This is a genomic window from Chryseobacterium caseinilyticum, from assembly GCF_014837145.1.
GTDB lineage: Bacteria > Bacteroidota > Bacteroidia > Flavobacteriales > Weeksellaceae > Chryseobacterium > Chryseobacterium caseinilyticum.
Window position 1 is genome coordinate 1 of the sequence record NZ_JACYFS010000011.1, and the last position, 52415, is coordinate 52415.

General features: G+C 38.4%; 41 protein-coding genes and 2 pseudogenes. 19 read left to right on the top strand and 24 right to left on the bottom strand.

Annotated features, from left to right (window positions below):
- Window positions 1–874 precede the first annotated feature (874 nt).
- The 6 genes from IC610_RS20065 to xylE all read left to right on the top strand — a co-directional run bounded on the left by IC610_RS20065 (window position 875) and on the right by xylE (window position 7004).
- Complete coding sequence (locus tag IC610_RS20065) at window positions 875–1288, top strand: phage integrase N-terminal SAM-like domain-containing protein (protein ID WP_228462969.1); 414 nt, start codon at window positions 875–877, stop codon at window positions 1286–1288.
- A gap of 19 nt (window positions 1289–1307) precedes the next feature.
- Window positions 1308–1655: a tyrosine-type recombinase/integrase gene (locus IC610_RS20070; RefSeq protein ID WP_317173462.1), complete on the top strand. Its 348-nt coding sequence runs from the start codon at window positions 1308–1310 to the stop codon at window positions 1653–1655.
- Between the two features lie 346 nt (window positions 1656–2001).
- Window positions 2002–2721, top strand: a complete 720-nt coding sequence (locus IC610_RS19135; protein ID WP_191738354.1) for a hypothetical protein — start codon at window positions 2002–2004, stop codon at window positions 2719–2721.
- A 175-nt stretch (window positions 2722–2896) separates the two neighbouring features.
- A complete protein-coding gene (gene deoD / locus IC610_RS19140) occupies window positions 2897–3607 on the top strand; it encodes a purine-nucleoside phosphorylase (RefSeq protein WP_191738356.1) in 711 nt (236 codons plus the stop codon).
- 431 nt (window positions 3608–4038) lie between these two features.
- A complete protein-coding gene (gene xylA / locus IC610_RS19145) occupies window positions 4039–5367 on the top strand; it encodes a xylose isomerase (protein WP_191738358.1) in 1329 nt (442 codons plus the stop codon).
- Window positions 5368–5582: 215 nt separating this feature from the next.
- Window positions 5583–7004, top strand: coding sequence for a D-xylose transporter XylE (gene xylE / locus IC610_RS19150; RefSeq protein ID WP_191738360.1), 1422 nt, complete (start codon window positions 5583–5585; stop codon window positions 7002–7004).
- A gap of 810 nt (window positions 7005–7814) precedes the next feature.
- Here the strand turns inward: xylE and IC610_RS19155 are convergent.
- Window positions 7815–9398, bottom strand: a complete 1584-nt coding sequence (locus IC610_RS19155; protein ID WP_191738362.1) for a Na+/H+ antiporter — start codon at window positions 9396–9398, stop codon at window positions 7815–7817.
- 276 nt (window positions 9399–9674) lie between these two features.
- Here IC610_RS19155 and IC610_RS19160 point away from each other — a divergent pair, with 276 nt between their 5' ends.
- Window positions 9675–10739, top strand: coding sequence for a LacI family DNA-binding transcriptional regulator (locus tag IC610_RS19160; RefSeq protein ID WP_394368303.1), 1065 nt, complete (start codon window positions 9675–9677; stop codon window positions 10737–10739).
- A 3-nt stretch (window positions 10740–10742) separates the two neighbouring features.
- Here the strand turns inward: IC610_RS19160 and IC610_RS19165 are convergent, their stop codons facing one another.
- Window positions 10743–10994 carry a protein-tyrosine phosphatase family protein gene (locus IC610_RS19165; RefSeq protein ID WP_394368304.1) on the bottom strand — a complete coding sequence of 84 codons (252 nt, stop codon included), beginning with the start codon at window positions 10992–10994 and terminating at the stop codon, window positions 10743–10745.
- Window positions 10995–11373: 379 nt separating this feature from the next.
- Between IC610_RS19165 and IC610_RS19170 the strand changes: the two genes are divergently transcribed.
- Window positions 11374–12381 (top strand): hypothetical protein, encoded by a 1008-nt coding sequence (locus tag IC610_RS19170; RefSeq protein ID WP_191738365.1) that lies wholly within the window; start codon window positions 11374–11376, stop codon window positions 12379–12381.
- A gap of 152 nt (window positions 12382–12533) precedes the next feature.
- Here the strand turns inward: IC610_RS19170 and IC610_RS19175 are convergent, their stop codons facing one another.
- The 6 genes from IC610_RS19175 to typA form a co-directional block, all read right to left on the bottom strand.
- A complete protein-coding gene (locus IC610_RS19175; RefSeq protein WP_191738367.1) occupies window positions 12534–14147 on the bottom strand; it encodes a glycoside hydrolase family 10 protein in 1614 nt (537 codons plus the stop codon).
- 229 nt (window positions 14148–14376) lie between these two features.
- On the bottom strand, window positions 14377–15792 hold the full coding sequence (locus IC610_RS19180) for an MFS transporter (protein ID WP_191738369.1): 1416 nt from the start codon (window positions 15790–15792) through the stop codon (window positions 14377–14379).
- Between the two features lie 33 nt (window positions 15793–15825).
- Window positions 15826–17163 (bottom strand): DcaP family trimeric outer membrane transporter, encoded by a 1338-nt coding sequence (locus IC610_RS19185; protein WP_191738371.1) that lies wholly within the window; start codon window positions 17161–17163, stop codon window positions 15826–15828.
- 304 nt (window positions 17164–17467) lie between these two features.
- Window positions 17468–18058 carry a DUF6624 domain-containing protein gene (locus IC610_RS19190; RefSeq protein WP_191738372.1) on the bottom strand — a complete coding sequence of 197 codons (591 nt, stop codon included), beginning with the start codon at window positions 18056–18058 and terminating at the stop codon, window positions 17468–17470.
- 340 nt (window positions 18059–18398) lie between these two features.
- Complete coding sequence (locus IC610_RS19195) at window positions 18399–19514, bottom strand: M23 family metallopeptidase (RefSeq protein ID WP_191738374.1); 1116 nt, start codon at window positions 19512–19514, stop codon at window positions 18399–18401.
- Window positions 19515–19910: 396 nt separating this feature from the next.
- Window positions 19911–21719 (bottom strand): translational GTPase TypA, encoded by a 1809-nt coding sequence (gene typA, locus IC610_RS19200; protein WP_056084933.1) that lies wholly within the window; start codon window positions 21717–21719, stop codon window positions 19911–19913.
- Window positions 21720–22391: 672 nt separating this feature from the next.
- On the opposite strand from typA, the gene IC610_RS19205 reads away from it, so the two are divergent.
- Window positions 22392–27086, top strand: coding sequence for a fibronectin type III domain-containing protein (locus IC610_RS19205; RefSeq protein ID WP_191738377.1), 4695 nt, complete (start codon window positions 22392–22394; stop codon window positions 27084–27086).
- Window positions 27087–27451: 365 nt separating this feature from the next.
- Window positions 27452–28300, top strand: coding sequence for an MBL fold metallo-hydrolase (locus IC610_RS19210; RefSeq protein WP_191738380.1), 849 nt, complete (start codon window positions 27452–27454; stop codon window positions 28298–28300).
- 96 nt (window positions 28301–28396) lie between these two features.
- Here IC610_RS19210 and IC610_RS19215 read toward each other — a convergent pair whose 3' ends face one another.
- Window positions 28397–29314, bottom strand: coding sequence for a LysR family transcriptional regulator (locus IC610_RS19215; RefSeq protein WP_191738382.1), 918 nt, complete (start codon window positions 29312–29314; stop codon window positions 28397–28399).
- Window positions 29315–29594: 280 nt separating this feature from the next.
- Here IC610_RS19215 and IC610_RS19220 point away from each other — a divergent pair, with 280 nt between their 5' ends.
- Entirely contained in the window at window positions 29595–30209 is a 615-nt protein-coding gene (locus IC610_RS19220; protein ID WP_191738384.1) for an NAD(P)H-dependent oxidoreductase, read from the top strand.
- Between the two features lie 543 nt (window positions 30210–30752).
- Here IC610_RS19220 and IC610_RS19225 read toward each other — a convergent pair.
- The gene (locus IC610_RS19225) at window positions 30753–32693 is read right to left on the bottom strand and encodes a S8 family peptidase (protein WP_191738386.1); all 1941 of its coding nucleotides are present in this window, start codon (window positions 32691–32693) and stop codon (window positions 30753–30755) included.
- A gap of 319 nt (window positions 32694–33012) precedes the next feature.
- The gene (locus tag IC610_RS20075) at window positions 33013–34236 is read right to left on the bottom strand and encodes a helix-turn-helix transcriptional regulator (RefSeq protein ID WP_228462970.1); all 1224 of its coding nucleotides are present in this window, start codon (window positions 34234–34236) and stop codon (window positions 33013–33015) included.
- Window positions 34237–34291: 55 nt separating this feature from the next.
- Here IC610_RS20075 and IC610_RS19235 point away from each other — a divergent pair, with 55 nt between their 5' ends.
- A complete protein-coding gene (locus IC610_RS19235; protein WP_191738388.1) occupies window positions 34292–34534 on the top strand; it encodes a hypothetical protein in 243 nt (80 codons plus the stop codon).
- Between the two features lie 29 nt (window positions 34535–34563).
- Here IC610_RS19235 and IC610_RS19240 read toward each other — a convergent pair whose 3' ends face one another.
- Both IC610_RS19240 and IC610_RS19245 read right to left on the bottom strand, forming a co-directional pair.
- Window positions 34564–35817 (bottom strand): pectate lyase family protein, encoded by a 1254-nt coding sequence (locus tag IC610_RS19240; protein ID WP_191738390.1) that lies wholly within the window; start codon window positions 35815–35817, stop codon window positions 34564–34566.
- A gap of 197 nt (window positions 35818–36014) precedes the next feature.
- Complete coding sequence (locus tag IC610_RS19245; RefSeq protein ID WP_191738392.1) at window positions 36015–37109, bottom strand: NAD(P)-dependent alcohol dehydrogenase; 1095 nt, start codon at window positions 37107–37109, stop codon at window positions 36015–36017.
- A 688-nt stretch (window positions 37110–37797) separates the two neighbouring features.
- Between IC610_RS19245 and IC610_RS19250 the strand changes: the two genes are divergently transcribed.
- From IC610_RS19250 to IC610_RS19265, 4 genes are all read left to right on the top strand, one after another.
- Window positions 37798–38454: a hypothetical protein gene (locus IC610_RS19250; protein WP_191738394.1), complete on the top strand. Its 657-nt coding sequence runs from the start codon at window positions 37798–37800 to the stop codon at window positions 38452–38454.
- A 96-nt stretch (window positions 38455–38550) separates the two neighbouring features.
- Window positions 38551–39999: a hypothetical protein gene (locus IC610_RS19255; RefSeq protein WP_191738396.1), complete on the top strand. Its 1449-nt coding sequence runs from the start codon at window positions 38551–38553 to the stop codon at window positions 39997–39999.
- 57 nt (window positions 40000–40056) lie between these two features.
- The gene (locus tag IC610_RS19260) at window positions 40057–40614 is read left to right on the top strand and encodes a hypothetical protein (protein WP_228462971.1); all 558 of its coding nucleotides are present in this window, start codon (window positions 40057–40059) and stop codon (window positions 40612–40614) included.
- Window positions 40615–41025: 411 nt separating this feature from the next.
- Window positions 41026–41388 carry a response regulator gene (locus IC610_RS19265; RefSeq protein ID WP_191738400.1) on the top strand — a complete coding sequence of 121 codons (363 nt, stop codon included), beginning with the start codon at window positions 41026–41028 and terminating at the stop codon, window positions 41386–41388.
- Between the two features lie 314 nt (window positions 41389–41702).
- Here the strand turns inward: IC610_RS19265 and IC610_RS19270 are convergent, their stop codons facing one another.
- The gene (locus IC610_RS19270) at window positions 41703–41966 is read right to left on the bottom strand and encodes a hypothetical protein (RefSeq protein ID WP_191738402.1); all 264 of its coding nucleotides are present in this window, start codon (window positions 41964–41966) and stop codon (window positions 41703–41705) included.
- Window positions 41967–42211: 245 nt separating this feature from the next.
- Here IC610_RS19270 and IC610_RS19275 point away from each other — a divergent pair, with 245 nt between their 5' ends.
- Together IC610_RS19275 and IC610_RS19280 are read left to right on the top strand one after the other, a co-directional pair.
- Entirely contained in the window at window positions 42212–42568 is a 357-nt protein-coding gene (locus IC610_RS19275) for a response regulator (RefSeq protein WP_191738404.1), read from the top strand.
- Window positions 42569–43036: 468 nt separating this feature from the next.
- Entirely contained in the window at window positions 43037–43210 is a 174-nt protein-coding gene (locus tag IC610_RS19280) for a hypothetical protein (protein WP_191738405.1), read from the top strand.
- Between the two features lie 147 nt (window positions 43211–43357).
- On the opposite strand, the gene IC610_RS19285 is transcribed toward IC610_RS19280, so the two are convergent.
- The 6 genes from IC610_RS19285 to IC610_RS19310 form a co-directional block, all read right to left on the bottom strand.
- Window positions 43358–43534 (bottom strand): hypothetical protein, encoded by a 177-nt coding sequence (locus IC610_RS19285; RefSeq protein ID WP_191738407.1) that lies wholly within the window; start codon window positions 43532–43534, stop codon window positions 43358–43360.
- Window positions 43521–43760 (bottom strand): hypothetical protein, encoded by a 240-nt coding sequence (locus IC610_RS19290; RefSeq protein ID WP_191738409.1) that lies wholly within the window; start codon window positions 43758–43760, stop codon window positions 43521–43523. Before IC610_RS19290 ends, IC610_RS19285 begins: the two co-directional genes overlap by 14 nt.
- 68 nt (window positions 43761–43828) lie before the next feature.
- The gene (locus IC610_RS19295; RefSeq protein WP_191738411.1) at window positions 43829–44224 is read right to left on the bottom strand and encodes a DUF5675 family protein; all 396 of its coding nucleotides are present in this window, start codon (window positions 44222–44224) and stop codon (window positions 43829–43831) included.
- Entirely contained in the window at window positions 44224–44982 is a 759-nt protein-coding gene (locus tag IC610_RS19300) for a hypothetical protein (RefSeq protein WP_191738413.1), read from the bottom strand. Before IC610_RS19300 ends, IC610_RS19295 begins: the two co-directional genes overlap by 1 nt.
- A gap of 442 nt (window positions 44983–45424) precedes the next feature.
- Window positions 45425–46276, bottom strand: coding sequence for an RteC domain-containing protein (locus IC610_RS19305; RefSeq protein WP_191738415.1), 852 nt, complete (start codon window positions 46274–46276; stop codon window positions 45425–45427).
- 81 nt (window positions 46277–46357) lie between these two features.
- The gene (locus IC610_RS19310; RefSeq protein WP_191738417.1) at window positions 46358–47083 is read right to left on the bottom strand and encodes a helix-turn-helix domain-containing protein; all 726 of its coding nucleotides are present in this window, start codon (window positions 47081–47083) and stop codon (window positions 46358–46360) included.
- Window positions 47084–47241: 158 nt separating this feature from the next.
- Here IC610_RS19310 and IC610_RS19315 point away from each other — a divergent pair, with 158 nt between their 5' ends.
- The gene (locus tag IC610_RS19315; RefSeq protein WP_191738419.1) at window positions 47242–47415 is read left to right on the top strand and encodes a hypothetical protein; all 174 of its coding nucleotides are present in this window, start codon (window positions 47242–47244) and stop codon (window positions 47413–47415) included.
- Between the two features lie 161 nt (window positions 47416–47576).
- On the opposite strand, the pseudogene IC610_RS20240 reads toward IC610_RS19315, so the two are convergent.
- The 4 genes and pseudogenes from IC610_RS20240 to IC610_RS19330 all read right to left on the bottom strand — a co-directional run.
- Window positions 47577–47678, bottom strand: a pseudogene (locus IC610_RS20240) (XRE family transcriptional regulator); the annotation flags it as partial.
- A 196-nt stretch (window positions 47679–47874) separates the two neighbouring features.
- Complete coding sequence (locus tag IC610_RS19320; protein WP_191738421.1) at window positions 47875–50373, bottom strand: alpha/beta hydrolase family protein; 2499 nt, start codon at window positions 50371–50373, stop codon at window positions 47875–47877.
- A 1-nt stretch (window position 50374) separates the two neighbouring features.
- Window positions 50375–51751, bottom strand: coding sequence for a RagB/SusD family nutrient uptake outer membrane protein (locus IC610_RS19325; RefSeq protein WP_191738423.1), 1377 nt, complete (start codon window positions 51749–51751; stop codon window positions 50375–50377).
- Window positions 51752–51943: 192 nt separating this feature from the next.
- Window positions 51944–52415, bottom strand: a pseudogene (locus IC610_RS19330) (SusC/RagA family TonB-linked outer membrane protein); the annotation flags it as partial.

The following is a 52415-nucleotide window of genomic DNA, read 5'->3' on the forward strand; positions in this document are numbered from 1 at the left end:
ATTGCGGTGTGCAACAAGCTGCTCAAAATTGTATTTGGGGTGGTAAAAAACAAAACAATGTACCAAGATAATTTTATTGCAAAAAGTGCTTAAAATGTTTGGTTTTTTACACAGTTCATGTTAGGCGATGTTTTTTTCGGCTTCTTTTATTTCCTTAATATTTCTAAAAAAAAATCGTCCATTATTTTCAATTCCAAATTCGCCTAAGCTTAATTTTTTTGCAATTAATTTGTCTTCAATAACTAGTATTTCGTCTGTTAATTCAGTATTTACTTCTCCGAAATTTACTTCAATAGCTGAAAATTGTATAAAATGCTTATCCGTTTCAAAAGCTGTTTCAATTGGAACAAAATATTTACCTAAAAATGCTTTATGCCAATAAATTTTTGCATCAATTATTGTATCATTTAGAAACTTTGAAGGATAATTTTTTTGGTTTTTATTTTCAATAAATTCAAATTCAGTAATATTTCCTTTTTTTAAATTTAAGCCATTATAATGTGTTGCAAAAAAGTAATTTCCTAAGTAATATTTTTCGTTATTTAATATTATTTCAACACCATTTAGTAAGCTTTTACCGTAAATATTTTCCTGTTCATTGTAATCAATATCTTCATCATCTAAAAAGAAAATTAGTTGATTAATTTATTTTCCAATAAAGCTATTTGTTAAATCAAAAATATTTTGATATTCATTGATTTCCTCTTGATTCCACGTTGTTGTCATAAAATATCGCCTAACACCCAAATATACGCATTGCGCCAAAACAATATATATACAGTTGCGCCAATCCTTTTTTAAAATTTTGTAATTTACTGATTACCATATTATTATTTTTCACTACTTTTAGTTTTACGCAACGAAAACATATTTAATGATGGAAAATAATTATTCAGAACGGTTCAAAACCCTTCTTACCATGCAGCGATATTCTGAAAACAGCATCAGGAATTATATATCAAACCTGAATTATTTTCTTAAAATTTCATCCAAATTTAAACCTGAAGAAATTACAGAAAAAAAGCTTGAAGATTTTATTGTATGGCTTGTAGACAAAAAGAAAATCGGTCAGTCTCATCAAAAAGCAATGATGGCAACCATTACTAAATTCTACGGAGAGGTACTTCACAGAAAAATTGACCTCAGCCATTTGTATCCCAAAAGAAAAGAGCATAAACTTCCAAAATTTCTTACCAAAGATGAAGTGAAAAGAATTCTGGATGCTACCGAAAATCTAAAGCATAAAACCATTCTTACCACTATTTTACTCTTGCGGTTTAAGACTTAGCGAAGCCATTGGAATTCAGATTTCTGATGTAAAATCAAAAGAAAATCTTCTGCTCATAAAACAAAGTAAAGGAAACAAAGACAGAATTGTTCCACTATCACAGAAACTTGTAGATATTTTAAGGGATTATTACAGGGAATACAAACCCAAACTGTTTCTGTTTGAAGGGCAGACCGGCGGGCAATATTCACCCAGAAGCGTTCAGCAGATTCTTAAAAATTCACTGAAAAAAGCAAAAATATACTCGCCGGCAACTGTACATACCTTAAGACATTCTTATGCTACCCATCTCCTGGAAAATGGCACCGACATCAGAATTATCAAAGAACTGCTTGGACACAATAATATTAAAACTACAGAAATTTAGACCCACATCAATGATGTCAGTAAACCGTGTGTAAAAAGCACGCTTGATTTCTTGTAAATCTCAATTTCCATTTGTACTTTTAATTATTTCAACACGAAAATTCCAACAGAATAATAACACACAACTCCATAGTAAGTCCATAGCAAATCCATAGCAAGTCCATAAAAATTATGGAATCACTATAGATTTAATATGGATTTTTTATTTATCTTTATTAAAGGAACAACGGAGAAAAGCAAATAAATGTTTAAGTGAAGCATGTACAGTTTCAGCGGGATTTAAAAATAATTTTCTTCCGTTTACAAAAAACAGTTACCAAAATAAGTATAATCTTAAAAACACAATTATGGCAAGACTTAACAAAAACGGAAATCTCAGTGGAGCAATTGGAAACATTATTTTCGTCAACAATGGTGACAGGTCTTATGCTAAAGCCAAAGGAAAAGATCCGAAACAAACTGATAACACCAAAAAATCTTACACTGCTTTTGGGATGGTAAGTACGGTGGACAAACAGTTTCGGGCAGAATTAATGGCAAAAGTAAATCTGATTACAAGTACAAAATACGCTCCTTCTCACAGAACTCAATTACGACGTACAGCCCGACAAACTGATCTGGCAAAGAACAAAATAAAACTGGAGTATACAGATCCACAGTTTTTGGTGGGTTACAACTTTAACAGAGATTTTAATTGGGATCAGTGCGTAAGATTCTTTCTGGAATTCCAGGAAAATGCAGATGGTAAAATAACCATAAAAATTCCTGCTCTAACTTGGGGAAAAGAAATAAAAGCACCGGCGAAGGCAACCAGGGCAGAACTTACTATCAGTATCATCAGCACCAACCTCAATGCTCCGGTCATCAACGTGAAAAATATTGCATCTTTTACCCTTCATATTTCTACATCAGAAAAAACAGAAATGCAGTCTTTTGAATTTGAAACAGCAGAAGAAACTGGATGGGTGCTTGTGACAGGAAGCATCAGTTTCACTTCGCCGCTAAATAATATCAAGCCGGAACAGAAAGGTGCTTCAACGTATCTTTGGGCAAAAGGTTTGATATAAATTTCGATACAAACATTTAATAATGAAAATTTTATAAAAAAAAACCATATAAAAGAAAAGCTCTTCTACATAGTAAATTAATGATTATAAATTAAAATTTCAAACTTATTTTTAAGGTGTTGAACCAAGCAACTTTACAGAGATTCATTATCTTTGCCATCATTAAAACAACAACATGAGCATACACATTAGCGCTAAAAAAGGAGAAATTGCAAAAGTGGTTCTACAGCCCGGAGACCCTTTGAGAGCGAAATATATTGCAGAAAATTTTCTTGAAAACCCAAAATTAGTCAGCCAGACCAGAGGTATTCTATACTACACCGGAACATATAAAGGCAAGGAAATTACCGTTGGAGCCAGCGGAATGGGTTTCCCAAGTATCGGGATTTATTCTTTTGAACTTTTTACAGAATATGACGTGGAAACCATCATCAGAATCGGGACATGTGGAGGCTATTCTTCAGATGTAAAACTTTTTGATCTTCTGAATGTAGAAAACGCCGCAAGCGAAAGTACTTATGCAAAGTATGCATGGGGATTTGAGGAAGAAATTCTTTCAAACCAGGGAAATATCTACAGCGTCATCAATGAAACCGCAGAAGAATTAGGTTTGAAAACCAGAGCAACCAATATCCACAGCAGCGATATTTTTTACAGAAAAGATCCTGCAGTTCCTGCTATAGCTGAGAAATACAATTGTCCGGCCGTTGAAATGGAAGCTTTCGGATTATTTGCCAATGCAAAACATTTAGGTAAAAATGCGGCAACCATTCTTACGGTTTCAGATATTATTCCGACCAAAGAAATGATCTCTGCGGACCAGAGAGAAACGGCGTTGAAACCTATGATTGAGCTTGCTTTGGAAGCGGCGTGGAAAGTTTCTTAACAGATTTTCTGTTTTTTCCATTAAATTTAAAATACGATAAATATCACAATGATGTTTATCGTATTTTTTATGATAAGCATATCCTTATATTTTCTTTTTAAGACAAAAAATCGGGGTACAAAGTCAGAAAATGTGGAAAGCAGACGGACATTTCCGCACACATAAAATTTAATATTCAGTTTAGATTGATTTCACTTCCGCTTAATATCATAATTACAAATCCCTGTTAATAAAGGCTTTGAGAAGATTTCTGACATTAAAAACAAAAAATTTTTACTAACGTTCGTTTTTTATCAGAGAATTTTTACATTTAGTTTAAACCACATTCATTTACGGTTTTGAAGAAATATAGTGTAAATTTTATGAAAAGTATTTGATAAAATAACACTGTAAAATGCAATCGGTTACAATAAATTTAAAATATAAAAAATATGTCATTTACCACAGGAAACAAAGAGTACTTTAAAGGAATAGAAAAAATCAAGTTTGAGGGAAGAGAATCAGACAATCCGTTGGCATTCAAATTTTACGATGAAAATTTAGTTGTTCGTGGAAAAACGATGAAAGAATATTTCAAGTTTGCGTCTGCTTACTGGCATACATTCTGTGCAACCGGTGGAGATCCGTTTGGTGCAGGAACTCAGCAATTTGACTGGTTAACGGCTTCTGATGCAAAACAGAGAGCAACAGAAAAAATGGATGCCGCTTTCGAATTTTTCACAAAATTAGGCGTTCCTTACTACTGTTTCCACGATTACGATTTGATTGACGAGGCAGATAATTTTGTAGAATCTACCAAAAGATTAGAATTCATTACTGATTACGCTAAAGAAAAGCAGGCAGCTTCTGGTGTGAAATTGCTTTGGGGAACTTCCAACTGTTTCTCAAACCCAAGATTTATGAACGGTGCGGCTACCAATCCTTCTTTTGATGTTTTGGCTTACGCAGGTGGACAGGTGAAAAATGCTTTAGATGCTACGATAAAATTAGGTGGCGAAAACTATGTATTCTGGGGCGGCCGTGAAGGTTATATGTCTTTATTAAACACGAATATGAAGCGTGAGCAAGAGCACATGGCGAAGTTTTTACATTTGGCTAAAGATTACGCAAGAGCTCAGGGATTCACAGGAACTTTCTTCATCGAGCCAAAACCAATGGAGCCTACAAAACACCAGTACGACTTCGATGCTGCAACCTGTTTAAATTTCCTCCGTCAGTACGATTTATTGAATGATTTTAAATTAAATCTTGAAGTTAACCACGCTACTTTGGCTCAGCATACTTTCGAACACGAACTTCAGGTGGCGGCTGACAATAATGTTTTGGGAAGCATTGATGCGAACAGAGGAGATTATCAAAACGGTTGGGATACAGATCAGTTCCCGGTTGATTTATATGAAATGACTCAGGCGATGTTGGTGATTATTCAAGCAGGAGGTTTTCAAGGCGGAGGTGTGAATTTCGATGCCAAAATCAGAAGGAATTCAACAGATTTAGAAGATATTTTCATCGCTCACATCAGCGGAATGGACAATTTTGCAAGATCATTCTTAGCTGCAGATAAAATTTTAGAAAAATCAAAATATTCTGAGATCAGAACCAGCAGATATTCTTCGTTTGATTCTGGAAAAGGTAAAGATTTCGAAAACGGAAGCTTATCTTTAACAGATCTTGCTACTTATGCTCAAGGATTGGGTGAGGTTGGAAGAGAAAGCGGAAAGCAGGAATATCTTGAGAGTATTATCAATCAGTATTTATAAAAATTATTGAAGATAAATCATCTTTAAAATAAGAAAACTGCTATCAAAAAATTCATCAAAATTAATTCCCCTGCCCTAAAGGGTGTAATTTTGATGAATTTTAAGGCCTTTTCCTCCCTTTAGGGCTGGGGTAAGAAAAGTCCTTAAAATTTAAACAACGAGTCTAATTGATAAAGATATTTATCATTTTCTAACATTTAAAACTAAATCAAACTATGCAAATAATAGATTCCGGTCCTAAATATTCTTCAGGAACAAAGGCGCAGATCAATATGCTGTACGTTACTGTACTCACTTTGGTCGCCACTTTGGGAGGACTTTTGTTTGGATACGACACGGCCGTAATTTCCGGCGCCGAGAAATCAATTCAGGAATATCTTATCATTCCTTTGGGATTGAGCTCACTGGCCCACGGAGCGACCATTTCGAGTGCATTGATTGGATGTATCATCGGTGGCGCTATTTCCGGGATGATCTCCACGAAGCTGGGAAGAAAAAAATCATTAATGCTTTCTGCATTTCTTTTCTTCATCAGTGCTTTGGGAGCGGCGTATCCTGAATTTTTATTCTTCAAACACGGCGAACACTCCATGGGTGTTTTGCTGGCATTTAATTTTTATAGGATCATTGGTGGAATCGGTGTAGGCCTGGCTTCGGCGGTCTGCCCGATGTACATTGGCGAGATTGCACCTGCCGAAATACGTGGTAAACTGGTATCACTGAATCAGTTTGCCATTATTTTCGGGATGCTCGTGGTTTACTTTGTGAACTGGGGTATCGCAAGCGGACAAACCGTAGAATGGATCAACGAAATTGGATGGCGATATATGTTTTTGTCACTGACGATTCCTTCTGCCCTATTCGGGATTCTTCTTTTTTTCGTTCCTGAAACACCGCGTTATCTGACGTTCGTGAATAAAGATGCAGAAGCACTGAAAATTTTAACCAAAATCAATGGTGAAGCACGTGGAAAAGAAATTTTCTCCGAGATAAAAAGCACTGTCGTTGAACATAAGAGTGAAATTTTCGCGTTCGGAAAAACTGTGATCGTGATTGGAATTTTGCTATCAGTTTTCCAGCAGTTCGTGGGAATCAACGTGGCTTTATACTACGCTCCGAGAATTTTCGAAAGTATGGGCGTTCACAAAGATTCATCGATGCTGCAGACGGTTGTAATGGGATTGGTGAATGTAATCTTTACCGTTATTGCCATTTTCACTGTGGATAAATGGGGAAGAAAGCCTTTATTAATTACAGGTTCTGTCGGGATGGCGATTGGAATGTTTGCAATTGCGATATTATCTTACTATCAGATTATCGGAATTGCCACTTTGGTCTTTATCATTGTTTACACCGCGTCATTTATGATGTCCTGGGGACCTATTTGTTGGGTTTTAATCTCAGAAATTTTCCCGAATAAAATACGAGGAAGTGCGATTGCGATTGCGGTTGCGGCTCAATGGGCTGCTAACTATTTAATTTCATCTACTTATCCTTTTATGATGGAATTCAGTGGTGCATTCACTTACGGATTTTACGGTGTGATGAGTGTTCTGTCCCTGTTCTTTGTTTGGAAATGGGTTCCTGAGACCAAAGGAAAATCTCTTGAGGAGATTGAGAAGGTTTGGGAGAAATAATATACTTTACAATGATTAATTTAGAGCATCGGAATTTTTCGGTGCTCTTTTTTTAGGAACGTGTGTCAATAGCTTGGCTTTTTGAATAGCTCGTTGTAAATCTTTTTTTTCGACAAATATGGGTTCTGTATTATCTGATTTTTCTGAACAACCTTGTATGTTCATTGTCAAAAAAAGGATAATAATATTCTAAAAAATCACTACAATTTAATACACTTTAAATTCTGTTTCGCCTTTGAGAATGTAGAATAAATGTTTAAGTTAAATAAAGCGTTTGCCATGATTCCTGTAATATTTGATGAATTGATGTATGTGTTCATATTTTTTTTGTTTTGCCCGTAGCAGTTGCTCAAAACAAAACAATATCATTGATAAAAATATATGTTCAATTCTTTTCAAAATATATAGGAGCTAAATACAGTCAAAGATTATTTATAGATTATCTTCCCCGTTTCATCATCTATTAAAAAACTATAATTTAGTTGGGAATACCAATATTCCTCTACAAATTCACTTTTGAGAACATCTATTTGATAGTATCTTTTTCGGATAAGCACCTTCAGTATCATAACGGAGTGCTACGGATTGTCTTGTATCATAAATATTTACCTTTTTTCTTTTAAAACCATCTCACGAATTTGATCGAAAGTATGATTGACAAGGCATAAACTAGATATTTGTGTATTTCAGAAGTAAAGCTTTCTGAATAATGAAAATAATGCTTTCTACCCAAAATGTTATTTGAAAAATAGAAACTTACCACAAAAAAAGACCGTCTTCCGACGGTCTTTAATTTGATGATCACAATTTTCAGATCATTCTCAATCTTTCCTCTTCCAGATCAATCTGATATAATTGTTGGCGGATGATTTCTTCGTTAATTTTCGGATCTTTATTAAGCTCAGTGAGATATTCCCGCTGAACTTCGAGCATTTCAACGAAAATCACTTTTGTTTTTTCGTTCATCCAGCTGTCGTCTGTAGCTTTGGCGCGCTCTTCCCAATGTCTTAAAAATATTTCCAGACCGGCGTGGTCTTTTAGTTCATTTTCATACTTAGATTTCAGAAACTGATAGATGTGTTGTTTTAACTCTTTTTTAATTTTCTGCTTGGTTAAATGTTCATTCTCTTCATTAAAAATCCCATCAAAAAATCCGGTTTTTCTAATGATGTAAGGTAGAGTTAGCCCCTGCACCAAAAGCGTAAGCAGGATTACAACAAATGTAATGAACAGAATCAGATTCCTGTGCGGAAATGCTTCGCCATTATCCAAAGTTACAGGAATTGCCAGTGCGGCAGCGAGAGAAACAACGCCCCGCATGCCGGTCCAGCCCAGCAGGAGCGGCATCATCCACCGCCGGGTTCTTGAAGAAGCATGGGGCTGCACACCTGGCCGGAAAATCATGGTAGAGATCAAGGCGGCATAAGAGCTGATCATCCTGGCAGCAATCAGAATAGCTGTGACTAAAACGCCATAACCAATCGCTGTTTCAAGCGGAATATGATCTTTACGAAGTCCATCTACGATCTCGGGCAGTTCTAAACCAATGATGAGAAAGACCACGCCATTTAAAATAAAAATCAGACTTTCCCAGACGCTGTAGGCATGAATACGGCTGGTACTGTTCAGAAATTTTAGTCTTCTGACCGACATAAAAAGTCCGCCAGCCACAACAGCCAAAACCCCCGAACTGTGAAACTGTTCCGCTACCCAGTACATTAAATAGGGTTCGATAATCGTCAGTGCAATGTCGGAAGGTGCGTCTGTAGGTAGAATTTTGTGTGCCTGTACAAATAGCCATCCCAAAAGCAAACCGATCCCAACACCACCGATGAGCATCCAAAAGAAACTCATCGTAGCGTCCTGCCAGATAAACTGACCGGTGCCAACCGCAACCAGTGCAAAACGGAAAATTATCAGTGATGATGCATCATTCAGAAGACTTTCGCCTTCCAAAATTGTGGAGGTGGATCTTGGAATATTCACAAATTTGGTGATCGCTCCGGTACTCACGGCATCTGGCGGAGATACAATTCCGCCGAGTAAAAATCCTAAAGCAATGGTGAATCCGGGGATGTAATAATTGGTGACCAAAGCCACCGATAATGCTGTAAAGAAAACAACCAGAAAAGCGAAACTTCCGATAATCCTCCACCATTTTTTCATTTCTTTAAAAGAAATAGTCCACGCTGCTTCAAATAATAATGGGGGAAGAAAGATAAAGAAGATCAGATCGGGATCAATCCTGATCACGGGCAGTCCCGGGATAAAACTGATGGCCAAACCACCTAAAACCAATAAAATAGGATAGGCAATTTTTAGTTTCGCAGCAAACATGTTCAGCAGAACGATGACTGCGACCATTGCCAAAAGAAAAGGTAAAAGACTGTGCATTTGTATTTTTGTGTTTTAAAATGCAAAAGTATACATTCGGACGCTTTTTTGAGCTAATTTTTTTTCGTTTTTAGTCCGAGGCAGTTTTAAAAAGAATACTGATTCAGTCAGGAAAAAAGTATATTTCACTGAATGAAATCTTATATTTAAATGTGTTATCGTATCATAAAAACTTTACGTTTATGATGATCGAACGTGTGAGAAAGCATAAAATCTTGGTTTTTTATTTTTGATATGCATAATTTGATTAAATTTACCCGCGTCCCGAAAGGATTAATGAAGAAGAAATTTAACACAATTCCAGGAAAATCTATGACAAAGAAGAATGCCACCATTTATGATATATCGAGAAAGCTGAATGTAAGTGTGGCAACGGTTTCAAGGGCATTGAACAACCACCCGAGAATCAGCCAGGCAACCAAGGAATTGGTAGTGAAGACTGCCAAGGAAATGAACTACAAGCAGAATAATCTGGCCAAAGCACTGAAAAGCGGGGAAACAAAAAACATCGGAATCATCGTTCCCTACATCAATACCAACTTTTTCTCGTCTGTTATCCGTGGAATTGAAGAGGAACTTTCCGTGCAGGGGTATCATGTGATTATCTGCCAAAGTCATGAAGATGTAAATATTGAAAAAAAGCATTTAAACACGTTACTCAACGCTCAGGTAGACGGGATTTTCATGTCGGTTTCCAGAACTACAGTTGATACAGAACATATAGAACATATTTTAAATACTTCAAATACACCAATCATCTTTTTTGACAGAAAGAAAGATATTCCGGGAATCAGCACCGTGACCATTGACGATTACCGCGGCGGGTATATGGCGACTGAACATCTGATTTCTGAAGGTTATAAAAATATCTGCCATTTTGCCGGTGATCTGAATCTTGAAATTTACCAGAACCGTCTGAATGGTTATAAACAGGCTTTAATTGATCATGAATTTAAGGTAAAAGAAGAAAATATTATTTCTACAGGAAGTTCAATCGATGCCGGAATTGAAGCGATAAAAACGTTATGGGACAGCCAGTCTATTCCGGATGCCATATTTTCTGCCAGTGATTTTGCTGCCCTGGGAGCATGTCAGGAATTGAAAAAACGTAAGATAAAAATACCTCAGGAAGTCGCTGTAATAGGTTTTTCCAATGAACCTTTCACGCAATTCATGGAGCTTCCGATGAGTTCGATGGATCAGACTCCTGTGATTATGGGAAATATGGCAGGGCAGGTTTTTCTGGATCATATTAAAGATAATTCTTCAGGTGTTTCTATCGAGAAAAAAGTGGTTTTGGCGCCTCAGATTTGTGTGAGGAAGTCTTCTAAACGAAAATAGTTTTTACTTCAATTCAATCTTTGCCGCTCTTTTATGATAATTCATCAAGTAAGCACCTTTTTCTGAGTTTTTTGAAAAGTTGGTTCCAAATTCCCAGAATAATCTTGCATTTTCTCTGGCATCCTCATTTGTAAAATTTTCATACTCAATCCGGTAGATTGAGCTGAACAAACGGGAACGTCCAACACCGTGATGGCAGTGAATAAGCACAGGATAATTTTTCGGATCATCCATTATGTTTAAAAATTTCTGCACCGCATTACTCAGAGCCTGTTTAAAAATAATTAAAAAACAAATTTTCAAGTCATTCTTTTTTTCCCCAACCCTGAAGGATGAAAAAATGACTTGAAAATTTCATCAAATTAATTCCCTTGTAGGGTCGGGGGAATTTAATTTTAATGAAATTTAGACAGGCTCTAATTTAAAATTAGACTGTATTTCCGCTGTCATCATAACAATAAATTAAACAGTCATTTTGTTATTTCGGAGGAATCATAACACAATGAAAATAATTACTTTAAACTCCTTCGGAATGACAAAAATCTTGGTAAAACTTCTTTATTGTGATATCGGATTTCCAAAAACTTATAAAGAAAATTAAAATTTGCAGCGTGTGTTTATTTAATTATTTTTAATGAATAATATACATTTTGATTACTCAAATGGCCATGTAAATTCTTTAATCAATATTATGTTATATAAACTCCCTATACCAAAAAGTCCGGAAATTTTCGAAAATTTAATTTGTGATTTAATCAATGCATCTTATAAAACAACAAGTTTTAATCTCTTTGGTAGACGAGGACAGAATCAAAATGGTATTGATATAATTTCTAATGAGTTTAAAACTATTGTTCAATGTAAATTACGTAGTATAAATTTAAACAATCGAAAGACAAAAATTACTTTCATAAAAGAAGTATTAGAAGATGTAAACTCTATTCTAAAAAATAGTCAACTTCCAGAAAGAATAATAATCGCAACAACTATCGAGAATGATACATTAGTTCAGGATTACTTACAATCAATTTCATTCTTAAATAATTTGAGCATAATATTCGAATTTTGGAGTTGGAGTAAAATTAGCAGTGAAATTTTTCTTTTCCCGAATATATTGGCCAAATATTACCCTTTTAGAAATGACAATATTGAAATTGGAAGATTAGAGGTACTAAACAAAAGAATATATCGTAAATCAAAACAAAATGAATTACTGTATGAATTTCAGAATCTCAAAAACAAAAATCATTTGCCAATATTCGATTTTAGTTTTATAAATAATACAGAAAATACAATTCTACTAAATTCAATCGACTGCTTTTGTACTCATCAAGCTGTTGTCAGAGCTGGCTCTCCTGCAAAACCTGCAGGAATTTTAAAACCAACAAAAAAATTTATAATTGATCTAAAATTTAATGAAAGTTTATCATCAGATTTTGAAAAATTCACTCTCGAAATGAAAGACCCAATCTATATAAATCCTAAAAGTCCTTTTAGAATCCAACTTCAGAATAAAAAGCCAATTATTAATTTTTTAAAAATTTATTTCACATTTAATTTTAATTTGGCAACCATTAAAACTCCAGAATTATACTTTAATTCATTCACAACTTTTAGTGGTAAAATAATTACTGACATATAAACAATAGATACAGATAAAGAGCTACCAAAATAACTTATTACTCTGATATATTTTCTCAAATTATATACAATTAAAAACTACCGGAACTTTAGTCAACATAATAAATTTTCAAATATTATCAGAAACTCACAGATCAACCCTGAGTTCATGTATTATTTTTTACCAATTGCTTTAGCAAAGTAATCGCTTTCGTTACCTAAACGGTCAATTGCCTTGATCGCCACCGCATTCAGGATTTTGCCATCTTTGCTTTTGGGGATTTGCTGTGATAGATTTTCCAAAGTAAGAATTTCAGTCTCCCAAATGCCGTTGTACTGTTTGAAAAGTGCCCACTGCGAGACAGATGCTATCTTTTTTGAACTCCACGAAGCATTGATTACTGAACCGAGATCATTGATGAAAAGTGTAGGTTTTTCTACGGGAACTGTTTTTATCCATGGGCTTTTCGGTACTAATGCTTTTTCGGCGTACGGACCGTTTTTAAGAGCGGGCAACATGTTGGCATTTTTGGTAAGACCTGCGATGCTCCAGTGGATTTCTCCTGCATCGTTCCCCAGAATCTGTCTGGACAGTTCAATCTGATTTTTAATTTCTGTCGGACGGTCTGATACTTTTACCTCAACGGTATTCAATCCCGGCCAAAGGTGTCGGTTCATGGTGTTTTCAGATTTCCACCATTCGAGAAGCGGTCCAAAAGCCTGTCCTTTAGACTCAACCGGCCAGTACAACTGAGGTGAAAAATAATCTACCCAGCCTTTGTTTAACCATAATTTAGCATCAGCATACAATTCGTCGTATTGCGAAGATCCCACTATTCCTGCAGGATAGCCTGGCTTCCAGATTCCAAACGGGCTGATCCCAAAACGGACGTGACTTTTCTCCGCATGAATTTCCTTATAAATTCTTTCTACAAACTGATTTACACTATCTCTTCTCCAGTCTGCCCGTGAAAGTGTTCCGCCAGAATTTACATAAGCATTCCAGCTTGCGGAATCCGGAAAATCTCTTCCGTTATTATAAGTGGCATAAGGATAAAAATAATCATCAAAATGAATGGCATCCAGGTCATATCTTTTCACAATATCTTTCACAACATTTGAAACATGAGACTGCGTTTTCGGGTTGGCAGGATCAAACCAGTACATTCCGTTTTTTAATCTTATGGTAATATCTGATAATTTACTGGCCATCGACAGACTGGTAACTGCTCCACCGTTGGAATGATGTGCCCTGTAAGGATTGAGCCAGACATGCAGTTCCATTCCCCGTTTGTGGGATTCTTCAATCCAGAACTGTAGAGGATCATAGTTTGGATAAGGCGGTGCACCCGTTTTCCCTGTCAGAAAATACGACCACGGCTCCAGTTCGCTTGTATACAAAGCATCTGCAGATGGACGGGCCTGAAAAATCACCGCATTGAAATTATTTTCCTGAAGCATATTCAGCATATTAATCGCTTCAGCTTTTTGCTGATCCACGGAAAGATTATTTCTTGAAGGCCAGTTGATATTGGCTACACTGGCAATCCACGCACCACGGAATTCCCGTTTGATGGCCGGAAGATTTACTTTTAAATCTTCTTCAACGGCTTTTGGAGGTATATTAAGTGTGACAGAATCTGAGGGTTTTGAAATATTTTTAACAGGCTTTACTGCTTTTGAAGGTGTCGTTTTAACTGCACTGTTTTTTGCAGCACAGGAAACACCCAAAGTGGCAGACAGACCTAATATCGTGACTAATTTTACTGTAGAGATTTTCGTTTGCATTTATCTATTGTTTTTTATTGATCCTATGGAATCGCTATCTTCATCCGTGCTCGTCTTTGCAAATCATGGCGATTTCATAATTAATTCTGAGGAAGAATTTCTAAGTTGATAAAACACAAAACTAATGATATAAAGATAATTTTAAAGAATCTGAATGCGGATTTTTTTAAAAACAAAAAAAGTGCAGAAAAATACTGCACTTTAATTTTAGTATGAAAATTAAATTAATTTAAACTTCGGAAAGACTATTGCCTGCGTTTCGGGCATTGGAAGTATCTACATTTTCCTCTTCTGTCAAATCGGTTTTATAAGTTTCAGGAATGAATAAAACATTGACAATAATCGCCAGAACTACCAGAAAGATAGGATAAATCAGACCAATAAACGGTGCCATAAAAGCACTGACCACGAATGATGTTTTTATAAATTCGGTCACAAAAGTTGTTGCTCCGCCAATGAAACCATTTCCCATATTCTGGGCAAAGCCCATGCTTGTATAACGGATTTTGGTCGGGAAAATCTCCAGCATAAACGCTCCCAAAGGTCCATAAGTCGCTGCTCCCGCAACAGATAATAGGAAACTGATGCCCATAATCTTTAAGGTTGCTTCAGTACTGATGGAATGAACTTCAGTAAGACCATCCGGATTTCCGATTTGCATAAAGAGGTAGAATGAGACCGGAATTAAAATTAAACTTGAAATTAAACCGCTAATCAGTACTTTTTTCCGACCTATTCTATCACTTAAGGCTCCGAAATACTGATAAAAATAAGCACTGCAAAGGGTAACGACACCTGTGATGAGTAGAACAGTGGTTTCTTCAATTTTCACGGCTCGTTGCATAAAGAAAAGCGTCACAAATAAACTGGTCTGCATCACTGAACTCTGCGCCGCGTTACCTCCGAAGATGGCTTTCAGCATTAACTTCACGTTCCCTTTTGTAGTAAACGCTTCTTTTACCGGAGCCTTACTTGTTTTACCTGCTTTTTTAAGCTCTTCAAAAACCGGACTTTCGTGAAGTTTCTTTCTGGCAAAATAACTGAGTAAAACCAAAACAGAACTCAGAAGAAATGGAATTCTCCATCCAAAATTATTAAAATCGGTTTCGGACATCACGGTTCTCGTAACGAAAATCACACTTAAACAGACCAAAAGTCCGATAGGAACTGTTGCCTGAATAAATCCTGTATAAAATCCTCTTCTGTTGGCCGGAGCGTGTTCTGCGACGTAAATTACCGCACCTGCATATTCACCACTGATCGCCAATCCCTGCATCAGTCTGCAAACCAAAAGCAGAATGGGAGCTGCCCAGCCAATACTTTGGAAGTTCGGAATACATCCAATCAGAAAAGTTGAAGCTCCCATCAGAATTAACGACAGAAGAAATGAGTATTTCCTTCCGATTTTATCTCCGATATTCCCGAAAATCAATGAACCAATTGGTCTGAACATGAATGATGAAGCAACTACTGCCAGTGTTTCCAGAAAATGCGACGACCCATCAGCCGGAAAAAGATTTACCGAAAGTGCACCCGCCAGAATAATCGCCAAAAACATGTCGTACCATTCAATCAGCGTTCCTGCTGAAGAGGCGATGATCACTGTGAGGATATTGTTTTTGGGCTGCTGTATTGTATTATCCATATAATTAGTTTTTTATTTAAATTTAAAATCCTCTTAAAACATAAAGAACGTTGCCACGTGGAAGCGGTTGTTTCTTGCATTGAATTCATTTCCGATACCTCTTCCACTGGGCTGTGCATCGCCCCAGGTTGCAACGGTATTTTCAACCTCAAATCTCAGGCGGATTGCCTTGCTTAAAACCCAGTCCACACGCGGAACCACTCTCCATAAATGATCAACACTTCTGCCGCCCGGCGTTGCAGATATTGCTCCCCAAGATGACGTTACGCCATAAGTTGTCGCCACTCTGCCTTCAACAGGATTATCAGCTCCCATATTTTTCACATAGCCTGCGAAAAGTCCGAACGCTACTTTTTTAGTCGTGGTCTGCTGAAAATCGATCCATGCACTTCTTGTGTTCATCGTTCTGAAAATATCTGCCTGCCCGGGAGCTGCGTATCCCACGAAGCCACCGAGCATCACCAGTGAAGCAGCGTTTTGTCCCATCATCGCCGATGCGCTGATGGTTAAAGGTTTTGTAATTGCCTTTGCGTAAGCCATTGCAGTAAAACTTTTCACACGGTTATTGTTCACAATTGGAGGCGTACCTGAAGAAAGCTGTGGTCTAAGCTCTTCGTACTGTCCGGCGATTCCGGCAACGAATTTTGATGATTTGTACTGAAACTGTAAATGGGTGGATGGCATTCCGCTGTCACGGTACGGTGCAGTGTTTGGGGTAAAGTCACGCTGAGAGTTGATGGCTGCGATTACTTTAAACTGATCTGAAAGTTTATGCGTCAGTCTTACCTGTGGATTTCTGTTTAATGCAAAAATGGGCGAACCTGTACTGTAATTCACCACGTTTGGGAGACAATCTAAAATCACCATCGGATGCCAGTACTGCCCTACTCCCAATTGCGTTTTTTCCCAGTCTAAGGTAATGTAGGCATGTCTTAAACGGAATTCATTGATTCCACCTTCTGTGGCTCCAAAAAATTCACCTTCGAGAATCCCGGCGGTCTTTGCTCCCAGAACATCCGGACCTTTCACATTGATTCCCGCTCTGGAAACTACAGACAACATGTGGAATTTCGGAGAATCATTGATATCTTCACCATTCACATCCAACGCACGATCGCGTGGATAAAGCGGAACGATGTTTTCGCCTGCACCAATATTCTGTCTTGTATCGTAAAAAATATCATTTCGGATGAAACCGTAAAAATCAACTTTCACTTTTCCTTCCTGAGGCTGGGCAGCAACGACGGGTTTTGATTTTGCCAGTGAATCATTAATGGTTTGGTCTGATGTATTTTGTTGCGCAGTTGCTGTTGCAGATACACTCAACAAAGTTGCGGCAAAAATGCTTTTAAAGAATATTCCCCTTTTCATATCGTAAATTTATCTACGAAGCTCTTATTGCTTCTTTTCCAAACATACAAATTTTATCAAAGCTAACGAGTGTTAGTTAGTACAAAAGAGAAAATATATTTGTTAAAATTTAATTTACAGGATTTAAAACGATGATAAATTATCAATATTTTCAATGATAAACTGTTTAATAATCAAACTTTAGGAGAAATCACTGCAAATTATACTGATCTGGATAAAACTATAGTAAGTTAGCAAATTTGTAGATTTGGACATGCCAATTATCATCAGTTTAAAGGAAAAATAATTAGAAAGACAGTTGTTTTTAATTCGGATTGAACTGAATATTGAAATTCTTTAAATAATCCTCTATTGGTTCCATTCCCATTTCTTTTCTTCTTTCGTTCACAGTTTCAGGATTTTCTAATGTGTACAGTTTACCATTTTTTATTTGTGAACCATATATTTGGGGCTTTCCTTCGTCCATTAACATCCTGTCTTTCATCAATGCATACTGTCCTTTAGATAAGTCTCCATTTTTAACCGCTTTTTCTATTTGTGGAAAATACTTTTTCCTGATTTCTTCAGTACTGTGTTGAAGTCCCAACCAGATTGCGTCCATTTGTTTTTGATCCACCTCCTGTAATGTCGGCATACCACACTTTTCAATAATGCTGATCACTAATTCCTGATTCCTGTGATCTTCTTTAGCGTATTTCATGAGTTCATTTGATTTTCTAATCTTTTGGTCACTTTCGAAAACTTCGCTCAGGATCTGACGTTTTTTGCTACAATCAACTTCAATAATATCTACTGAACCTACATAGACAAATTTATCCTTATTCATATAAAGGAATATTGAAATCATTACAATAAGAGCGGCAAATATGCTGAATACTATTTTTTTTATTTTCATTTCTGTTTTTGTGTCATATTCCAAAATGGGTTGACCATTTAGGTTAAAAATTAATTGTTCCCAAAAATAGGAATTATTTTTAAGTGTCAGAATCTTAAATGGATAATTTTTTCTTGCGTGGCCGGTTAGAGTTACCACATTTTCTCACCAATTTTTTCCAACAACAACATCACTTTTGAATCTATCTTATCTGTATAAACATATAATATATTCTTATATGTCTGTATAAATTATTTTATATGGCTAAGATTATTTTGCACACTCAATAAAAATGTGGTGTTGAAATCCGGAAATGAGCATTGACATGTTATAATTGAGAAAAGGTTAAAATTTACTGCGGTTATTTTTCAATCTGACTGCCTTTCACAAATCCTTCCTTTCCGTCTATAGTTTTAACATGAAACCAGATTCCATGAACTGCAATCACTGTGGTCTGAATTTTAGAACTGACTGTTGAAAGGACTTCATACTCGTTACCGGAACCTGACCGCAGACTGCTTCCAGACTTAAGATTTTTTCCTGAAAACTTTTCTGAAGTGGTTGGTGAGATAAATTTCGGAACTGAGCGTTCACGAATGAATGGATAAGGATCTACCGCACCACCTGTAGAATAAATTCCAAAATGCAGATGGGTCGCTCCTCCTGCCGCGTTTCCTGTATTCCCTACCAGACCGAGTGTATCACCGGTTTTTACTTTTCTACCGCCTTCAGTAAGAATGCTGTCGAGATGGGCGTAATAATGGGAATTGCCAACCTCATCATCGCGAAGCCAAACCTGCTTTCCTCCCAACCCCTGATTTCCGGTTCGGGTGATGTATCCATCAGCAACTGCAACCACGGGCGTTCCTTTAGGCGCAAAAATATCAACTCCTTCATGACTTCTGCCACCACCGTCACGGCTGGCTCCCCAGAAACTCTGAACATTTTTATTTCCTTTTCCTGCTACGGGAAACTGAAGTGAGGGCTGAGTGTAGATTTTTATTTTAAGCTGACTTCCGTAGCCAATTTCTGGCTGTACAATAACTTTATGTAAACCGTCAGTCTCAACTGGTTTTGAGAATAGATTATCTTCAATGATCTGCGATTTCATCATTTCTGATCCTGAAGCTGGATCCAGTAAATCGACAAAGATCTTTTTATCTGGAAGGGTTGATGCAGTTTCGACAAGGAGCAAATCTCCTTTTTTCAAATCCATTAAATAACCTACAGCATCGGATTTTAACTGATCTGAATTTATCAGCAGTGACGTTCCATCTTTAATTTTAAGCTGACTGGCTGAAGCTGAAGACAAACTTGCTTTCCACTGAGTCAACAGGCTGTCGGCTCCTGAAAAGCTGCGTTCGTATTTTGCACGTTCAGAGGTTTCGAAAACATTTTTAGGAATTTTTAATCCATCACAAGAGATGATGAATGAAAGGGTGATTAATATTAAAAGTATTGATTTTGATCTGAACATTTCATATTCAGTACAAAAATTTAGCCGCGAAGTCCTCAGTTCTTTTGTCTTGAAACAAAAGAACCAAAAATTCAAGACTTGAAAGCGTCAGCTAAAATTTAAAAGTAATTCCTAAAATTTCCAAACTCAGGCGGAAATGACGAAGTATCATTTTAAGATGATCATAGCCGCCACTCAAACAGTGGAAATTTCTTAACGGAATTTCTTCTAAATTTCTTAACGCCTCCGCTTCCTAGGTCATTTTAAATGATCCATAAATACTAGATAAGTTACGAATCGAAGATTCTGTCATATTTATTTTGCTCTGCCATACTTTTAATACATTTATCACAAATGGTCTAAAAATGAAAAAAGCCCTGAAAAATCAGGGCTTTAGGTATATTTATGAATTTCAGATTATGCTTTCGCTCCTCTTTCCATTCTTTTTCTTTCTTCTTCAGAAAGTACTTTCTTTCTCATTCTGATAAAGTTTGGAGTCACCTCGATTGCTTCGTCAGCCTGGATATATTCCATACATTCTTCAAGAGAGAACAAGATTTTCGGTGCTACACCTGTATCTTTATCTTTACCTGAAGCTCTCATGTTGTTCAACTGCTTAGCTTCAACGATGTTTACTACCAAATCTCCCGGCTTGTTCTGCTCACCGATTACCATACCAGCGTAGATTTCCTCGCCCGGATCAACATAGAACTTACCTCTGTCCTGAAGTTTAGCGATAGAATATTCTGTAGCAGGACCCTGAGTTTTAGAAATCAAAACACCATTGCTTCTTCCCGGAATAGCACCTTTGAAAGGCTTATATTCTGTGAAACGGTGTGCCATAATAGCTTCACCAGCAGTAGCTGTCAACATCTGAGAACGCAATCCGATCAAACCTCTTGAAGGAATTTCGAATTCCATGTGCTGCATTTCACCTTTAGTTTCCATAATGTGAAGGTCACCTTTTCTCTGCGTAGCCAAATCGATTACTCTTGAAGCAAATTCTTCAGGAACATCTACAACCAAAGACTCATAAGGCTCCAGTTTCTGTCCGTTTTCGTCTTCTCTCAAAATAACCTGTGGCTGACCGATCGTCATTTCATAACCTTCTCTTCTCATTGTTTCAATTAAAACTGACAAGTGAAGAATACCTCTACCGAATACAAGGAAAGTGTTGGCATCATCAGTCTGCTGAACTCTCAATGCTAAGTTTTTCTCTAATTCTTTTGTCAATCTTTCTTTCAGGTGGTTTGAAGTAACATATTTACCGTCTTTACCGAAGAAAGGAGAGTTGTTGATAGAGAACGTCATGTTCAGGGTAGGCTCATCGATAGCCGTTCTTGGCAATGGTTCAGGGTTTTCGATATCTACGAATGAATCACCAATCTGGAAAGCGTCGAAACCTACTACAGCACAGATATCTCCGGCTTTTACTTCGGTTACTTTTTTCTTTCCAAGACCTTCGAAAACGTAAAGTTCTTTTACTTTTCCTTTCACTACTTTTCCGTCTGCCTGAGCAAGACCGATCCACATCGATTCTTTGATCTCACCTCTGATTACTTTTCCGATAGCAATTCTTCCTAAGAAAGAAGAGAAATCAAGAGAAACAATCTGCATTTGAAGATTACCTTCCTCTACTTTAGGTTCAGGTACATATTGTAAAATCCCGTCTAATAATGGGAAAATGTTGTCTGTCTGCTCCAGTGAAGTGTTGAACCATCCCTGTTTAGAAGAACCGTAGAATGTTGGGAAATCCAACTGCTCTTCAGTAGCTTCAAGGTTGAAGAACAAATCAAAAACCTGATCGTGAACTTCTTCCGGACGGCAGTTTGGTTTGTCTACTTTGTTGATTACAACCAATGGTCTAAGACCTAATTCCAAAGCTTTCTGCAATACGAATCTTGTCTGAGGCATCGGCCCTTCAAATGCATCCACCAAAAGGATTACACCGTCAGCCATTTTCAATACTCTCTCTACTTCACCACCGAAATCGGCGTGACCAGGCGTATCGATTACGTTAATTTTTGTGTCTTTATAAGTAACAGAAATATTTTTTGATAAAATGGTAATTCCTCTTTCTCTTTCAAGATCGTTGTTATCCATTATTAATTCTCCACTTTCCTGATTTTCTCTGAAAATGTTTGTAGCATGAATAATCTTATCAACCAAAGTCGTCTTACCGTGGTCAACGTGTGCGATAATCGCAATATTTCTAATGTTTTGCATGAATGATTTTTACGGACGCAAAAGTAGTGATAATTTATGAATAACTAAAAATTTGTTTTCATATTTAACAAATTCATAATGAGCAAGTTTGGAACATTAACGTTTACTGCTGTGAATTTTACTTAAATTGTTGGGAATCTTGATTAAAATGTTTCTGTAAAGTTTATTTCTGAGTATTTCTAATATCAGTAAATTTCGTGATATGCAGTTAAAAAGTAATTCAAAACTCATTTATTAAATTACATTTTGGACGCCAATAAGAAGAAACAGGTATTTTAACTAAAAATATACCTGAGGATTTTACCGAAGTGATTATTATCAATAGTAAACGTTTAAAATAATTTGTCAACTCTTCTTTATATTATAAAAATCCAACAATGTAAGTGAAATTACAGAAAAAACTCCATAAAATAAAATTATCAATCACATTGAAATTACGACTTTTTAATATTTTTTCGATAAAAAAACATTGAAATCATTATATTAAATAAAAATGTTTAAATTTGTCTATAATTTAACATATATCGCCTATGAAGAAATTCTTTACAATTTATTCTCAAAACACACCAAAAGATTTAAAACAAAACCTTTGTTTTAAACAATTCAAACAATTTTTATTATTAAAACTATGTTTAATTTCTGTTATCCGACTGGATATAAATATCTAAAAATATGAAGAAGATTCTACTCCTTTTTTCATTAATACTGGCATTATTTACAAATGCGCAGGTAAGCACCTACAGTTTTGTGCAGTCCACAGGGACTTACACACCACTTACAGGTGCCACAGTGATTGCTACAGCTACAAGTTCCAACTCTTTGGATGATAATATTTATCCTGTAGCGCTTCCGTTTGCATTTCAATTCAACGGTGTAAATTACAACTCAATTAATGTCTCGACAAACGGGTTTATCACATTCGGAGCAGCTGCTCCAGGTACAACCTTGTATAACCCTATTTCAGCTGCAGATGCGTATGCGGGAGCTGTTTCTGCCTGGGGAAGAGACTTAAACTCAATGTTTAACGTTGCTTCTACAACTGGATCAATAAGTTGGGCAGTCGTTGGAACCGCTCCAAACAGAGAGATTGTAGTTCAGTGGGCTAATTTCAGGCCTGCTTATTCTACCGGAAATCCTGTTTATGGCTTTTCATTTCAGATAAGACTGAAAGAAACAGTTAACACAATATCCAATGTTTATGGCCCAGGTGCATTACTTGCAGGAACCGGAGCAATCAGTAATACTGCTCAAATTGGATTAAGAGGCGCTACTAATACAGATTACAATAACAGAAGTAACGGTACTACTGTACTTTTTTCCAGTTCTGTTACCGGAACAGCTAATACCAGTACACAGGCATTTAATACAGTAAATGCTACTCCTGGAATGGCACCTGATGGACTAACCTATACCTGGACACCTCCAAGTTGTTTTGGTCCTTCAGGATTGGTTAGTGCTGCTACATCACCAACAACGGGCTCAATTGGATGGACAGCTCCAACAACTCCTCCGGGAAATGGATATGAATATGTATATAATACAACCAATACAGCTCCTGCAATAACAGCTACAGGCACACCAACTACAGCCTTAGCAGTACCATTAGGCCCACTGGTTTCAGGTACAACATACTATTGGTGGGTAAGATCTATATGTTCTCCAACAGATAAGAGTGCCTGGGTAGCAGGCCCTTCTTTTACTCCCGGTCAAATAGGAGGTGGTACTTCTTCCGGAGGACTACTACCAATTAACTCTTGCTGGGGTTATAATTATTCTCAACAGATTTACACCGCTGCCGAAGTATCTGGTGCAATTGGTACAAATAATTTAATTACTAAAATCAGATTTTTTGTTTCTGCATCTGTAACACCACAAAATACTTTCAATCAGTGGGTGGTTTATATGGGTAATACTACTCAGAATAGTTTTACATCAAATACAAACTGGGTTCCTCTATCAGGACTTCAGCAGGTTTTTTCCGGAACTTTACCAAACATGACAAGTGGTCAGTGGGTTGAATTAACGTTAGCTAATCCATTTGTCTGGAATGGTACTTCAAACATCGTTGTCGCAGTAGACGAAAATGTTCCGAATTATACTTGTACACAAAACTGGGGTAATTATCCGGCAGGTGCAAACAAAGGTATTTTATATTACTCTGACGGTACGAATCCTGATCCGGCTTCACCGCCTTCTGCAACCAGCAGATATTCTGATATTCCAAGATTGCAGATTGTTGCTGAAGTTCTTCAGCCATGTACAACGGCTCCACCTTCAAACATTGCGGTAGGTCAGTTAACACCAACAACAGCAACTGTAACATGGTTACCTTCTTCGGGAGCAACATACGTTGTAAGATACAGAATACCTCCAAATGGTCCATGGACAACAGTTACATTAACTACACCACTCACAAGCAATTACACAATTACCGGTCTTACTGAACTTACTGCTTATGAAGTACAAGTGGCAACAATTTGCGGTGGAACTCAAGGAGCATTTTCTCCATCGTTCCCGTTCACTACGCCAGCTATTTCTTACTGTACAGCTTCTGGTAATTTTGCAGACGAATTTATTTCAAGAGTTGCTGTGTCGCCTACCGGATTGCCACAGATGATCAGTAATTCTGTAATTGGTACAGCAGCACCATATTATTCAGATTATACAAATGATCCTACAAGATTAGTAACTCTAATAAGAGGAACAGCAAATAATTCAATTGCTGTAACAAGATCCTGGCCTGGAACTATTTATGACAATGCAACTGTCGTATGGATTGACTGGAACAGAAATGGAACTTTTGAAGACAGTGAGAGAGTCTTAAATCAAGCATCAAACGGAAATGCTGTTAATACCTCTGCTCCATTTAACGTACCAACTGTAGCACAAGGTGCTTATGCAGGAAACTTAAATCTCAGAATGAGAGTAATCATTCAGGAATTCAGTACTCCAGTAGCATGTGGGTCATTCAGTTATGGAGAAGTAGAAGATTATTCTGTAAAGTTGATTGATCTTCAACCTTGTAGTACAGTAGCTCCTGTACCAACTGTAACTAATATCACTTCCTCTTCTGCATATGTTTCTTGGCTACCGACTGCCAATGCAACATACAGAGTGAGATGGAGAGAAGGAACTACAGGACCTTGGCTACCAACACCTCTTGGATATATAGAATTGCCTGCCGGACAAAGTTTCTATACAATACCAAACCTGTTGGAGCAAACTGCTTATCAGGTACAAATTCAGGCGATGTGTGGAACTACCTGGGGTGCTTTTGGAGCTTCAATAAATTTCACAACTCCACCGCTTACATACTGTCCAATGACGGGTACCGGTACAAATGATCATATTGCCAATGTAACAGTTACACCAACTGGTCAGGCAATAATGAGTAACACATCTACTCAAAGTAATTATATATTGTATAACACTCCTGCAACCTTAATCAATCTTGAAATAGGATCTACAAACAATCAGATTTCAGTTGGGAAAGCATGGGCTAATGGAACAACTTACAGTGATGCAGTAACGGCGTGGATTGACTATAACAGAGATGGTTTATTTACAGATGCTGAAAGAATCTTAATTTCTGCCGCAAGTACTACTACTCCTGTTACAGCAGTATTTAACGTACCAGCCACTGGTGTTTACACAGGTAATCTAAATACAACAATGAGAGTAGTCTTGAGACGTTCAAGTGCTCCGGTAATGTGTCAGGATCCTGCAAATGGTGAAGTTGAAGATTATTATGTAAGACTAAGACCATGTAACAATGTTGCTCCGGCACCACCTACATTTACAACAATTACACAAAACTCTGCTGTTGTAAACTGGGTCAATACTGCCAATAATCTCAACTTTGTTGTACAGTACAGACCGGTAACTACACCAGTATCTCCATGGATAAATGTAAATGCTTCTACAATTACAGGTAATCCACCGTTGACACTGAATGGTCTAACGCCTGCTACAACTTACCAGGTTCAGATATCTGCAGTATGTAATGGTATCGCAGGAACTCCTGGAGCAATCAGAACGTTCACTACAAGATGTGATCCTACACCTCCAAACGTAACTATTTCCAACGTGACTTCTGGTTCTGCAACAGTAACATGGAATCCAATTGTACCGAGTGCTACTTATATTATGAGATATCGAATTGTAGGTACTTCCCAATGGATTGATGTTGTACTACCTGCTCCGCCAACAAACACTTACATTATCCAAGGATTAAGTTCTTATGTAACTTATGAAGTACAGATTGCTAATATCTGTGTGGGAGAAACCACTCCAAACCCATGGTCAAATCCAGTGGTATTTACTACTGTGAGAGTTTGTTCAATTCCGCCTCCGGGATTAACTATTACTCAACTGAACCCTACAAGTGCTGAAGTAACCTGGGAACCTTACACTGGTACTGGTGCTACAAACAGCTATATCTTGAGATACAGAAAAGTAGGAATTCCTAGCTGGACTACTATTAATGTTAATAACGCCAACACTTATACTATTAACGGTTTATTGGAATTAACTAAATACGAAATGCAGGTAGCGAACGTTTGTACCGGTACACCGGGTAACTTTACTCCACTGTACTACTTTACAACTCCTACTGTAACATATTGTCAAACAGGAGGAACTCCTGGTGGACCGGATTATATCAACAAAGTTACAGTTACTCCTTATCAGGGTGTAGCATATGCAAACCCTTCTGTAAATCTTGGATATCAGTACTATACGAATGATCCAACCAATAAGGAGATTGTTTTGGTACAGGGAAGCCAGGGTAACGTTGTTAAAATTGATAAAACTTCTTCTTCTGGCTCTAATACCGGAGTAGCTGTCTGGATTGATTTCAACAGAAACGGATACTTCGATGTAAACGAAAAAATTCTTTCAAACGGACCGAACACTGCAGACACTGCAAGTGCATCATTTACAGTTCCTGATGATGCTTTCGTAAGCTTGACAGATTACAAGTATGTAATGATGAGAGTAGCTATGCAAAAAGACGGTATTCCTGTAAACTGTACCAATTTTGCAAACGGTGAGGTTGAAGATTATCGTGTAAGAATCGTTAAGCAGGCTGTTGTGAATCCTCTTAACCAAACTGACATCATGATTTATCCTAACCCGGTAAGTAGCGTGTTACTAGTTCGTAATACTAAAGGAAAAAGAAGCAATGACCTTTATTACAATGTCTATAATGCGGCTGGTCAATTAGTTTTACAGGGACTTCCTAACAGAGTCATTAAAAATGCTAAAAATGAAATTGAAATTGGTGTTAAAAACCTAATTAATGGTGTTTACACAATTGACATTCACGATGGTGAAACTTCAGTTCAGAAGAAATTTATTAAAGAATAATAAATTAAATTTAAACAGAATAAGCTCTCAGAAATGGGAGCTTATTTTTTTTGACAGGTATAAGTCCCCAACGGAACGCCTTAACTAAGTATTGGATGAGATCCTCTCAACACACAGTAAGAAAAATCCCGCTGAAGTTTTCCAGCGGGATTTTTATGGTTCAATATCAAAATAATTTTTCAGTTTTATCCCACATAACGTCAGGAGATTTGTGAAGCAGAAGTTTCAATCCAGGATCCGCTGTTTTGTACAATGTCTTCAGGCATAGTTTATTTAAATTTTAAAATCTGTTTACAGCAGGGTTATCGGAATGATTATAGCAGGGTTATCAGTATTCAAAACAACACCAATTTAAATTTAATAAGATGATGCTCACAAAATACTTTTTAAAGATTTTTATTCTTTATTTATCAACTTTCTTTCTGTCGGTGAGTGCTCAGGAACCCATCAAGGAATACAAGTACAAAGACAATCTTTATCTTGTGGGCGACCGTGTTTTCTCGCTATACTACATTACCGATGACGGTGTTGTTGTCATTGACCCTATCAGCACAAAAATAGCAGAAGAGACTTTAAAATCTATCCGGAGACATACAAGTTTACCGATAAAATATGTCATCTACAGCCATAACCACTGGGATCACAACATGGGTGGGGACATTTACAGGAAAGAAGGCGCCCAGTTTCTAACCCATGAAGAAGCATTTAAAAACTTCCCTCCTAATCCCGAAGTAATGAATCCTGACAAAACATGGAAGGGAAATAAAAAAGTCCTGAAAGTGGGTGAACAAAGCATTGAACTCTATTATTACGGCAGAAACCATGGCAACGGGATGACGGTCTTCCGGTTTCCTGAACATAATGCAGTTTTCACTGTAGATCTTGTGGTGCCTGATCGTGTGCTCTACGCTTACCTTCCCGATGCAAGTCCTCAAAACTGGCTGAAGGATTTGTATGAAATTAAAAAACTAAACTTTCAGGATCTTCTGATGGCTCATGTACGTCCGATTGGCTCAGGAAAAGACCTTGATCTTCAAATTCAGTATTTTGAGGATCTCTACAGGGAAACTCAAAAAGCATTAGACGCAAAGATTCCTTTATTTGAAATTCCTGCGAAGGTAAAAATGCCGCAGTACGAAAACCTTCAGAATTATAACGAATGGCTGCACATGAATGTGTGGAGGATTCTGATGGAGATGTCGACGGGAGTTTAGTTGGATGCGGATGTTAAGATGAAAGATTAGAGATTAGAGACACGGATTAAGAGGTGCGGGATTCGGGGATGCAGGGTGTTTTAGTTCTAATTAAATTCAAATTAAAAGGTTTTCCGGTTTTGTCATCATTTTTCTGAACAGACTTTTGATGTGTTCTATTTCATTTTCATAAATTGTTTTCTTGCGGCAACCGAAATAAAGTGTGTTCTCAAGCCTTTCCTTCCCCTCCCAAATAAGTTTTATTTCACCGTTTTCGATTTCGTTTTTACAGAGAAAGTCGGGAACTACTGCCAAACCGATTCCTCCTTTCAAACATCTGATAATGGAATTGAGATTGGGGACAATATAGTTGGGTCTGAACTTCGGTTTATGCCCAAAATTCAATTGCCAGAACTGGAAAAGATGCTCCATGTCTCCCGTCGTTCCGTACCATTTTTCCTGCTTCAGCCAGTCTTCCACTTTGTGAAAATCATTTGAATTTAAAACATCAGTAAAATCATTCACATCAACATTTTTCCCGCCAACCAATACAATCTGTTCCGATGAAAAAGCCTCGTGCAGTATGTTTGTTGAATTTCCCTTTTTAGGTGTGATGATAAGATCCAGAATTCCTTTGTCGAGCTGGTCAAGCATCTCAGGATATTCACCGAAGCTGATAATTAAATTAAAATCCAATGTTGAAACATATTGCTCGAGCGTTGTCTGAAAGGTTTCAAAACACATTCCCACGCTGATGGTTGGCGTATGTTTTTCTGTTGACTTCTGAAAGTTCTTTTCAACCTCTTCCAGTTTCGACAAAGATTCTGAAACGGCATTGAATAATACTTTTCCCCGTTCGGTTGGAATCATTTTTCTTCCTGTTCTATCGAACAATTTGTAGCCTACATAAGCTTCCAGCGAGCCTAAATGCAGACTTACACCAGGCTGAGATATAAAAAGAGCATCTGCCGCTCCCGTGAGAGTCCCGGTTTTATATATCGCTTTAAAGGTGCGGTACCATTCAAGATTTACCATAGTTTTTGAGGTTAAGGTTAAGGTTGATTAGTTTAATTTTTTATTTTTCATCTGGCTATTTCTTTTGCAGCCCGACCTGAGTGGAGCTCTTTTTGTAAGGAGGTACGACGAGCAAAAAAGCGGGAACGGAGGGCGGAGACAGCTGCCCAAATAAAAAAATCCATCATCCATCATCCATCATCCATCAGAATTATAATACAAAGATATAAATTATATTATTTTAATAATACTCATTTCCATCATAACTTTGCATCATAAAATTTAAAACAATCCTATTATTATGAAAAAAGTACTCATCATCAATGGCGGACAAAACTTCGGGCATTCGGGAGGAAGATATAATCAGACTATTGCAGAAAACACGTTAGAGGTTTTACAGTCTTTCGGAAATATTGAAATTAAAATAACCAATACAAGTGATCCTTACGATAAAAATGAGGAGGTTGAGAAATTTGTGTGGGCAGATCTGATTATTTACCACACTCCAATCTGGTGGTTTCAGTTGCCGAACGGTTTTAAGAAATATATTGATGAAGTTTTCACGGCTGGTCATGCAAAAGGTATTTATATGAGTGACGGCAGAAAATCTGACAATCCCAAAATCAACTATGGAACAGGGGGAATGCTTGGCGGTAGAAAATACATGCTGACTACAAGCTGGAACGCTCCTGAAACCGCGTTTACCCTTCCGGGAGAATTTTTTAATGAAACGAGCGTTGATGACGGTCCGCTTTTCGGTTTTCACAGAATGAATGCTTTTGTTTCTTTAGAGAGGATAGAAAGTTTTCATTTTCATGACGTTGAAAAAAACGCAGATATTGACCGTGATATGAAAATCTACAGAGATCACCTCAACAACGTCCTAGAAAAAGAACTGAAGCCACAGCTGGTATAGACCGTTTATATTTTTTCGGAAACTACCAAAAATAAATTTTGACTCAATTAAATGCCACACGACAAATCGTATGGCATTGTTGATTTGTGCTCAGGTTCAGAATATCTGAAGTTGTTCCTTGCAACCTTAGACATTGAGCATTTTTCTTACTTACCAATCTCAGAAGTAAACTTCAACTTTTTCTGTCACCTCTATTACTATTAATCTAAAGATGCCTTTACGTGAAACAGAAAAAAACGGTCTTTATCTGAGTGCCGACATTACAGAACACACGGTGGTAAATTGGGCAGAAAGTGAATTTGGTAAGGGTTTAACGATTGTATTCACAAATGTTTGAATCTGGCAATCATGCTATAGAGCAAAGGCTAAGCGTGAAGTCAAAACACTTGATGAAGTGTTGGTAAGCCTTTAAAATACTCACAATATTGTAGTAGCTAATCTAAACATTACATAAAAAAACCGGAAGAAAAAATCTTCCGGCAAACTCCTACCCCTGACAGGTGGTTTTAAACAAACATTTTAATATGAGAACAAGTCAAGTACTTAGTTTCTGAACCGTAAAGAAGCTGGTTTGTTTTTGCTTTTATACATCAGTATATAAACTCCTTTTACCTGATCAGACACTGCGATTTCATTGGTTTTTTCATGACCTGACTGAATTACCTTGCCTGACATATCATAAATTTTAAAATCTCCGAACTGATCTGATCTGTTGTTTGAGATCATTTTTATTTTTTTGTCTGCAGCGTTATAGAAAACAACCGTCTGATCAGATTGAGTCTCAGATACAGCCAATGTTGCTGATGTGATCTTCAGGCCTGTAAGTAAAACAGAAAAGTTTCTTACCGCTGATGGCGAAGAGGTCGTTTTGCGAACATAAACAATAAGGGTATTATTTTGGTTCGTTGTGGCGATATTTGCCTGTTTGTAGTTATCTACGCTGTTTGTGAACCATGCAGTTGAGGCAGAAACTGTAGCGTTTGGGTTTGAAATGCTCAATGGTGCGTAGGGACGTGTATCAATGAAGGGAGTTCCCTGTTGTCTGAACAGTATGTCAAAATTATATACCAGCCTTCCAGCAGGATTGTTGATTCCGTTAGCCGCTGTCTGTTCAGTCCCTTCATTATCTGTCCAACAAATGGATGCTCTTGCTGATGATCCTCCGGCGATTCCTGTAGTGCTTATTTCCGCACTTGAATCATTCGAAGGGTTTGTGGTAAATTCCACCAATTTAGCACTTCCACCAGACTGCATCTGTCTGATTGTCTGTGCAGCTCTTTCCACATTTAAAATACCCCATCCAAATTTGGCATCAGGACCTGGATTTCCTGCATCATCGGCAGTATGCAACATCAATGCTTTTAGTGATGCGGCTTTCATATACGTACCGTAAATGGATTTGTAGTATTGCTGTAAAAGAAGACCCGCGGCTGCGGCTGCCGGTGCAGCATAAGATGTTCCTGACGAACTTACGTCTACACCTGTATAGTTACTGTTTCCGGTATATTTCGGTACGTTGATTGCTGTTCCGAGCGTTACGATATCGGGTTTCACTCTACCGTCATCTGTTGGTCCCCAATTGCTGTAGTCTGACATTGTATTGTCTGCATTTACCGCTCCCACAGTCATCACATTTTTAGCTGCTGTTGCTCCTGTAATAATGTCGAAGCCATTTGCTGTGCTGTTTCCGTTTGCCTGCTGCTCGTTTCCTGCTGCAACAAAAGGCAGGTAATTCGGTGTAACTTTCAGAAGTTCGTCCCAGCTTTTTGCTGTATCGTCGTACGCTCCGTAATTCCATACATTATTTGTAGTGGTATTGCTGTAACCGTACGAATGATTGGAAATCAAATAGCCCTGTCCCGCAAAGGCGGTCATTTCAGCAATATCATTATCCCAGTCATAGTTAAGAATTGTCGCATCGTAGGCGATTCCTTTTGCTGTAAGTCCCAAGCCGCCAGGATTTGCCGAAGATGTAAGCACTTTCCCAGCAATGATTCCCGATACCGCCTGCATGTGGTCATTTCCACCAGCTGTATTCACTGTTTGACCCGACTGCATCGTTACTTTCCCTGTCAAAAGTTCATGCAATGCATTTACCTGGCCTCCGTCCCAAACACCTGCTACCATGTTGAGTCCCGTAATATTGGTGTTCATCGATCCTCCGGAATGGAGCGCATTTGCTTTGGTATTGGTAATCTGATTGTTGTCTTTGGTATTGATGTAGATTGGATTTCCCTCATCATCAATATGGTGAAGAAGGTAAGAATTTCCGTTTCTCTCAAACTGTTTTACAGCATCAGGATTATTTTTAAGATATATTTTAATTTTTTCCTGATCCTTCTGATATTTGAGAGCAAACTTTTGCTGAAGTGTGGTGAACTCCGAAGAATTAATGTCTCTTCTTACAATTTCTAATTCTTCTTTTGTTTGTGCAAAGATTCCTGTAAATGCGAGCAAGCCTGCCAGTAATAGATTTTTTTTCATAGCCTTTCTATAAATATTCATTTTTTTAAAAGCAGCAATCCTTGCGGCATCATTGCCAAAGGTTTCACTGCCTCTTTTTTTTTTAAGGCAAATTTGAATAAAAACAAGTATTGAATGCACTAACCTAAGGACTAGTATTTTTGTAAACCTGCAAGATTAGCACTGATACCACATAATAAATAAACCACTGAAAATCAGTGGCTATTTCTTGTAAAACAATAAAAATGGAAATATCTTGTCTTTTAACGCACGATTATACTCTCCCACAACTTTGGTAAGCAGTAAAATCAAATCCTCTTTTTACTTCTGCTTTATCTTATTATTTCTTAGTCAGTTTCACAAAGATTTCTCTGCGGTTTTTGATATCGAGAAGTGCATAGATTTTTCTGAAATGATATTTTATGGTGGCTTCGGTTACGGAAAGTTTTTCTGCAATTTCCTTATTGGTAAGACCCTGAGCAACCAATTTTAAAAGTTCTTTTTGGCGACTGCTCAACTGATCAGAATTCAGAATGGCATTATCCAGTGTTTCATTTGAAAACTGCTGCTGTGAATAGATTTTAAGTTCTTTTATTCTTTCGAGCTCATTCTGCACAGATTTCTTCTCTTTTTTATACCGATCTGATCTTCTGTAGAAAAAAAATCCGATACCTAATAAAATTATTATTGCAGCCGAATAGATTACCGTCCGCCAAAATTTATCGTTTCGCTGAATCTCCGTCTGATTTTGCTGGAAAGTCTGATTTTCAACATGCATTAATGAAAGGTTCTGATCTCTTTTATATAATCCATTTAAAGAGTCAAGTAAAGCGGCATAGCGAAAAGCTTTATCCTTGTCCTTACGTCTTTTATAAATCTCCTTGATCTCTTCTGTTGCGTAGATCTTGTATTTTAGAATTTTACATGAATCTGCCAGCGCACTGCATTTCCTGTACCTATCATCTACATCTGCCAGCCTGTTTTGTGCATTGTAAAGCTGCATCTGCTTTACCCATACAGCAGGCTGATTGCAGGCTGAAACCTTTTTAAGGATTTTTTCTGCCATCTGATAATCTCTGTCTGCCCATATGTATTTTTTCCTGAGAAAATGAATGTAGCCTTGCTGCATAATCATGTAAGCCTTATAATTCTCATCAAGATTGATGAACTTTTTGGCTGCCATCTTTTTGATTATCTTTTCAGATTCACTATACTGATGATTGTCAAAATAGGCCAATGCCATTTCAGCTTCGATATTTGCTTTTACAGAATCATTTTCTGAAAGTGCTGCTGCAAGTTCTCTGGATTTTTGCAGATAACTGATGGCAGATGCATAATCGTTTATACTTCTGAAAGTTGCTGCCATCAAAAAATTGACTTCCACCTGCTCATTTGCAGATAGATTTTTGTCTTCCAACAGGTCGAGGAGTTTTGTCTGCGACAATTTATGCTTACCTTCTCTGTTGTTGCGGTAGATTTCATTTTCAATTTTTGTCAGATCCAATTGCTGAGCCTGAGAGAATGTTAAAAAATAAAGGAGGGAAAAAAATAGCGTTTTTTTCATAGTATCAGTCTGCCTCAAAATTAGTTCTTTTTGAAATACCTTTACTAAAGAACTTATGTCACTGAAAATTTTATTTGACAATAATCTCTTTTATACCCGTGAATTCCATGCACGTCCATTCAGTACTACTTTCAAAATGGTATCTTTCTCCAGAGGTCAGCCGAGAGATTTCCTGAAGGCACACAATAGGATCCGAGAACTTTTACAAATATCAACTTTGCCTGTGACCATTACATTTAATTTTGATTTCCGGAAACCAGGAAATTTTGATTTGTCAGGAGCTGCAGACGTTACATGAGAAACAGTAACCTGATTAAAAATTCCGGATTATTTTATCAGACTGTTAATATAATGTTCAAGATTGGTATATCCTGTCTGGGTTGTTGCCTGGGCATCTTCTGCATCTTTTGGATTCAGCCTGTTATTATTTTCCCAGCGATCAGGTATGCCGTCTGCATCTGTATCTTTTTGTTTAGAAATTTTTTGTTTTACTTCAGGCTGACCGCCCGCATCAGCTTCAGTTTTAAAGATCTGCCCTTTTTTCCCAAGGCTTTTAAAGTAGCCAACAATGCGTTTATCTACCGCATCCCGTTTCAATGATGAGCCCGCCTCAGCCATGACTACCTTCCATGCATCATCAGCAGTGCTGGCTGTAACATTACTTCTTCTGATTGCTGACGGTTCTTTTAATAAAGTTGCATTTTGCTTTACAAAATCTTCATCTGTAACGAGCCTGCCATTAACTTTACCATCTTTGTTAAGATCAACGTAATTACCGATATGAAATACATGATCTGTCGCTGTGAACATGCTTAAAAATTCATCTGTTGAACTTGGTCCTGCTATAAAATAATTGCCTGCAAGATCCTGAAAATGGTCTGTCGCCGAATGTCCGCCGATGAAAGCACTCTTCCCCCAGTTGTAGACCACATTGTTGATGTACTCAATTTTTGCTTTTGCTTTGGGGCTGCGGCTTTGATTTCCTGTCCATAAACAGTGGTGGATGGTAATATCTACAGGATTTTCCAGTAATGCACCAAACCGCTGCGGATCGATACCTTCACCGATAAGACAGTATTGAAATGTTAGATTGCTGCTGTTCTTTACATGGAGATTGTCCCACCTTCCCCACTCTATTGAAACATGGTCAAAAATAATATCTTTAAGATCATCTGCCACCACGGTGCAAGCTCCTTTAGGCATATTGATACTTCCTCTGAACCTTATGTATCTGATAATGGAATTGCCCTGAAAGGATATACCATTGCCATACACCGTAATACCTGTACCCGGTGCAGTCTGCCCTGCAATCGTAATTCCGGATGCAGCGGAAATTTTTTCTTTGATTTTAATTACACCCGCAACATCAAAAACGACAGTTCTACCGCTTTGGCTGACGGCATCCCTGAAAGAGCCGCTGCCAGCATCATTAAGATTTGTTACATGATAAACAGTACCACCCCTGCCGCCAGTCGCAAAACGACCAAAACCCTCAGCGCCCGGAAAAGCTACCTGTTGAGCAAATGAAAAACTGTATAGCGCACTCAACAGAAATACAGGTAAAAAAAATTTTATATACATAGCAATATGATTTGTTTTGAATCAAGCTAAATTACTATGAACAATTTTACTGTGTGTCCTGCTCTCACAGTTACGAAAAAGATTTCCGGCAAAAGCTGTTAAATCAGTTCTCGGATTTCAAACTCATTTATAACAGTCCTGAAATAAAAAAGTGCAGATTTAAATTTCTGCACTTCATTTTTTTTGAATAAGATTAATTATTTAGCCATATCAATGACATACCGAAAGCGTACTTCTTCATTTTTGATTTTATCAAAAGCTTCGTTGATATCCTCAATTCTTATCATTTCTACCTCCGGAGCAATACCATGTTCTGCACAGAAATCCAAGACTTCCTGAGTTTCTTTGATACCGCCGATCAGAGATCCTCCCACAGATCTGTTGAATTTTGCAACCTCCATGTTATTCAGCGGTTTATCATAATCGCCCAAAAGTCCTACTGAAACAAGAGAACCCTTGACACCCAGTAGCGGTACATAGAGATTAATATCAAAACCATAAGGAATGGTGATCAAAATAAAATCAAAAGCAAGTTCATGAGCTGCCATGTCTTTTTCATTATCTGAAACAAGAACCTGATCAGCACCCAATTTCAGTGCTTCCTCCCGTTTTTCTTTTTTGGTTGTAACGGCGGTCACGTTTGCACCCATCGCTTTTGCAATCTGTACAGCCATGTGTCCCAATCCTCCAATACCTACAATGGCAACCTTAGATCCTTCTTTAATCCCCGCCCTTTTCAGTGGACTGTATGTTGTAATACCTGCGCAAAGTATAGGCGCAGCACTAGAATGCACGAGTTTTTCCGATAGCGTAAGTAAAAATTCTTTATTGACAACTATATGGCTTGAATAGCCTCCAAATGTATTATAATCAGATTCCGGATCATTGAAATATCCATTGTACGTCATGGTAGCTCCATGTTCTCCCAGACAAAGCTGTTCTTCCCCATTTCTGCACGATTCACAGGTCTGGCAACTGTCGATCATACATCCTACCCCTACAATCTGGTCTTTTTGAAAATCCGAAACTCCGGAACCCGTTTCAATAATTTTCCCTATGACCTCATGACCGGGAACGCACGGATATCTCGTATTTTTCCAGTCGTTGTTGACCTGATGGATATCACTGTGGCAAACCCCGCAGTACAGAACTTCTATCAGTACTTCATCCGTCCCAGGTTTTTCACGGACAACGTCCATTTCCTTTAATGTTTTCCCATTAATCAGATCTCCTGATGCCCCGAAACCTTTTACACTGAATTTATTGTCATTGTTTACAATAATTTTTTCCATAATTTATACTATTTTGATTGGTTTTAAAATTCGAAATAAAGACTGATCCTTGGTTTTCAGCTAATCACACATCACAATTTTCAGACCAGAATAACAGTCATTGTCATCTATAATTAATACTGTTGCACTTCAGAACCGAAGATCAGTATTCACTTTATGTAATTTAAGTTAAGATCCAAAATATCCAGATCGTTTTTATTTTATTTTGCAATGCGAGGGAAGCCCTGTGAGTTGTAAGGAAGTAAAGTCCGAAATTTATATTCCGCTTACAGCATTCCGTACTTCGGAATTTTCATAGGGAATAAAAAGACAGCTGCCCGAAGACAGCTATTTAACTTTTGCAATTATTACTCTTTCAATATTTTTCGCAGAAAATATGTGACTGTCAACAAATCACTTTGATCAGCTGAATATTTAAACGATTACTGACAATTACTCTGCGTAAATTATATCGTAATTCTGAAAGATAAATGAGTACAACAGGCCATCTCACCATTGATAAAAAATCATAGTTAAATGATTTATAATTGAATTTATTATATAAAAATCCGTATAAATACTGATGGATATTAAAAACCTTTTACTATGTGGTACATAATAACGTTGAAATATTCTTACATTGGTGATAATTTGATTAATATTGCATCATAAACCAATACACTTGCGGAAAATTTTATTTTTTCAAAATATGACTGTAAAAATTATAAAATTTTCTCAACTTTTAAGATTAGTAAGACCTGTCTTTCTGACACTTACATTATTTCAATCTCTTTTCCTTACTGCACAAAAGAATACGTGTCCGGAAAACAATACTCCCAAAATTGTGATTCTTGATGGTGCAAAAGTGTATTCTTCAGACAGCGGTTTCAATACACAGACTGCTTCGGTGAAGTTGTCTCCCAAAGAATCTGATTATCCTTACAGAATAAAAAAAACCAGCGACAGAAATCTGATTAAGTTCATTCGCAAATCTGAAAAGCAAAAGCAATATGTTAACCCTGATGTTGCGATTACAAAAATCACAAAGAACAAGTCTGGGAAAGAAAAAAGGAAAACCCAAAAACTCAGGAAAAGTTATAAAGATTTCGGGTTTCTCAAATTATATCATTTGCCATCGAGGGACAGGCTTTCGCACGCTGACACTTTTTCGACGGATTATATAGCACCGGTACAGAACAGTCAGTATCAGTTTAAGCCAGGAATATACGAGATTCAGGTTGCGGTGAAAAAAGCCCTGGGTTATCTGCATTTTAAAAAATATCCCAATTACAACAACAGGTCTTTCGATTTTTGTTTTTCTAAATTTTATTCTGTGCGGCCGCCGCCCACTACAGAGATTATCTGATCATTTATCAGATACATGATCAGCAGATTCAGCATTTAAGCGCACAGAATATTTTCTGTGTCCCATTTTTTATACCCATAACTATAACATCTCAATATGAATTTTCATTCACAAAAGTTATCCGCTTTTAGTAAGGCGAGGTATTGCCTTTTTGCTTTTTTAACTTTACTAATACAACATCTTTCGGGACAGGCGAGGGTTTTTGTCAATCCCGGACTTGAATTTGGAGTTGCGACCGGAACCGTCGAATATCTTGATACTCATTTTGGATCCGGTTCTAGTTTTGATGCCGGATCTGCGGTAACTGCTCCGTGGTACACTACGCAATCTCAAAATACATCATGCTCACAGCCACCCTCGGGCAATTGTCACGCAATAGAAGTCTGGGGAAGTACATTCGGCAATGTCAACGCGGCTCAGGGAAGTAATTTTGTAGAGCTCAATTCATTTGAAAGCTCAATGATATATCAAAATGTATATCTTACACCAGGTGATGTACTATCTTACTATTACAGGCACCGCGCCAGGACGCTGACCACCGAGCAGGCCTCTATGAGAATCGAGGATCAGAATCAAAATCTCATCAGCACCATCAGCACGACAGTTACGCCATCGAGCAGAAATTTCTGGTCAGTTAATCAGGGAGTAAGTGACCCTTTCACAGGAGCTGCCGGTGTCTACAGAGTAGGCTTCAGAGCTATATCTGACGGCGGAAGCGGTGATTTGGGAAACCTGCTGGATGACATCAGGATTACCGTGAATCCTCTGATCGATTTAAAATTTTCCATTGCCCTACCGTCGTGTGAGGGCAACAGTAACGGATTATTATTCTTAAGAATCAACGGTGCCGTTGCTGCAAATACTGTTGTTGCCGTACAGCTGGTAAATCCTCAAAACGGAACTGCCTTCATCTCAGACGGTGATATCACCCTTAACGGAGTATCCAATTCCCAGGGAACCCCGACCGTTTCACACACAGCAGGTAGCCAGTACTACATGGTGACTATTCCACCGGGAAACTATGATGGCGGCTCGGTACCCGGATATTCAAATCCCAACAATGATGAAGATGGTGTAGCAATAAGTATTGCATCCGTGAATGACAGCGTAGTGGAACCTGATGAAACTTTCAGATTTCAGATTATGCCTGCAGGTACCAACGGATCAAGCAGTAATTTTAAATCAGAGTCATCCCCGATTTTCGGCGACACCTATTATCCGTCAACAAACAACTACATTATTCAGGAATGCGCATGCTACAGCCCCGCCAATACATCGGCAGCAGGATCTGATACCAGGCACGGAATCACTACGCTTAACAGAGCGGGAAGTGAAGGGAGCAACTGGCCAATGGTGCGTAAATCGGGACATACTGTACTTGAATCCAATACAAAAGGATTTGTAATTAACAGGCTGACGAGTGTTCAGATTAACAATATAGTATCTCCTCAGGAAGGTATGATGGTATATGATATCAACGCAAAATGTCTTAAAATATATGATGGTACTGCCTGGAGTTGTTTTAATACGCAAACATGCCCTTAACTATTTCTTAAGTACATTTTAATTCAATCTAATCAGAATACAATGAAAAAAATATTAATGACTCTATTTCTAGCAGGTGTTTCAACATTCAATGCACAAATTATTATCGGCGATGCAAAAGGTACAGCCACGGTAAAAACATCTGTACTGCTGGAATTTGCAGCCGATGAAAATAAGGGTATCATCCTCCCCTACGTAAGATTTTTACCTCAATCTCCTGCAGAAGGTACGATACTGCTCGACGCCAGTACATCAACAGCTGTAAGAGTGAAAGTTTACAATGCCAATACTTCATTTGGAACCAATGGCTGGCTGGATCTCAGCGGCCAGAGTGCCAATATATCTGATGCGATGACCGCTCAGCCGACATTTGCCAATGCGCCGGAAACTTCTGCCGCCAAGGCAATTATCGGGGATGTTACAAGTCTGGCGAACGGTGTACTGATACTGGAATCAACAACCAAGGCAATGGTATTACCCATTGTTGCAGATGTGCAGGATGTACTGAGTCCGTCGCCGGGAATGATGGTGTATGTAAATAAAGCTGGAAGCAAAAGGCTTGCAGTTTATAATGGCTCGGTATGGTCTTTCTGGAGAGGCGATTTCCCGACTTAGCCTATTCCAACACCATTACTGAGTGCAGACAAGTGTGGAGCTGTTGACTTTTATAAATCCCCGCAGGCATTATGTCTGCGGTGATTTCTAAGTCAGAGCCAAAGGATGAAGATATTCAGCTTCGGCATTTTCTGTGTGATGCACCATAAATTATGGTTCCTGAAATGGTTTTACAGCAACCTGCTGCGTTATTTACGCACTCAATTTATATTTTGTGATGTCTGAAGTTTACAGCGTAACCGTTCTTTAATCATCATATCTTTTAAAACATATCAGTCACAGCACTTTACAGAATACTGGTGTTTTTATTTTACCCTATTTTTCGTACTTTAGTGATCAGATTACTATCCACAGAGCCTCACCAATCATAAATACGTATCATCATATTATGATACTGTACAACTAATTAATATGGGAAAGAAAATATTGATATTTGATGATGATATTGCTATACTTGAATTATTACAGGTTATTCTGACAGATCTCGAATTTGAGGTGGAAGTATCTCAGTTTTCTGAAAATGTTCTGACACTGGTAAAGGATTTTCAACCTGACCTTATCCTTATGGACAATTTACTTCCTCCTGTAAGCGGTGCGGAGGCTGTTCAGATTATCCGCAGCTCCGGACTTTTCAATCATCTCCCTATTATCATGATTACTGCCTGCCCCAACACAGCAGCACTCAGTAAAAGGGCGGGAGCAAATGATTTTCTAATGAAACCATTTGACATTAATGAGCTTGAAAATCTGGTGAAATTACACTTATTTGGCTGACAGACCATCCGCATTAATTTAATCACATAAAGAACTTTTGGTGTCAATCTGTGTTTTGTGATTAACTGTGCGAAGCGAGGTTTATATTTCTGTATGCAGGTTTAATCAAAACATCTGCCAGTGTAGAGCTATTCAACGGTTGTTTTCCAATAGTAGGGAAATGCTTTTGTTATTCGTTTCGGGGGCGAAGTACGAAGTCGGGAGACTTCGTGTAGCAGGACGGAAATGAAGGCGGGACACTTTTGTTTAACAGGTATTTTGTGGCTAATCAAATAAACAACAATCTATCGCAAGCTATAATTCGATTTCTATATCTAATCCTTAAACTTTTTAAGCATATCTTCTATGCTGATAATCTTAAGGTTAATGCTGTTAATAGCAATATGTAAATAATTGTGCAAATCAGTATTTTCTGTTATCCGATCCGAAAAATTTTCGACAACTGTCAATTCTTTTGATACAAGATTTTCTGTAAATATGATGTCATGGAACATATCAAAAGAAACAGTACAATCTTCGGCAACAAGAAATCTCAGATATTTCCTCACTATATTTTTAAAGCGCTCGTTTTTATTCATTTTTAAAATCATGAGTGTAATTTAAGATGTGTGCTCTAAAAACATGCCATTCAACAGCTTCACCATTTTAAAATGATAAGACCTATCCTGTTTATAAAGATTAAACTAATAATTAAACGAATTTTATATTATCATCAATTATTGTGTTAGAGCGTTTTTTTCTGATATTTGTAATTGTGTATACTCCTTTTAGAATTGTAAATGTATAAAGTTTGTTTATTATATCTTTGACCTTTTATTAAAGTATGGAAAAAAAAATTGTGCTCATTCAGGATAATGCAGAAATCCTTAACCTTATGGATGATGTGCTAACAGATGAAGGATACGAAGTTATTTCTTCGCTTACAACAGAACCTATTGAAAATATCGACATCATTGAGCCTGATGTGGTGATTGTGGATGATTACATTCAGGGAAGTAAAAGCGGATCGGAAGTGATATCCGAACTGAAATCAAATCCGGAGACAGAAGATATCCCAACTGTTTTATCCTCAACTTCTCCAAGTTTGCCGGAGACTGCAAAGAACTGTAATGCCGATGATTATCTGGAAAAGCCATTTGATATTGATCATCTGATTGATGTTGTTGAGAAAAATTCTTAGTTTAAAACTATAGGGTGGGTGCTTTTGCGCAGTGGCGGGAGGTGAGGTTCGGGGTTCAAGATTCAAGATTCAAGATTCAAAATTCAAGATTCAAAGTTCGAGATTCAAAATTCAAGATTCAAAGTTCGAGATTCGAGGTTCGGGATTCGAGGTTTGAGATTCGAGGTTCGAGGTTTGAGATTCGAGGTTGAAGATTCGAGGTTGAAGGTTGAAGATTTTCATTCATCACTCATTACTCATTACTCATTACTCATCATTCAACATTCATCGCTCATCACTTATCACTTATCACTCATCATTCATGTAATTATGTTATTTTAATAATACCATTTTCATCAGAAGGTTGCATCATAAGATTTAAACAGTCCTATTATTATGAAAAAGTACTCATTATCAATGGCGGACAAAACTTCGGAGATTCGGTGTTGCACTAAGGGTTCGAAGTCGGGAAACTTCGAATAGCGGTGAATGAATGCTTTTGTTTCTTTAGAGAAGACGGATGATTTTCATTTTCATGACGTTGAAAAAAATGCAGACATTGACCGTAATATGAAAATCTACAGAGATTACCTTAACAAAGTTCCTGAAAAAGAACTGAAGCTACAGCCGTATAAATCAACTGGATTTTTTCAGAAACAGTAGAAAAACAAAGTTTGACTCAAATAAATGCCACACGACGAATCGTGTGGCATTGTTGATTTACAGCTTAAGCCCAGGGTATTTGAAGTGAGTTGATTGAAGCCTGAAACATTGGGTATTTTATTTACTCATAAATCTTTGTAGTAAAGTCTACTTTTTTCTGTACCGTGCCCAGAGATACTTTAATATAAGTGTTGTAACATAACTTGCCACTGCTGCTGCTGAAGCTGTACAGGCTGACCAGAGAATGTTTTCAAATGGAGGAGAAAAAATAAAGCCGGTCATGCAACCTCCCAGAAAACCCATTTTTACTTCAATGCTGTTCATGATTCTCATTTTCATCAGGCACCGGTTCTCTGACCGTTAACTGGCTGACCGCAGCAATCATCCCACCGGCAAGGGTGATGTAACCTGCGATATTGACCAGCTTATGGGCGACTTCCAGCTGTGAAGCCAAAACTGCGGAGCCCGCCCCCACTAAAATCAAGCCTGTGTTTCTTAATTTTCTAAACAGTTCAGGCACTGGTGCTGAACATCTTTCAAGTATATTCATAATAGTATTTTTAAAAATCAGAGCCGCCTGCGTATTGAAACGGCTCTGATAGGATTATTAATTTAATTTTACGAAGTAACTTTTAAAGTAACTTCCTTACTGTCATTCAATATTGGGAAAACAAGAAACTTCAGTGCGGCAAAAGCTTTTTTTGAAGAGTATCCCTTCCCATGACCTGCAATCGCAGTAACGGGTGCAATGCAACCCGAAAGTTCTTCCACAGCATTATTGGCAGGGTGAATCAGAATCAAAGATCTGCCTCTGACATTTTCCAACATTAAATGCCAGCTGAACCTTTTGCTGAATCTCTTCACCAATCTGTATGTTCCTTCCGGAATACATGAAACTCTGCGTCTGTTATTCCTCCAGGGAAGCTCAATGGTAAAACAGAGGTGATCACCGTCAACAAACAACTGTCCGTTGGTACCCTCAGGATGATATTTCCGAAACAGTATCAATTCCATTATACTCCACCATCTACTTTAATAATTGCGAGGGGATTGTAGGAACCATTCTTCAGTGCATACATGCTTCCATTGATATCCTGATAAAACTCAATTCCCAGAGCTAAAAACAGTGGTTTTGTGGAATTTGCAGGCAGTGATAATGTATGCGCAATCAAAGTGGTTGCTGCGACCGAATATGGAAGAACTGCTGTAGATTCCTGAGCATTTGCAAATGTTTCCTGCTCAAAATCCACCTCTGCACCTCCCGAGGTAATTTTGAAATGTGTAGTCCCCTGAGGTGCCGTAATCATGTCCACCGGAACGAAGGGATCGATAGAGACTGTCATCTCCCCTGTCGCACGGTCAATGGATGAAGTATACGGTGCATGAATGGTTGTTGCCAACGCACCTGTCTGATTAAAATCAAAACCCGTCAGGAGTTCGGCTTCACCGTCAATCACGTTTCTTAAACCTCTCTGGCTTACCGTATCCGCCTGAATGACCTTCATCATGATCTGCGTCATCCTGCTCGCCATCCCTGAAGATTTCACATTAGTAAGCAGCGGTCTTAAAGCTGCCCTGAGTATTTTCCCTGCCTTCCCTGCGCGGCCGAATTCCATTCCGTTTTCACGGGTTCTCTGGAAGGCCGGATCCGTGGCTATTCTCTTTGCGTCTATCCCTCCTTTTTCACGAACAAGATATCCGTCTTTTGACTTGTAAAAGGTAACATCCCCGATGGTACCTGTGATCTTAAAGATCCCTTTCTGATGTGCCATTGTTCTAAATTTTAGTTAAACATTTTTAATTAGTCAATCTTTTCTGTTGCAACTGTTGACTGATGAGACAAAGATTGGACATTCACAGCGATGTTTTTCGGTAGTCATTCGGTAGTACCGAAAGATTTTTTGCCGGATTGATTTAACATATTTTTTTCAGGGCATTCAGTGGGAGTATGTGGGGAGTTGGGGGCGGGATGCGGGTTGTGGGGGTTGGAGGGTTTGAGGGTTTGAGTGAGGTACGTGATGCGTGATACGGAGGCGGGGTTCGAGATTCGAGATTCGAGATTCGGGGTGTGAAAGTTTGAGGGTTGGAGGGTTTGAGGGTTTGAGGGAGGTGCGGGATGCGGGGGGAGGGATTCGACGTGTGTGGGTTGGAGAGTTGGAGAGTTTGAGAGTGAGGGTCGGGGTGCGGGGTGTGAGTGTTTGGGGAATGGGGGGATTATTTGCCGTCCAGGTCGGTGAAGTGTTGTTCGACGTTTTCGTGGAGGGACCGGAGGAATTTTGTACGGTTTATTTTGCGCAGTTTTATTTCGCCCAGAATTTTGTGGAAATTGGAAAGATCAATACCCAGCATTTTTTCGAAAGTTCTGATCACCTCACTGAGTTCCCTACTTCCCCCATTGAAACATTTCATCAGATGCAAACTGTATATCAGTTCAATAAGTGAAACCTTTGATGAAGACCATGATAATACCGATCTGTAATCTTTTATTTCAGGCAGATCATTTTTGATCATGTGCATCTGCTCCTTTAAGTACAAATCTAATTTTGTATTGGCGATAATATGTGACACCAAATGATCGTGAGAGGTTGTGAATGAAGCATCCAGGTTGTAAAATGCTGCAGATAATCTCATTTTCATATCGAAAGAATCCCGCACAAAATATTTATAGTCGAGATATGCAGCACCCCGGCGATAATAGCTGTAGAACTCTGCATTGTCTTTATAAAAAACATTGAGTTTTTTCTGCTCCGATTCGTAATATTTCACCAGAATTTCTGTTCCTGTCGCCGGCTTCAGAGATTCAATACTGAGGATTTTAGAGTAATAAATAAATTTTGAGATCAGAGAGGGTTTCAGCTCTTTGAAGAAGTACACCTCATCAGCAGTAGATTCAAACTCATAAGAAGAGATCATTGATTTTGTCATCCTGACAGCTTCATCGATTTTCATTAATGCCGATTCGCAACATGCTATCCAGCTTTCCCTGTTGATTTCAACAGTTTCTAAATCGTGCGTAAGTTTCTGTGACAGATCTTGAATCTCTGCCAATACATTTTTTTTTACCATGTCCTGTAAATTTTACAGAAATTTACAAAATCCTCCTGTAAATGTGAAATATCACAATATTCCTTTTATACGGATGCTTCTTTACATTTTTGAACCGGCTTCGAGTTTTTTCTGTTTCACGTAATCTATGGGCCGCATCCCTGTCATTTCAAGAAAAGCATCTGAAAAGTTCTGTCTGTGCAGAAACCCCGCATCTTCTGCCAGTCCCGATATTTTCAGTGTAAGGTATTTTTTATCTTCATTGAGTTTTTTAATGATGTAGTTTATTCTCAGCTGCATCAGATAGGGTTTGAAATACAAGCCTTTTGTATCATTAATAAAAACAGAGAGGTAGTTTGAGTTTGTTCCGAAATTTTTGGCGAGCATATCCAGCGTCAGCCCTTTTGTTCTGAAACCTCCGTTATCTTCAAAATCAGAAAGTTTTACCAGAAGATCTTTCACAACTTCCTCAGGAAGTGATGACCTTCTGCCGCATGCCGGTTTTACGACTGCAAGTGTCTGCTGACTTTCCCATTTTTCCTGAAGCAGCATATATTTCTGAAGGATCTCTTTCTTTTTCTTCCGATGTAAAACAAGCAGTACCATCAACACAGAAGCTGCCACCCCTAATATAATTACGAAACCCAGTCCCGTTAACTTCATGATCTGCCACTGTTTTTTTTCCTGCAGGTCATTTTTTCTGTCGTAGCCTTTGTGAATTTTTGAAGAGAGGTAGGTAAAATCCTGTTTCAGAAAAGAGTCTACCTTAATAAGCTGCTTGGTGTAATATCTTTCTTTCTGAATATCATCTTTTTCTTCAGCATGCATGATTAGTTTTCCGTACACTGAGCGCAGCTCCTGCGAGCGGACTTTAGTTTAAGTCATAACAAACCAAAGGGTTGTGACAGCGGGTTCGAAGTCGAGAGGACTTTGCACAGCGGGTATGATTTAATATGATACAGTGACGTGCTCCGGAACGGTACAAAATGAAGACACTGACAGATCCGAAGATGCCTCTCGGGAAAAGATTGATGCTCATTGAGCAGACCATAAACCGAAAATTGCCTGTAGAATTTAATTTTGAAGACACATTTTATCTTAATACAAGAGCAGATCATCACTTGATCTGCTCTTTATGCTTTATTGTGGATATCAAATAGGATATGGTACTTTAATTTTAACTGCATCAGGTCCCAGTTTTTTCCGCCATTTTTTTCAGGTGAAATTGAAAACTTAACATAATTAAAATAGGCTATTCAGTCGCATTATCTACGCTTTATCCTGCCTTTATCTATACTCTAAACAAGGAGTAAAAATATAGTTAATTTTTTATCGGCTTCTCCAGTTTTGCCATCATGTCATTCTGCTCATTCAGCATTCTTTCGTATAGTGCAATTTTTTCTTCGTGGAACCATAAAAACTTTAGCCTTGATCTTTAATTAAATCTCACTCCGGCAGTGCAGATTACAGTCTTCCGAAGCAGGACAATGCCCGGCGACCAGCTTAACGATGCGGGTGCAAAGGTAAAACGGTGGCATAACCGTATGTTTACTTATTTTAAATTATGTGTTGGAAACATTGTGCAGGATCATCTATGATCAGTGAAAGAAGGACGCTATTCAGCGTCCTTCTTTCATTTCCCTGTCAATCCAGTCCACATTTTTTTTATCTTTCAGGAAGTAGTCCCACCACTCCACTGTTCTTCTGTTCAGATCAAAGGCTTCGGGCGTGTTGTATCCCAGCGTGTGTTCCTGATCTCTATAGAAAAGAGCGATTACTTTCTTTCGGTTCCGCAGAAGGCCCATGTAAAAGGCTTCAGTCTGCTCCGGAAGTACATTTCCATCCTTTCTTCCTGACCACAGTAAAACAGGCGAAGTCACATTCTGTACATAGTTGATCGGATTGTTTCTGAAATACAATTCTTCATGCCCTACATAAGGTCTGTTCATTTCAAACTGACCATCCTCAAAGCGGGCATAATAAGCTATCCTGAACAATCTGTTGTATGAAAAATAAGACTGCATAATATCACCTACAGATGCTCCCGACAGATAGGCTGCAAACCGGCGGGATTGTGTGGCGATAAAATTGGTTTCATAGCCTCCCATCGAATGACCTGTGAGACCAATCTTATCCTGATTGATAAACGGAAATTCCTTCAGTGCGTCAATCGCGGAGTGAACACAATCCAGTGATGAAATCCCCGTACCCCTATCATCAAAAACAACATCTGGCTGGTAGATGAAATATCCTTTCTGCAGCAGCAGTCTTTTGTTGAAGCCGTCCTGCCTTACCTCTCCCGTGATATACACAGATGCAGCATTTGACTGCCTTTGGTAAATTCTGACGATGACCGGATATTTTTTTGAAGCATCAAAGTTTACGGGATACGAAAGAACCGCTTTCAGCGGTGTCCCTGCTTTATTTCTGTATGACAGTGTTTCGAGTTTTAGCTGTGCTGTTTTTTTATCGCTGCCGTTGGTCTGGTACAGAAGTCTGCGGATTCCGTTTTTCTTCTCAGACAGATAAATACCAGGCGGCGTGTTATGATTTTCCTGAACAGTATACAGCTTACTTTGATTCTGACCTGCCGGGACAAGCACTTCCCTTATTTTATTTGCTGTACGGGGAAGAAGTACAGAGGTCTGACCTTTGCTGAATTTTACGACTGATGTTTCACCTGTCTCCGGCTTGTAGAGCTGCAACAGCAGCGGTTTGGAGAGGTCTGCCGTTATATTGTTGAATTTGGTTTTGAAATGAGCAAAGCCGGGCTGGATTTTTTTGTTCAGAACCGTCACCTCTTCCGACGCAGATATACCTAATCTGGTCATCACGTCCAGTTTCAGATCGTATGAATACAAATCTGTTTTCCCTGAAAAAATCAGCTGTTTACCGTCGGAAGTAAATGCCGGATTTTTGTAGCCGTTATCTTTGATCTCTGCTGTTGACATCGTGTTCAGATTATATACTTTCCATACCCTGTCTTTCCAGCTGTACGATACTGCTGCATTTCCGTCTTCCGAAGCAGTAACTTCTGAGGATCCGGGGAATATCAGCTTTGCTGTTTTCTCAAGCGAATCATAAAGACAGATATTATAGAAGGGAGCAGAATTGATGTAATCATTTGTTTCACCGATGCTGAATGCCAAGAAATACCGGCTGTTTCTAAGCGGCGCATAGACCTGGAAAAGATCCGTAGGCAATTCTGTTTCTATACCTTTGCCCGGAAACCAGTGCCAGTATCTGTATTTTATTTTTCCCGTGTTTTTAAACCGCAGATCTGTATCGTTGGCGTACCAGACTTCCACCATTTCCGGTTCTGAGAATCCGGCCTCTGATTCTGAAACAATTAAAAAGGACTCGCCATTACCAATTTCCGTTAATTTTAATCCGTCAGTTCTCAAAGGCTGGAAAATACGGGGAGTGAAAAGTTTTCCGTCTTTGATATTCAAAACAGTACAGGTCATGGCTCCGGCAGAAGTTTTCTCCCTGACAGAAAGAAACTTCCCTGATTTTGTAATTTCGATTTTATCAATGGTGTTTCCGGTATTGGAGCGGGAAATTATGCTCCTGCCGTTCCATTCCAAAAGTTCAGATCTATTATTTCCCTCTGATACCCTCCGCACAAAAAACAGTCTTTTTTCATCTCCCGTTACAGATTCCACCTTACTTTCCATATGCAGAGGCCGTCCTGACAGATTATAAATGGTCAGTTCTTTATTTTTACCAAGAATGTAATACTGTTTCTGATTTTGAATGGCATTTCCTGCCTTTACTTCTTTATAAAATATCTTATGACGTGTTGCCATATCCAAAAAAACTGCCCTGCCTTCACCGCAACCGAAGAAGTGGCGGTTTCCTATGAATGCCTTTTTTGTGTTTATGTTAAGAACCGTATCTACCGGATTTCTTCTGTCTTCAGAAAAAACAAAGGTTGTATCACCGTTATCAGGATAATAGAGATTCACTGCGGCATGTTTTCCGTCTTCTGTCACCATCAGTGATTTGACATCCGAAAATTTTGAAGCCCAAAGTCTGAGACTGTCGTCTTTGGTCTGCTGGGCAGAAAACAGATTTGAAAAAAACAGCAGTGCAAGTGTTTTAAAAAATGTTTTCATTTTAATAGCCCGGATTTTGAGGTTTGAGTTTTCCGTTCAAAAGCAGTTCCTTCTGCGGTACAGGCCACAGACGGTGGTATTCTTGCCAGTTGGGTTTAACTGCTGTAAGCTGGCTGAGCTGGTCATTTCTTTTAAGGCTGAAAAAGCGGTGTCCCATTTCGGTGAAGAACTCACGACGGTTCTCATTCAGTATTTCCGTGAGCAGTACAGCCTGCGTTACAGATGCTGTAAGTGCAGGGAGTGTAGCCCGCTGTCTTGTTCTGTTGACATAAGGTACGGCTTCCGTCATTTTGTTCTGCTGAGCCAGTGACTCTGCCAGTAAAAGGTAAACTTCCTCAAGCCTGAAAACGATGGAATATTCCGTGGTGTTGGCTGAGCGGAGTCTGTACTTTTCGGCGCGGTACCATGTATTAGCTCCCACCGTAACCGTTCCCATCCAGGACTGTTTTCTCAGGTCACCTGCGGGAAAGGAAGCGACCAAAGAATTTGTAAGTGAAAAACCTGTCGGGGCGGCATTGACGAAATAGTAGAGGGAAGCTTCCTTTGTGGCATCACCTGAGTTTTTGGGTTTCAGCTGCCAGAGGATGTGGGTTCCGGATTTCTGAAAGACCTTGGTGATGTCGTTCTGAAACTGGTACAGCGGACTCTGAAGAATGGTTTTCAGTGAAGCCTCCGCCTTTGACCACTGTTTTTGCTGCATGTATACTTTTGACAGAATCAGCTCTGCTGTTTTTCTGTTGATGAATATCCTTTCTGCATTTCTGTACTGATCATTCAGTGCAGGAATGGCATCGAGAAGATCCATCTCTATTCTGTTCAGTACTTCTGCAACAGGTGTTTTGTCAATATTCTGATTGATGATGTAATTGGTGGTTACGGGATAGGGAATATCTCCGTAGATCTGCTGAAGGTACAGGAACAGCAGTGATCTTATCGTCAGTGCCTCAGCGGTTATCCTTGCTTTATCAGCTGCAGATAATCCCGTTGATTCTTCTACCCCTTCGATAATGCTGTTGGCCACATAAATTTTCTGATAGGCGGCTGTCCAGAACGTGGTGACCGGAGCATTGGAATCCAGAAGCGTATTGTTAAAAATATCCGGGAAGCCATTGTTGGTTACCGCCGTATGGTAAATCAGATCGTCGGTGTACGTTCCCAAAAGTCTGCCCGACTGGTCTGCGGATATCGGGGAGCTGTCCCATAATCCGGCGTAGAGTGCTGACAGTGCCGCATTGGCAGTCTGTACATCACTGAACACATCCTGTGTTGCGATCTGGTTTTGCGGAAGATCTGTTTCGATCATTTTCTCACATGAAAGATTTGCTGCCATCATTCCCAGCAAACCTGTATATTTTATTATATGAATTAATTTTTTCATTTTTCTGATTTTTTGTTGATTACTAAATTGTTGAAAAGCTATAACCTGACAGACATATGTACCTGTTAGTATCCACCCGCCCTCATTACTTCCCTTCTCCATCCTCCATCCTTCTCTTTCCTCTTCATTCCTCATCCTCATTTTTCCAACTCCCCTCCTCCCACTTCCATCATTCATAAAGAATTACTTATCTCAAAGCGTCAGCGTAGCTCCGAAGGAATACGTTCTAAGGGGTGGCAAAAAACCACTTGAACCCAGCTCCGGATCTATCCCGAAATACTTTGTCCAGGTGTGAAGGTTCTGTCCCTGAAAGAAAAGTTTCACTTCCCTGAATATTTTACCCTGAGTAGGAATGCTGTATGCGAGCTGCACATTTTTCAGCCTGATGAATGAGGCGTCGGAAACCGTTGCATCACTTATCTGAAACAGCTGGTGTGATGCGGTTGTTGCAGTATGGTAAGACATATACAGTCCCTCAGGATTCTGAGGTGACCATACATTCAAAGCCTGCACAGGAAGGTTGTTCATGGAACCGGGTGAAGGCATGGTGCTGTTGTAGTTTCTGCTTTCCTGTTTTACAAACTGAAGGAGCACGGACAGATTCCAGTTTCTGTATCTCAGGTCACTGGTGAATCCTCCGTAGAATTTCTGACCGAGGTTTCTG

Excerpts from the sequence above, each read along its gene's own strand:
- IC610_RS20065 (WP_228462969.1), top strand. The coding sequence starts at position 875 with ATGATGGAAAATAATTATTCAGAACGGTTCAAAACCCTTCTTACCATG.
- IC610_RS19135 (WP_191738354.1), top strand. The coding sequence starts at position 2,002 with ATGGCAAGACTTAACAAAAACGGAAATCTCAGTGGAGCAATTGGAAAC.
- deoD (WP_191738356.1), top strand. The coding sequence starts at position 2,897 with ATGAGCATACACATTAGCGCTAAAAAAGGAGAAATTGCAAAAGTGGTT.
- xylA (WP_191738358.1), top strand. The coding sequence starts at position 4,039 with ATGTCATTTACCACAGGAAACAAAGAGTACTTTAAAGGAATAGAAAAA.
- xylE (WP_191738360.1), top strand. The coding sequence starts at position 5,583 with ATGCAAATAATAGATTCCGGTCCTAAATATTCTTCAGGAACAAAGGCG.
- IC610_RS19155 (WP_191738362.1), bottom strand. The coding sequence starts at position 9,398 with ATGCACAGTCTTTTACCTTTTCTTTTGGCAATGGTCGCAGTCATCGTT.
- IC610_RS19160 (WP_394368303.1), top strand. The coding sequence starts at position 9,675 with ATGAAGAAGAAATTTAACACAATTCCAGGAAAATCTATGACAAAGAAG.
- IC610_RS19170 (WP_191738365.1), top strand. The coding sequence starts at position 11,374 with ATGAATAATATACATTTTGATTACTCAAATGGCCATGTAAATTCTTTA.
- IC610_RS19175 (WP_191738367.1), bottom strand. The coding sequence starts at position 14,147 with ATGCAAACGAAAATCTCTACAGTAAAATTAGTCACGATATTAGGTCTG.
- IC610_RS19180 (WP_191738369.1), bottom strand. The coding sequence starts at position 15,792 with ATGGATAATACAATACAGCAGCCCAAAAACAATATCCTCACAGTGATC.
- IC610_RS19185 (WP_191738371.1), bottom strand. The coding sequence starts at position 17,163 with ATGAAAAGGGGAATATTCTTTAAAAGCATTTTTGCCGCAACTTTGTTG.
- IC610_RS19190 (WP_191738372.1), bottom strand. The coding sequence starts at position 18,058 with ATGAAAATAAAAAAAATAGTATTCAGCATATTTGCCGCTCTTATTGTA.
- IC610_RS19195 (WP_191738374.1), bottom strand. The coding sequence starts at position 19,514 with ATGTTCAGATCAAAATCAATACTTTTAATATTAATCACCCTTTCATTC.
- typA (WP_056084933.1), bottom strand. The coding sequence starts at position 21,719 with ATGCAAAACATTAGAAATATTGCGATTATCGCACACGTTGACCACGGT.
- IC610_RS19205 (WP_191738377.1), top strand. The coding sequence starts at position 22,392 with ATGAAGAAGATTCTACTCCTTTTTTCATTAATACTGGCATTATTTACA.
- IC610_RS19210 (WP_191738380.1), top strand. The coding sequence starts at position 27,452 with ATGATGCTCACAAAATACTTTTTAAAGATTTTTATTCTTTATTTATCA.
- IC610_RS19215 (WP_191738382.1), bottom strand. The coding sequence starts at position 29,314 with ATGGTAAATCTTGAATGGTACCGCACCTTTAAAGCGATATATAAAACC.
- IC610_RS19220 (WP_191738384.1), top strand. The coding sequence starts at position 29,595 with ATGAAAAAAGTACTCATCATCAATGGCGGACAAAACTTCGGGCATTCG.
- IC610_RS19225 (WP_191738386.1), bottom strand. The coding sequence starts at position 32,693 with ATGAAAAAAAATCTATTACTGGCAGGCTTGCTCGCATTTACAGGAATC.
- IC610_RS20075 (WP_228462970.1), bottom strand. The coding sequence starts at position 34,236 with ATGAAAAAAACGCTATTTTTTTCCCTCCTTTATTTTTTAACATTCTCT.
- IC610_RS19235 (WP_191738388.1), top strand. The coding sequence starts at position 34,292 with ATGTCACTGAAAATTTTATTTGACAATAATCTCTTTTATACCCGTGAA.
- IC610_RS19240 (WP_191738390.1), bottom strand. The coding sequence starts at position 35,817 with ATGTATATAAAATTTTTTTTACCTGTATTTCTGTTGAGTGCGCTATAC.
- IC610_RS19245 (WP_191738392.1), bottom strand. The coding sequence starts at position 37,109 with ATGGAAAAAATTATTGTAAACAATGACAATAAATTCAGTGTAAAAGGT.
- IC610_RS19250 (WP_191738394.1), top strand. The coding sequence starts at position 37,798 with ATGACTGTAAAAATTATAAAATTTTCTCAACTTTTAAGATTAGTAAGA.
- IC610_RS19255 (WP_191738396.1), top strand. The coding sequence starts at position 38,551 with ATGAATTTTCATTCACAAAAGTTATCCGCTTTTAGTAAGGCGAGGTAT.
- IC610_RS19260 (WP_228462971.1), top strand. The coding sequence starts at position 40,057 with ATGACTCTATTTCTAGCAGGTGTTTCAACATTCAATGCACAAATTATT.
- IC610_RS19265 (WP_191738400.1), top strand. The coding sequence starts at position 41,026 with ATGGGAAAGAAAATATTGATATTTGATGATGATATTGCTATACTTGAA.
- IC610_RS19270 (WP_191738402.1), bottom strand. The coding sequence starts at position 41,966 with ATGAATAAAAACGAGCGCTTTAAAAATATAGTGAGGAAATATCTGAGA.
- IC610_RS19275 (WP_191738404.1), top strand. The coding sequence starts at position 42,212 with ATGGAAAAAAAAATTGTGCTCATTCAGGATAATGCAGAAATCCTTAAC.
- IC610_RS19280 (WP_191738405.1), top strand. The coding sequence starts at position 43,037 with ATGAATGCTTTTGTTTCTTTAGAGAAGACGGATGATTTTCATTTTCAT.
- IC610_RS19285 (WP_191738407.1), bottom strand. The coding sequence starts at position 43,534 with ATGAACAGCATTGAAGTAAAAATGGGTTTTCTGGGAGGTTGCATGACC.
- IC610_RS19290 (WP_191738409.1), bottom strand. The coding sequence starts at position 43,760 with ATGAATATACTTGAAAGATGTTCAGCACCAGTGCCTGAACTGTTTAGA.
- IC610_RS19295 (WP_191738411.1), bottom strand. The coding sequence starts at position 44,224 with ATGGAATTGATACTGTTTCGGAAATATCATCCTGAGGGTACCAACGGA.
- IC610_RS19300 (WP_191738413.1), bottom strand. The coding sequence starts at position 44,982 with ATGGCACATCAGAAAGGGATCTTTAAGATCACAGGTACCATCGGGGAT.
- IC610_RS19305 (WP_191738415.1), bottom strand. The coding sequence starts at position 46,276 with ATGGTAAAAAAAAATGTATTGGCAGAGATTCAAGATCTGTCACAGAAA.
- IC610_RS19310 (WP_191738417.1), bottom strand. The coding sequence starts at position 47,083 with ATGCATGCTGAAGAAAAAGATGATATTCAGAAAGAAAGATATTACACC.
- IC610_RS19315 (WP_191738419.1), top strand. The coding sequence starts at position 47,242 with ATGAAGACACTGACAGATCCGAAGATGCCTCTCGGGAAAAGATTGATG.
- IC610_RS19320 (WP_191738421.1), bottom strand. The coding sequence starts at position 50,373 with ATGAAAACATTTTTTAAAACACTTGCACTGCTGTTTTTTTCAAATCTG.
- IC610_RS19325 (WP_191738423.1), bottom strand. The coding sequence starts at position 51,751 with ATGAAAAAATTAATTCATATAATAAAATATACAGGTTTGCTGGGAATG.